The 57,671-nt window shown below is 55.9% G+C and carries 56 protein-coding genes (2 of these 56 cut by a window edge); 12 read left to right on the top strand and 44 right to left on the bottom strand.

Features of this window, described 5'->3' with window-relative positions; genetic code table 11:
- A protein-coding gene (locus tag EH198_RS14355) for a rhodanese-like domain-containing protein (protein WP_124696210.1) crosses the window boundary here: on the top strand, positions 1-128 show its final stretch. It extends 340 nt beyond the left edge of the window; the window shows 128 of its 468 coding nt (coding positions 341-468); its start codon lies off the left edge, out of view; the stop codon is at positions 126-128.
- 87 nt (positions 129-215) lie between these two features.
- Here the strand turns inward: EH198_RS14355 and EH198_RS14350 are convergent, their stop codons facing one another.
- From EH198_RS14350 to EH198_RS14235, 24 genes are all read right to left on the bottom strand, one after another.
- Entirely contained in the window at positions 216-1,004 is a 789-nt protein-coding gene (locus EH198_RS14350) for a formate/nitrite transporter family protein (protein ID WP_124696209.1), read from the bottom strand.
- A 359-nt stretch (positions 1,005-1,363) separates the two neighbouring features.
- Positions 1,364-2,464 carry a toxic anion resistance protein gene (locus EH198_RS14345; protein ID WP_124696208.1) on the bottom strand — a complete coding sequence of 367 codons (1,101 nt, stop codon included), beginning with the start codon at positions 2,462-2,464 and terminating at the stop codon, positions 1,364-1,366.
- Positions 2,465-2,475: 11 nt separating this feature from the next.
- Positions 2,476-3,225, bottom strand: coding sequence for a hypothetical protein (locus tag EH198_RS14340; protein ID WP_124696253.1), 750 nt, complete (start codon positions 3,223-3,225; stop codon positions 2,476-2,478).
- A gap of 82 nt (positions 3,226-3,307) precedes the next feature.
- Positions 3,308-4,363, bottom strand: a complete 1,056-nt coding sequence (locus EH198_RS14335; protein ID WP_124696207.1) for an ATP-grasp domain-containing protein — start codon at positions 4,361-4,363, stop codon at positions 3,308-3,310.
- A complete protein-coding gene (locus EH198_RS14330) occupies positions 4,360-5,190 on the bottom strand; it encodes an HAD family hydrolase (protein ID WP_124696206.1) in 831 nt (276 codons plus the stop codon). Before EH198_RS14330 ends, EH198_RS14335 begins: the two co-directional genes overlap by 4 nt.
- Positions 5,187-6,338, bottom strand: coding sequence for a cysteine protease StiP family protein (locus tag EH198_RS14325; RefSeq protein ID WP_124696205.1), 1,152 nt, complete (start codon positions 6,336-6,338; stop codon positions 5,187-5,189). The genes EH198_RS14330 and EH198_RS14325 overlap by 4 nt, the downstream gene beginning before the upstream one ends.
- Positions 6,335-7,777 carry a phosphoribosyltransferase family protein gene (locus tag EH198_RS24900; protein WP_379309727.1) on the bottom strand — a complete coding sequence of 481 codons (1,443 nt, stop codon included), beginning with the start codon at positions 7,775-7,777 and terminating at the stop codon, positions 6,335-6,337. The genes EH198_RS14325 and EH198_RS24900 overlap by 4 nt, the downstream gene beginning before the upstream one ends.
- A 76-nt stretch (positions 7,778-7,853) precedes the next feature.
- Positions 7,854-9,062: an HpcH/HpaI aldolase/citrate lyase family protein gene (locus tag EH198_RS14315; protein WP_246014307.1), complete on the bottom strand. Its 1,209-nt coding sequence runs from the start codon at positions 9,060-9,062 to the stop codon at positions 7,854-7,856.
- A gap of 83 nt (positions 9,063-9,145) precedes the next feature.
- Positions 9,146-9,892 carry a TerC family protein gene (locus EH198_RS14310; RefSeq protein WP_124696204.1) on the bottom strand — a complete coding sequence of 249 codons (747 nt, stop codon included), beginning with the start codon at positions 9,890-9,892 and terminating at the stop codon, positions 9,146-9,148.
- 425 nt (positions 9,893-10,317) lie between these two features.
- The gene (locus tag EH198_RS14305) at positions 10,318-10,899 is read right to left on the bottom strand and encodes a TerD family protein (protein ID WP_124696203.1); all 582 of its coding nucleotides are present in this window, start codon (positions 10,897-10,899) and stop codon (positions 10,318-10,320) included.
- Between the two features lie 64 nt (positions 10,900-10,963).
- Entirely contained in the window at positions 10,964-11,539 is a 576-nt protein-coding gene (locus tag EH198_RS14300; RefSeq protein ID WP_124696202.1) for a TerD family protein, read from the bottom strand.
- Positions 11,540-11,598: 59 nt separating this feature from the next.
- Positions 11,599-12,192 carry a TerD family protein gene (locus tag EH198_RS14295; protein WP_124696201.1) on the bottom strand — a complete coding sequence of 198 codons (594 nt, stop codon included), beginning with the start codon at positions 12,190-12,192 and terminating at the stop codon, positions 11,599-11,601.
- Positions 12,193-12,415: 223 nt separating this feature from the next.
- Entirely contained in the window at positions 12,416-13,138 is a 723-nt protein-coding gene (locus EH198_RS14290; protein WP_124696251.1) for an amino acid ABC transporter ATP-binding protein, read from the bottom strand.
- Between the two features lie 13 nt (positions 13,139-13,151).
- Positions 13,152-13,799 carry an amino acid ABC transporter permease gene (locus tag EH198_RS14285; protein ID WP_124696200.1) on the bottom strand — a complete coding sequence of 216 codons (648 nt, stop codon included), beginning with the start codon at positions 13,797-13,799 and terminating at the stop codon, positions 13,152-13,154.
- A 129-nt stretch (positions 13,800-13,928) separates the two neighbouring features.
- A complete protein-coding gene (locus EH198_RS14280) occupies positions 13,929-14,741 on the bottom strand; it encodes a basic amino acid ABC transporter substrate-binding protein (RefSeq protein WP_124696199.1) in 813 nt (270 codons plus the stop codon).
- A gap of 254 nt (positions 14,742-14,995) precedes the next feature.
- Positions 14,996-15,871, bottom strand: a complete 876-nt coding sequence (gene aguB, locus EH198_RS14275) for an N-carbamoylputrescine amidase (protein ID WP_124696198.1) — start codon at positions 15,869-15,871, stop codon at positions 14,996-14,998.
- 21 nt (positions 15,872-15,892) lie between these two features.
- Positions 15,893-16,921, bottom strand: a complete 1,029-nt coding sequence (locus EH198_RS14270) for an agmatine deiminase family protein (protein WP_124696197.1) — start codon at positions 16,919-16,921, stop codon at positions 15,893-15,895.
- A 211-nt stretch (positions 16,922-17,132) separates the two neighbouring features.
- The gene (yfcE, locus tag EH198_RS14265; protein WP_124696196.1) at positions 17,133-17,678 is read right to left on the bottom strand and encodes a phosphodiesterase; all 546 of its coding nucleotides are present in this window, start codon (positions 17,676-17,678) and stop codon (positions 17,133-17,135) included.
- Positions 17,679-17,913: 235 nt separating this feature from the next.
- Positions 17,914-19,398 (bottom strand): glutamate synthase subunit beta, encoded by a 1,485-nt coding sequence (locus tag EH198_RS14260; RefSeq protein WP_124696195.1) that lies wholly within the window; start codon positions 19,396-19,398, stop codon positions 17,914-17,916.
- A 494-nt stretch (positions 19,399-19,892) separates the two neighbouring features.
- Complete coding sequence (pulA, locus tag EH198_RS14255; protein ID WP_124696194.1) at positions 19,893-21,848, bottom strand: type I pullulanase; 1,956 nt, start codon at positions 21,846-21,848, stop codon at positions 19,893-19,895.
- A 239-nt stretch (positions 21,849-22,087) separates the two neighbouring features.
- Positions 22,088-22,693 (bottom strand): C39 family peptidase, encoded by a 606-nt coding sequence (locus EH198_RS14250; RefSeq protein WP_185702894.1) that lies wholly within the window; start codon positions 22,691-22,693, stop codon positions 22,088-22,090.
- Positions 22,690-24,873, bottom strand: a complete 2,184-nt coding sequence (locus tag EH198_RS14245) for a PAS domain-containing hybrid sensor histidine kinase/response regulator (protein WP_124696192.1) — start codon at positions 24,871-24,873, stop codon at positions 22,690-22,692. The genes EH198_RS14250 and EH198_RS14245 overlap by 4 nt, the downstream gene beginning before the upstream one ends.
- Positions 24,874-25,012: 139 nt before the next feature.
- Positions 25,013-25,948: a glycosyltransferase family 2 protein gene (locus EH198_RS14240; protein ID WP_185702893.1), complete on the bottom strand. Its 936-nt coding sequence runs from the start codon at positions 25,946-25,948 to the stop codon at positions 25,013-25,015.
- A gap of 185 nt (positions 25,949-26,133) precedes the next feature.
- Positions 26,134-26,901 carry a YheC/YheD family protein gene (locus EH198_RS14235; RefSeq protein WP_124696190.1) on the bottom strand — a complete coding sequence of 256 codons (768 nt, stop codon included), beginning with the start codon at positions 26,899-26,901 and terminating at the stop codon, positions 26,134-26,136.
- Positions 26,902-27,067: 166 nt separating this feature from the next.
- Here EH198_RS14235 and EH198_RS14230 point away from each other — a divergent pair, with 166 nt between their 5' ends.
- Both EH198_RS14230 and EH198_RS14225 read left to right on the top strand, forming a co-directional pair.
- Positions 27,068-28,252: a glycosyltransferase family 4 protein gene (locus tag EH198_RS14230; protein WP_246014305.1), complete on the top strand. Its 1,185-nt coding sequence runs from the start codon at positions 27,068-27,070 to the stop codon at positions 28,250-28,252.
- A 150-nt stretch (positions 28,253-28,402) separates the two neighbouring features.
- On the top strand, positions 28,403-28,729 hold the full coding sequence (locus EH198_RS14225) for a P-II family nitrogen regulator (protein ID WP_124696188.1): 327 nt from the start codon (positions 28,403-28,405) through the stop codon (positions 28,727-28,729).
- Positions 28,730-28,955: 226 nt separating this feature from the next.
- Here the strand turns inward: EH198_RS14225 and EH198_RS14220 are convergent, their stop codons facing one another.
- From EH198_RS14220 to EH198_RS24685, 6 genes are all read right to left on the bottom strand, one after another.
- Complete coding sequence (locus EH198_RS14220) at positions 28,956-30,206, bottom strand: DUF445 domain-containing protein (RefSeq protein WP_124696187.1); 1,251 nt, start codon at positions 30,204-30,206, stop codon at positions 28,956-28,958.
- A gap of 385 nt (positions 30,207-30,591) precedes the next feature.
- On the bottom strand, positions 30,592-31,140 hold the full coding sequence (gene hxlB / locus EH198_RS14215; protein WP_124696186.1) for a 6-phospho-3-hexuloisomerase: 549 nt from the start codon (positions 31,138-31,140) through the stop codon (positions 30,592-30,594).
- Between the two features lie 90 nt (positions 31,141-31,230).
- Complete coding sequence (locus EH198_RS14210; RefSeq protein WP_124696185.1) at positions 31,231-31,977, bottom strand: orotidine 5'-phosphate decarboxylase / HUMPS family protein; 747 nt, start codon at positions 31,975-31,977, stop codon at positions 31,231-31,233.
- Positions 31,974-33,275 (bottom strand): MFS transporter, encoded by a 1,302-nt coding sequence (locus EH198_RS14205; RefSeq protein ID WP_124696184.1) that lies wholly within the window; start codon positions 33,273-33,275, stop codon positions 31,974-31,976. The genes EH198_RS14210 and EH198_RS14205 overlap by 4 nt, the downstream gene beginning before the upstream one ends.
- Before the next feature lie 2 nt (positions 33,276-33,277).
- Positions 33,278-34,237, bottom strand: coding sequence for a sugar kinase (locus EH198_RS24690; protein ID WP_185702892.1), 960 nt, complete (start codon positions 34,235-34,237; stop codon positions 33,278-33,280).
- Positions 34,237-35,088 carry a sugar phosphate isomerase/epimerase family protein gene (locus EH198_RS24685; RefSeq protein ID WP_185702891.1) on the bottom strand — a complete coding sequence of 284 codons (852 nt, stop codon included), beginning with the start codon at positions 35,086-35,088 and terminating at the stop codon, positions 34,237-34,239. Before EH198_RS24685 ends, EH198_RS24690 begins: the two co-directional genes overlap by 1 nt.
- Before the next feature lie 309 nt (positions 35,089-35,397).
- Here EH198_RS24685 and EH198_RS14195 point away from each other — a divergent pair, with 309 nt between their 5' ends.
- Together EH198_RS14195 and EH198_RS14190 are read left to right on the top strand one after the other, a co-directional pair.
- Positions 35,398-35,595, top strand: a complete 198-nt coding sequence (locus EH198_RS14195; protein ID WP_124696183.1) for a helix-turn-helix transcriptional regulator — start codon at positions 35,398-35,400, stop codon at positions 35,593-35,595.
- Positions 35,596-35,598: 3 nt separating this feature from the next.
- A complete protein-coding gene (locus EH198_RS14190; RefSeq protein ID WP_124696182.1) occupies positions 35,599-36,018 on the top strand; it encodes a hypothetical protein in 420 nt (139 codons plus the stop codon).
- A gap of 48 nt (positions 36,019-36,066) precedes the next feature.
- On the opposite strand, the gene EH198_RS14185 is transcribed toward EH198_RS14190, so the two are convergent.
- Positions 36,067-37,077 (bottom strand): LacI family DNA-binding transcriptional regulator, encoded by a 1,011-nt coding sequence (locus EH198_RS14185; protein WP_124696181.1) that lies wholly within the window; start codon positions 37,075-37,077, stop codon positions 36,067-36,069.
- A gap of 125 nt (positions 37,078-37,202) precedes the next feature.
- Positions 37,203-38,003, bottom strand: coding sequence for a DUF6492 family protein (locus tag EH198_RS14180; RefSeq protein ID WP_124696180.1), 801 nt, complete (start codon positions 38,001-38,003; stop codon positions 37,203-37,205).
- A gap of 251 nt (positions 38,004-38,254) precedes the next feature.
- On the opposite strand from EH198_RS14180, the gene EH198_RS14175 reads away from it, so the two are divergent.
- Positions 38,255-39,064, top strand: coding sequence for an alpha/beta fold hydrolase (locus EH198_RS14175; RefSeq protein ID WP_124696179.1), 810 nt, complete (start codon positions 38,255-38,257; stop codon positions 39,062-39,064).
- 177 nt (positions 39,065-39,241) lie between these two features.
- Positions 39,242-41,677, top strand: a complete 2,436-nt coding sequence (locus EH198_RS14170; RefSeq protein WP_124696178.1) for a UvrD-helicase domain-containing protein — start codon at positions 39,242-39,244, stop codon at positions 41,675-41,677.
- A 382-nt stretch (positions 41,678-42,059) separates the two neighbouring features.
- On the opposite strand, the gene EH198_RS14165 is transcribed toward EH198_RS14170, so the two are convergent.
- The 4 genes from EH198_RS14165 to EH198_RS14150 all read right to left on the bottom strand — a co-directional run bounded on the left by EH198_RS14165 (position 42,060) and on the right by EH198_RS14150 (position 44,774).
- Positions 42,060-42,296, bottom strand: a complete 237-nt coding sequence (locus EH198_RS14165; protein ID WP_124696177.1) for a DUF6953 family protein — start codon at positions 42,294-42,296, stop codon at positions 42,060-42,062.
- A gap of 35 nt (positions 42,297-42,331) precedes the next feature.
- Positions 42,332-42,547 (bottom strand): hypothetical protein, encoded by a 216-nt coding sequence (locus EH198_RS14160; protein ID WP_124696176.1) that lies wholly within the window; start codon positions 42,545-42,547, stop codon positions 42,332-42,334.
- A 196-nt stretch (positions 42,548-42,743) separates the two neighbouring features.
- Positions 42,744-44,192, bottom strand: coding sequence for an aryl-sulfate sulfotransferase (locus EH198_RS14155; RefSeq protein WP_124696175.1), 1,449 nt, complete (start codon positions 44,190-44,192; stop codon positions 42,744-42,746).
- Between the two features lie 36 nt (positions 44,193-44,228).
- Complete coding sequence (locus tag EH198_RS14150) at positions 44,229-44,774, bottom strand: MarR family winged helix-turn-helix transcriptional regulator (protein ID WP_124696174.1); 546 nt, start codon at positions 44,772-44,774, stop codon at positions 44,229-44,231.
- Between the two features lie 521 nt (positions 44,775-45,295).
- Between EH198_RS14150 and EH198_RS14145 the strand changes: the two genes are divergently transcribed.
- On the top strand, positions 45,296-45,694 hold the full coding sequence (locus EH198_RS14145) for a hypothetical protein (RefSeq protein ID WP_124696173.1): 399 nt from the start codon (positions 45,296-45,298) through the stop codon (positions 45,692-45,694).
- 142 nt (positions 45,695-45,836) lie between these two features.
- On the opposite strand, the gene EH198_RS14140 is transcribed toward EH198_RS14145, so the two are convergent.
- Complete coding sequence (locus EH198_RS14140) at positions 45,837-46,880, bottom strand: AI-2E family transporter (protein ID WP_124696172.1); 1,044 nt, start codon at positions 46,878-46,880, stop codon at positions 45,837-45,839.
- Between the two features lie 326 nt (positions 46,881-47,206).
- Between EH198_RS14140 and EH198_RS14135 the strand changes: the two genes are divergently transcribed.
- Positions 47,207-48,421, top strand: coding sequence for an MFS transporter (locus tag EH198_RS14135; RefSeq protein WP_124696250.1), 1,215 nt, complete (start codon positions 47,207-47,209; stop codon positions 48,419-48,421).
- A gap of 178 nt (positions 48,422-48,599) precedes the next feature.
- Complete coding sequence (locus tag EH198_RS14130; RefSeq protein ID WP_124696171.1) at positions 48,600-49,094, top strand: hypothetical protein; 495 nt, start codon at positions 48,600-48,602, stop codon at positions 49,092-49,094.
- Between the two features lie 79 nt (positions 49,095-49,173).
- Here the strand turns inward: EH198_RS14130 and EH198_RS14125 are convergent, their stop codons facing one another.
- The 5 genes from EH198_RS14125 to EH198_RS14110 form a co-directional block, all read right to left on the bottom strand.
- Positions 49,174-50,421 carry a stalk domain-containing protein gene (locus EH198_RS14125; RefSeq protein WP_124696170.1) on the bottom strand — a complete coding sequence of 416 codons (1,248 nt, stop codon included), beginning with the start codon at positions 50,419-50,421 and terminating at the stop codon, positions 49,174-49,176.
- 249 nt (positions 50,422-50,670) lie between these two features.
- Positions 50,671-50,805, bottom strand: a complete 135-nt coding sequence (locus EH198_RS25360) for a hypothetical protein (protein WP_281278012.1) — start codon at positions 50,803-50,805, stop codon at positions 50,671-50,673.
- A complete protein-coding gene (clpB, locus tag EH198_RS14120) occupies positions 50,792-53,428 on the bottom strand; it encodes an ATP-dependent chaperone ClpB (RefSeq protein ID WP_124696169.1) in 2,637 nt (878 codons plus the stop codon). Before clpB ends, EH198_RS25360 begins: the two co-directional genes overlap by 14 nt.
- A gap of 94 nt (positions 53,429-53,522) precedes the next feature.
- A complete protein-coding gene (locus EH198_RS14115; RefSeq protein WP_124696168.1) occupies positions 53,523-54,515 on the bottom strand; it encodes a DnaJ domain-containing protein in 993 nt (330 codons plus the stop codon).
- A 185-nt stretch (positions 54,516-54,700) separates the two neighbouring features.
- Complete coding sequence (locus EH198_RS14110) at positions 54,701-55,150, bottom strand: Hsp20/alpha crystallin family protein (protein ID WP_124696167.1); 450 nt, start codon at positions 55,148-55,150, stop codon at positions 54,701-54,703.
- Positions 55,151-55,976: 826 nt separating this feature from the next.
- Between EH198_RS14110 and EH198_RS14105 the strand changes: the two genes are divergently transcribed.
- Positions 55,977-56,177, top strand: a complete 201-nt coding sequence (locus EH198_RS14105) for a cold-shock protein (RefSeq protein WP_025332779.1) — start codon at positions 55,977-55,979, stop codon at positions 56,175-56,177.
- 83 nt (positions 56,178-56,260) lie between these two features.
- Entirely contained in the window at positions 56,261-56,473 is a 213-nt protein-coding gene (locus EH198_RS14100) for a cold-shock protein (RefSeq protein ID WP_124696166.1), read from the top strand.
- A gap of 111 nt (positions 56,474-56,584) precedes the next feature.
- Here the strand turns inward: EH198_RS14100 and EH198_RS14095 are convergent, their stop codons facing one another.
- Both EH198_RS14095 and EH198_RS14090 read right to left on the bottom strand, forming a co-directional pair.
- Positions 56,585-57,484, bottom strand: coding sequence for a DNA-3-methyladenine glycosylase family protein (locus EH198_RS14095; protein WP_124696165.1), 900 nt, complete (start codon positions 57,482-57,484; stop codon positions 56,585-56,587).
- On the bottom strand, positions 57,465-57,671 hold the end of the coding sequence (locus EH198_RS14090) for a methylated-DNA--[protein]-cysteine S-methyltransferase (protein ID WP_124696164.1). The gene runs 348 nt beyond the window's last position; the window shows 207 of its 555 coding nt (coding positions 349-555); its start codon lies off the right edge, out of view — the gene reads right to left on this strand; the stop codon is at positions 57,465-57,467. The genes EH198_RS14095 and EH198_RS14090 overlap by 20 nt, the downstream gene beginning before the upstream one ends.

Genomic DNA, 57,671 nt, shown 5'->3' with positions numbered 1-57,671 from the left:
AGGTCAAAGAAATGCTCGGCGGCATCGAATATTGGCGGCGGGAAGGCGGACCGCTGGAAGGGACTCTTCGCGAGGAAGCGCCGCTTTACTGGCAAATGCCGCCGATGCCGCCGCAAGACGGAGAGTGAAGAAAGACCTCCGATCCTGCCTAGTGCAGAATGGAGGTCTTTCTTTGCCTTTGAATGGACTGCGTCGCAAATCCGGTCCACCGCCGTTTAATGGCTGTCCTGATCCAGGAAAGGCTTGTTCACATAGTAGTACATGACGCCCATCAGCACCCCGCCGCCGATCAAATTGCCAAAGGTAACCGGAACCAGGTTATGCACAACACCGCCCCACGAGATGGTTCCGGGGTGGTTCAGCACAAGCGCGATCGCGAAGGTGCACATATTGGCAATGCTATGTTCATAGCCCGAAATGAAGAAACAGAATACGAACAGCACCATACAGAACAGTTTGGCGCCGTCGGCTTTGAGCGACATCGGCACAAAGAAAGCCAGACAGACGAGCCAGTTACAAAGAATCGCCCGCCAGAACAGCTGCGCAGCCGGGGCTGCCATTTTATGCTCAACGACATTCAGCAAAAAGCCGTTTACATTCGCATCATAGAATAAACCCGTCAAATAAATGAGCAGGGCGAATGCCGTTGCGCCCAAAATGTTTCCGATATAGCTCCACACCCACATCCGCGCGACATCCGTCCACCGCATTTTCTTGCGCAGCGCCGCATAGGTGTAATAGAACGTATCACCCGTAAACAGGTCGCCGCCGCCGTAGGAAATGAGGATGATGGCTGCTCCGAAAGTAATAGCGGCCATCGGATAGGTCATCGGAGAATGCTCCATGTAAAAAAAGTTGCCGGTTTTGAAGGCCACGATAACGCCGAATCCGATAAACATACTGGCCAGCATGGCGCGGGCAATGTAGCGGAATATACTGTTTCGGTAAACTTTTTGCTTCTTCAGCGCCAATTGCTCGACTTTCAACAGTGCTTCGTTTTCCATAGATCCTCCGTGGGTTGTCGTATTTTCAGCAGCCTCGGGATAATACGAGCTGTGGCTTATTATACCCAATAAACCGCAAGAAAACGCTTGAAACAACAAACCCCGGAGATTGCCGGATCATCCCTTGGGTCAGGAATCGTCGTCGTTCAATTCGGCGATCCCTTCCGCCTTCTCGCTGCTGGCCACCACAAGAAGCACGAGAATCAGGCAGCCCAGGATCACGTTAACTCCCCCTTCCCACATTGCCGCGCCTTGTCGCAATGTATGTGCGGGGGAGGGGGATTATGAGTACAGCACAGCAAAAAGACCTGCCGGATAAACGGACAGGTCACGCGTCTGCATATATAGAACAATTAGTCCTAATTCAAAAAGCTGCTCAGCTCATTATCCGCCGCGCCCTGTTTCAGCGCCTGGGGACGGCCCGCCTCATTCTGGCCCAAGCGGTTGCCAAGCTGCGTATTGATCGCTGTCATTTTGTTCGTATAATCCTGGCAGCTCTCGATGATCCGGCGGTTGGACTGCTCCGACGTATCGAGGGCGGACATCAGATCGCCGATTGCCTGATTGACGGCCTCCATGGACATGGACGGCTTGGCCAGCAGCTCGCTCGTCTTCTCCGTCGTTGTGCGCAGCAGCCGCGCATTTTCCTTGAACTGGTCTTCAATCGTCTTGTTCGTCGCCTCCACGGCGGAGATGACATTTTCCTGATCAGCCAGAGACATCGCAATCATCGCGGACACGGTAATCAGGTTGGACGTTTTGTCGATCGCGTTGTTCACGGAGTCGATCAGCTTGTCGTTGTTGTCGTTGATGATATCCGTCGCGGCAATCGCTTGATTGTACAGCATAATCATCTCGGTCATCGACTGGATGCGGGTAACCACCTTGCGAAGGCCGCGTTCCAGATAGGTCTTGCGGTACTCGTTCTCCGGCTTGGCGATTTCCGATTCGAACAGCTCTTTCAGCCTGTTCCCGAAGGCGATTTTGGTCTGCAGGTTATAGATCTCCTCCATGGAGGTGCGCTTGAGCTGGCGCATGTTGACAATGCTCTCTTCCAGCGTGTCTCTGCCGTCCCGAAGGCCCGTAATGATTCCATCGATATTCGTGCGGACGGACTGGTATTTGTAGACATAGTTTTTGAGCGGGCTCTTGCGCAGCATTTTGCCGAAAAAGCTTACATTTTTACTCTGCTGAAGCTCTTCGCATTCGCCCCGCAGCTTCAAAATCATGTTCGACACTTCGCTGCGCTTGCCGCTCATCAGTTCGTTCACCGGGCGGTCCAGCAGCTTCAGCGTCTGGCCCGCCTTCTCCTGCGTCTTCACCCCAAGCTTGCCGATATCGTCCATTAGGGTGTCCAGCGCTACGGTATCGGTCTTGGCAACCTTCTCGATCAGCTGTGAGGCTTCCTGAACAACCTTGTCTTCATCTTCTTTTTTCAGTGGAATAATCGGCGTAGACATGGTCTTCCCTCCTATAATTCGGCGCTGTTGTAGCGTTGATGAATCAGCTCCGCTTTACTTTGCAATTCCAGCAGGTCCTTGTGCTCAATCGTAGAGGCAATCTCGGTAATTTTGGAATCGATATCCTTCAGACCGTTCAGCAGCGTCCGCCGGTTTCGGGTCTTCGCCTCGCCGCTGAGCCGCAGGAACGGGTTGATTACGCCGTTCAGGTCCTTCAAAATAAGGCGCCGGACGGTATGGTTGATCTCGCCGTTGCCCAGCTCCTGCAGCAGCGGAATGACGCGCTGAAGCCGGGCGAACAGCGCCAGCGACTTCTCCACGATTTCGTTATCGAGCGTATTCTTCTGCCCTTCGGAGATAATCATATCCTCCAGGATGCTCAGGTACTCGACCACTGGAGCGAACTCCGGCTGAATCGAAGCTGCCGGTTCTCCCCTGCCGCCGTCCGTTTCGCCGGCCGGGGCCCCGGACCGGTAAGCCGGTGCGCCGGACATGCCGGCCTGAGCCGCCTGCGCGTCGGCCGGAGTGCCGGCTGCGGAAGCCGCCGTCCGGAGCGGATGCGCTGACGGGGACGGTTCGGCTCCCCCTGGGAGCGCCTCGCCGGGCAGGTTGCTTCTCCGGCTGCTTCCGCCGAACAGCCCGAACGCTGCCCCGGCGAACGGGAGCAGCAGGGACAGCATTTCCGGCAGCACGGTGCTGGTCACCACCGCCGCGGCGTAACCGATGCCCGCGTATACCAATACTTTCGCTTTATGTTGGATAGCACTCACCTCTTGCACAGCATATTCCTATAAATGACAGCCTGTCTCTTGGAAGAAAAGTAACACTTTCCATCCGCTTTTGTCAATTAACGACATCCGGTGCGGCGGAATTCTCTTTTTCCGTCACGATGACCGGCTGTTCGATATGCGCGGCCAGAATGTCGCGCTGAAGCTCCATCCGCGGCACCTCGCCGCCGAGCGCGCTTTTGACAGCCAGATAAGGAAAGTTGATGCCGGACAGACAGGTGATATGCAGCCCTCCCGACATCCGGGGATTAATCTCCAGAAGCTTCGGCGTCTCCCCGTTGTATTTCATCTGGATATTAAAATTGTAAGGGAGTCTGTACGTTTCCGCCACCTTGGCCGCGAGCTCCATAAATCCGGCATGGCGCTCAAGCAGCCGCAGGCGTCCGCCCGCCTTGCGGCGCGGGACGGCGGCGAGCAGCCTTCCTTCCCCGCCGGCCAGGCAGTCGATGCTGTACTCATAGCCTTCCAGCAGCTCCATGACCATCAGATCCGGGAAGGACCGGGCCTCCGCCAGAATGCGCCGCGCTTCCTCAAATGAAATGAGCGGCGTTACGTAGCCCAGCAGCTCCTGCAGTGGACTGCGGTTGTTGTCAATGATGCGGAAGCCGAGCCCGCCTTCGGAATCGGTCGGCTTGAAGCAGACGCGATGCCCTTTTGCCGCAAGGTCCCGGTAAGCCGCCTCGAAGCCTTCCGCGCTGCGGACGACATGATAGTCGGGAATGGCCATAATGCCTTTGGCTTTGACATTTTCATAAAATTTGTCCTTAATCATTACGCTTTCCAGCAGCTCCGCATCCCGGCACACCAGCACTTTCGTCCCGATTTCGTCGAACAGATGAGCATGACGTGAAATATCGAGCATGTGAAGCCGGGGAATAAAGATATCGATGGCATGGCGGCGGCAGAAATCAACGCAAAACTCTACATACGGCAAGCCCGTAAGCGCAGGCTCCTTCTCCGCCACGTCAGCCCCTTGCAGTGACATATGGTTGATGTCGGGATGAGTCGCGAAAATCCGGAAAGGCATACCGTCCTCGTTGCCGCGGATCAGGTTCATATAGTGGTAGGCAACCGAAAACCAGCGGTTGAAATAAACATTTACACTCTTCACTGCGCCTCCACTCCCGTTGCCGATAATCGGTTATATATTTCCCTTACATACCGCAAAATCTCATCGGCGGCGAACACGCCGGATGAATTCGTGAACCGGTACGGCATCTCGGGTCCGTTCTCCCGCTGCGCGTAGATTTCTCCGTGCGGCGGAACGATGGCATAGTCGGCGCTGTCCAGCAGGCACCGGTCCAGCAGCGAATCGCCCGACGCCGCCATCGGCTCACTTCGGACGGTTCGGCGGACATGGGCGATAGCGTCGCTCTTGTTGACGGCGGCCGGAACGGCATACAGCTTGCGGCCCTGCAGGGAAACCCTCCAGCCGAGTCCGTACAGCTTCTCCGACAGACCCAACGCCACCTCAATCGGTATCAAATCGCGATGTACGACATAAGTGTAGAACAGCCCGTCGCACCAGCGCTCGCTGATGATCCACTCTTCCCGAAGCGCTGCCAGCACAAGCGATTTTACATCGCCTTCGGGAGCGGATTCCGCCATGACCTTTTCACCAATTCTCTTTCTCCATTCCTCATCGACGGCTCCGTTCACCAGTATATTGCCGCCGTTGCTGGTGACGGCGTAGTCCGGAATCACGGTCTCCCGGAACAAATTAATTCTCCGGTACTGAGCCACGGTCCGTGTCGTTACGGGCATAAAGACGATGTCCGGCGACAGCGCCGCAAGCTCCTGAAGAGCCGTCCTTGAAATGTAGGACACGACCCGGCCGTCCCGGATTTCCGCCGGAACCAGCCCGGGCGTATCTTCCGGAACGCCAAGCGCCGCAGGCGAGTAGATTAGCGTGCGGTCCAGATCGCTTGCGTATATCATTCGCTTTCCCCCTTCAGCAGCTTGATGATGCCGCAGCAGGAATAGGACAGATCCGGGAAGATCTCCACCGGAATGCCGCGGTCCTCCGCGAGCAGCATTATGTGACTCAGGTTAGGATTATCGACCCTGTCCACGAGAATTTTCCACGGCATTCGGCGCAGCAGCACCCGGGTCGTCTCGCCTACTCCCGGCTTGACCAGATTAATGTCGGCTATGCCGTATGTTTCCTGGATGCTGCGGATATCCCGCAGCCCCTGCCAGGTCACAGGCGGCGGTGAGACCAGCATCTCCGCAGCCGTCCTGCTGCCTGCTTCCGCGGCAGACGCGAAGCAGGAGCTGACCGTATCGACGAATAGATTGGATACATCTTCGTCCAGCCATTCCCTGTAAAATTTGGCGCCGTGAAAGTCTTCCGGGCCGATCAGATCATCCCGAAGCACGGTCCGGCTCATCAGCCCGGAGACGGTGGAATTCAGGCAGGCGCTCGGGATCAGATAATCCTCCCTTGTGCCGAATGTCGCCGTGCAGCGGCCGGGATCGGCCAGTACAGCTAGATCATCGTCCAGCCGGACGCCATACTTCACGCCGAAGCTCTCACAGGCTTCGATCAGCACCTGCCGGATCGCGCCTTTCCCCGTCCAGCCGTCAATGAACTGGAGCTTTGCGTCCGCTCCGTGGCGCTGGAGTATATACAGCACCGCATTTTCATCAATCCCTTTGCCCCGGATGATGGATATGCTGTAATGCGGAAGATCCGCTCTATACATCTCTTTGATGTATCGCTTGATCAGCACGCCGACCGGCGTACCCGCGCGGGCGAGCGAGATTAGCACCGCCTCGCGGCCTTTGCGCGACCAGATCAGCTCGGACACGGCGGCGACAGCTTGTGCGACTTTGCCCGCCGACCGGCGGAGCGTATCGTGGAACAGATCGATATACCGGTCTGTCGGACGGTACTCGACCGGAAGCATCTCCGAATAGTGGACGCCGGATTGAATAGCGGTTTCCCGCTCCTTCGTCCCCCGTTCAAGCGCAGCGCCACCGAGGTCCTTCAGCAGGAAAGTGACGTCCTCCGGCGCATAACTGCCCAGGGGGACGGGCGGAGCTATTTTTTTGTCCATCCATCGCTGCATCCCGAGCTCCTTCATTCCTCCGCCTCCCTCTCTCTTTCGCCGGACAGCACAATCAAATGAACCCTGCGCCCGGCGAGCCTGTTCAGTACGTCCAGCATCGGCTGTATGCGCGAGGCGGGCACCTCCCGTTCCAGCAGCACGAAAATGTCGTCGTACTGCCCGGGAGCGACATTGTAAATATAATTCGTAATGCCTGGATCGCCCGCGGAAGGATAGGCCTCTGCGCTGAGCACGCCGTAATCCGGGGCGGAACCCGGATGAATCGGGCTGCGGGTCGTCGACTGGTAGAAGACATCTTCGCCCATTTCGGCGGCCACCCGCATCGGCAGATACATAAATTCTCCCACGCCCAGAACCAGTGACGCGCCTCCTCCCCGCATCGTCCGCAGCTTCCGCGCAATATTCGCGGCGGCTCGGTCAAGCTCCGTATTGTCTTGCGGCCGGATGCCGAACCGGCCGGAGCCGCGGATGTACGGCGCGGCATTGATTTCACGCAGCGAATCAATCGAACAGACAGGGAGCCGCTTCATCCCGTCTACTATATAAGACGCAACAACCGGTGCCCGCGTTGTGCTGGCGGAGGAAGTCGGGGCATCCGCTGCTTCAAACAGCGGCGCGCCGCTTACTTCGATGCTTCCCTGAAGCAGACACAAGGATGTGATTCTGATGTCCAGTTCCTTCTCCAGCTCCCCGTAAGTCTGAAGATTCCGACCGGTTCTCCAGTCAAGTATTGAAGCAACCACGTATTCCTTCCTTGGAAACTTGGACTGGATATCGCGGATAATATTGATGACGGTATTGCCGGTCGTAATTTCATCATCGACGAGAATGACCGGCTCGCCGCCGGACAATAAAGACGGTTCCAGCGCGTAACAGAGATGGTCGACGGCATGTGAATGCTCCTCCTCGAAGCTGATGACCGACTGCAAATCCGGGATATCCTCGCGCGTCGTATGAATATAAGCGGCCCCGCCGTCAAACAGCCGGTACATGCTGTGGCCAAGCGCCGTAGCCGTCTCGGCAAAGCCGATAAACAGCGCGGGCCTCGGCAGCACCAGCTTGGCGGCGACAAGATCGCGGTAAGCCTCTTCCGCATAGGCCGGATGCATCAGTCCACGCACCGCCCGGTCAAGCAGCAGCTCGGCCTGCTCCGCCGCCGTGCTGCCCGCTTCTTCACTGCGGGCCGCAGCCTCATCGGACTCCGCGCCTGCCGCTCGGCCCTTGGCGCAAGTCTCTTGCGGCCTTGCACCGGCCACCGCCTCCTCCGTTATCGCCTCAGCCGTTCCGGCCGTGCAGCAATCGCCTTCCGGCGAAGCCCGCAGCTGCTCGCGGTACAACAGCAGTCCAAGCGCTGCGCCGGTCAGCAGCGGCGTATAAGGGTTCACGGGAATGTGCTTGCCCAGCACCTTGCTGACAAACAGAAACGAACGCTTTTTGTTGATTCGGGCGGCCATGGAGAAGAGCGTAGAAACAGGGAGGCGGAACGGGTTGGCGGTTTCGGTTACCTTGACAGACAATTGATCGACGATATTAAACGTGTGCATATTCGTGTTCGGGCAGTAGTCCGACAAAATGCTGTTCTTCATGCAACACCCCGTATATTTGAGATCGTATCAGTACCCGCTTCGCCCAGTTCAGATGCGGCTTGATTTCATTCATTTTGTTGGTGTACTCGCTCTTGAATACGCCCCGAAGCCCGTCACTGCTCTCCACGATGCCCATTGCATCCACATATTCTTCATGCATCACCGTGTACAGTGCCTGCACGGGCCTCAGGTGGGAGGGATGGATCACCGTTTTGCCGACGATGCCGTTTTCCTTGTCGAGGAGCACCTCCCGGATCAGTCCGTCCAGCGCCTTGGAGATATAGCGGTTGCGCATTTTGCGGCCGTTCCGGCCGAATGCCTCCTCGAAGGGAGATTGTCTCAGCTGAGGGCGCAGCACCCGGTGTCCCTTGTTCGCAAAATATTCCCAGACAGGCCCGGAAATCACGTAGCCGTCCTCCATCCGTCCAAACACATTGATAATATCGGCGATGCAATCGCGGATCGGCGCAAGCTCGTAAATGCTGATGTCGGAGCTGCGGCGAAGACCGAATGCGCTGGAAAAATCGGTTGCGCCGATTCTGACATTCAGCACGTAATCCCGGTAGCCGGAGAGCAGTTGCCGGATCGACAGAAGGTTGTCCAGCCGGCTTTCCCGGTAAATGATCGAAGCGCTCTCCAAAATAGGCATACCGTACAGCGGAGGAGCGCCGACTCTGCGCGACCGGTTGTAATCGGCAAGCGCCTCGAAGTAGTCGCCGCCGTTCTCCGCCGTAAACTTTGGAAAAACAAAGCCGGTCACCAACAGGATCAGGGAGTCCAGCCGGAAAATCAGCCGGCGCAGCTGGAGAGGACTCCGCACCCGGATGAACAGCAGCGGAATGCCGCACCGCTCTTCTTCCGGCTTCTCCGCGAGCTCGGCCAACACGGAAAGATGCCGGACGACCATCTCTTCGGCCTGCTCCACCTCTCCGTCCCCGATCGCATCCTCCAAATCCATAATGACGGTGACCAGACCGCCCTTTCTCAATTTCCATATATCCTCGGCCGCATTCGGGCGGGTAGCCGGCATGTACAGAGCGGCGCCAACGGCATAGGCCAGCAGGGCTTTATCGGTAGTGTGATCAAAACAAACGGGCGGTGAGTAGAAAAGCATTTTTTCCTGATCCGGTGTCAAATGTTCAAAATATCTCAAAGCCCAGCCCTCCCGATCCTAAAATGGTTGCCCCTTAAACCGGCTTTGCCGTCCTGTCGGGGACGGCTGCCGTGTTGCTCCGTTTAATGATGCAATTCGTTCTTCGCTTCTCTTCTTCTGCGGCCAATGCTGTACAGAATCGTACCGGTAAAGACCGAGATGATAACAGCAAAGAAGACGATATGGGACATTTCGTATCCGAAAGCGCCGGCCATCATTTTACCGGCAATAATGGCAATCAGCAGAAAAGCCGTCTGTTCCAGTTCAGGGAACTTCTCGATCAGCTTCAGGAAAATCTGCGCGACGCCGCGCATCATCAGCACGCCGAGAATACCGCCCATGAACAGCACCCATACTTCGCTGCTCACGCCAAAGGCGGCGATAACGCTGTCGATACTAAAGGCGATATCCATCAGTTCCACAAGCAGCACCGTTTTCCAGAAGGAAGCCCCCTTGTTCTCGACGGTATCGTCACCGCCGCGCTTGAAGATTCCTTTATAGGCAATGTAGAAGAGATACAGCGCGCCGAGTACCTTGACCAGAGTGAACCCGATCAGATACGTTCCGAGGCCGATAGCCACAAAACGGAACACATACGCGCCTAAAATTCCGTAAAAGAGCGCCTTTTTCTGCTGTTCCTTCGGTAAATGCTTAACCATTACCGCAAGCACAAGCGCGTTGTCCGCCGAGAGCAGACCTTCAAGGAGTACCAGACTTGCGATAATCCCCCAGCTTACGGGGTCGGAAAGCGTTGCGATTACATCATGCCACGAGAAAAAATGGCTGTAATTATCACTTATGCTCCTAAAAAAATTTGACAGCCAATCCATTGTCACTTGCCTCCGGTATATTCATATTATTTTCTGCCTGCGACCCGGGCGCAGTCCCCAGCGGTAAGCTTCGTCCATTTCAAGATGTCCGCCGAAATATTGCACCTTCCGCGATGGCGCTAAACTTCCATTCCGCGCCCAATCTATTATAATTCTCCTGCCACTATGGCCGTTTTCCACAGAGAAATAATATTCAAGATCACTGCGATGAATTTCGGCGCCCGCCCGCCGGTTGCCCACCGATTTCCACAGGAAGCGCTCTGAGCTTCCGGATTCCCTCCAGTCAGATTTGTCTTCTGTCCTTAGAGCACCGATACACCCATTGTCTGCACCGCCTGTGTTTCACGGGGTTATTTATCAGCATTTCTCCAAATGTTCCCAATACTTTCGAAAAAGGCGGGATCATCACCGACCCCGCCCGAATGCTAGCTCGCGTCCAGTCCGTAGTTTTTGCACAGGGCGCTTAGTCCGCCGCTGAAGCCGCTGCCGACCGCCTGGAACTTCCAGTCTGCGCCATGGCGGTAGAACTCACAGAATACGACGGCCGTTTCCATCGAGAAATCTTCACCAAGATCATAGCGCAGCACTTCTCTGTTGTTTGATGCATCGACGACGCGCACGAACGCATTGGAGACTTGTCCGAAATTCTGCCCGCGGACTTCGCAATCGTAAATCGTGACGCTAATGCCGATTCGGTGAATCTGCGAGGGAACCTTGCCGAAATCGATCAGAATCTGCTCGTCATCCCCGTCGCCTTCTCCCGTGCGGTTGTCGCCTGAATGGGTTACCGAGCCTGCGCCGCCGGTCTGATTGTTATAAAATACGAAGTCGTCTGCGCCCTTGGCCTTGCCATCCTCATAGAGCAGGAACGCTGAGGCGTCCAGGTCGAAATCATTCCCGCCGCTGTATTTATTCGTGTCCCAGCCGAGGCCCACCACTACTTGGGTCAGGCCCGGATTGGTCTTGGTAAGATCGATCCGTTGACCTTTGGAAAGGCTTATCGTCACAATCAAAACCTTCTTTCACCTATAGTTTCATAGATTCGGCAGTTCTCGCCGGCAGTTCCATCTATTATTGCAGCCCGTAATCCCGGGTCAGACCGGCCAATCCGTCTTTGTACCCGCTGCCGATGGCATTGAACTTCCACTCGCCCGCGTGGCGGTAAAGCTCGCCTACCACAACACCCGTCTCAATCGAGAAGTCTTCACCAAGATCAAACCGGATCAGTTCCTCTTTGTTCACTTCGTTCAGAATCCGTACATACGAACGGGAGACCTGTCCAAAGTTCTGGTTTCTCTGCTCTGCCTCATAGATGGTAATCGAAAAGGCGATCTTCTCCACATCGGCAGGAACGCCCGCAAGGTCGATTTGGATCTGCTCGTCGTCGCCGTCTCCTTCGCCGGTACGGTTGTCGCCGGTATGCACGACGGAGCCATTCTCATTCTGTCTGTTATTGAAAAAGATAAAATTGCTCTCTTTGGTTACTCTTCCGTTCGCGTCCGCCAGAAAAACGGAGCAGTCCAGGTCAAAATCCTTGCCGCCGTCGTATTTATTCGTGTCCCAGCCCAAACCTACCGTAATTTTGGAGAGACCCGGGTTCGACTTCGTCAAATCGATCTTCTGACCTTTGGATAAATTGATTGCCATTTTTGCATAACCTCTCTTCATTAATGGTATGGGTAAGTCAAAATGCACGAAAACTGCCGTTATACATACCGTTCGGCCAACTGATTGATATGCGCCGCATGGCTGCCTTCGCCGATCGCCGCGAACTTCCAATCCGATCCGTGGCGGTACAGTTCGCCGCAGATCAGGGCAGTGAAGCCGGAGTAGTTGTCCGACAGGTTATATCTGACCAGCTCGGTGCCGCCCGAGGCATTCATCACGCGGATATACGCCGATCTGATCATGCCGAAATCCTGCTTGCGGTTCACGGCGTCGTAAATGTTGACGACAACCAGAACCCGGTGCACATCGGAAGGGACTGCGCTAAGGTTCACTCTGATTTGCTCGTCGTCTCCGTCTCCCTCGCCTGTCAGATTGTCTCCGGAATGAACGACCGAATTGCAGGCGCTCTGCTTGTTATGGAAGCAGACCAGATTGGTCTTCTTCGTGAGCTTTCCGTCCGCGTTCAGCAGCAGGGCCGAGGCGTCGCAGTCGACATTGGCCTGCTTCTTGAACCCGAACAGCCCTTTGGATTCGGCGGGGTCCCAGCCCAGACCGACGATCACATTCGTCAGGCCGGCATTGCCTTTAGTCAAATCGATTTTTTGGCCTTTTACCAAATTAATTCCTGCCAAGCGTTAACCCTCCATTTCGAAAAATCGCTAGGTTGCGCCGGGCATTCCCGGCAAAATAAATATACAAGGTCATACGCGGAGAAACCGAATATGTTTCAATTCCTGACCGCGTACTTCCAATTTTACTTGATTAATAGACAAGATTCTACTTCGCTCCCGGCGGCATCCATGAATCTGATAAACTCTTATATTTCAAAAAAAAAACGGCGGGAATCCCCGCCGCTTACAACACCTTCGATAAAAATTCCCGGGTCCGCATGTGCTGCGGACTTCCAAACAGCTCCTCCGGCGGCCCTTCTTCCACAATGGCGCCCTGTTCCATAAACAGCACCCGGTCGCCCACCTCGCGAGCGAAGCCCATTTCATGCGTGACGACGACCATCGTCATCCCTTCCCGGGCCAGATCCTTCATAACGGCAAGCACCTCGCCGACCATCTCCGGATCAAGCGCCGACGTAGGCTCGTCGAACAGCATGATTTTCGGCTCCATGGCGAGCGCTCTGGCGATCGCCACCCGCTGGGCTTGTCCGCCGGACAGGGAGGCGGGATACGCCTCTGCCTTTTCGGCAAGTCCGACCTTGTTCAGCAGCTCCAGCGCCTTCTGCCGAGCCCGCTCCACCGGCCACTTGCGTACCTGAACCGGCGCCAGCATAATATTCTCAATGACTTTCTTGTGCGGGAACAGGTTGAACTGCTGGAACACCATACCAACCTCGGTCCGCACCTCGTTAATCCGCGTTTTTGTGTCCATCAGATTGACGCCTTCAATGACGATGTCGCCCCCCTGAGGCTGCTCCAGCAGGTTCAGGCAGCGCAGAAAGGTTGATTTGCCGGAACCCGAAGGCCCGATTACAACGACAACCTCACGGCTGTTGATATCAACGCTGATATCGCTGAGCACGGTGTTGCTCCCAAATGCCTTGCTCAGATGTCTGACGGAAATGATCGGTTCCATTTGGTTATATCCTCCGTTCGATATAGGACAGCAGCTTGCTGAGCGAATAGGTGAGAACAAAGTAAATGACCGCCGCCGTCAAATAAGGTTCCCATATCCGCATGTACTGGCCTTTCATTGTGTTACTCCAATACATGATTTCGGGGGCGGCGACGAGCGCCAGAAGCGAGGAGTCCTTCACCAGCACAATGAACTCGTTGCCAAATGCTGGTACCATCCGCTTAACAGCCTGCGGCAGCACCACGAACCGCATCGACTGCCTTCCGGTCATGCCGAGCGACAGCGCCGCCTCACGCTGCCCGGGATCAACCGATTGAATGCCCGCCCGGAAAATTTCCGCCGTATAAGCCGCCGAGTTGAGCGACAGCGCAACGACACCGGAGATCAGCGCATTGGTGCTTCCAAAAAAGGCGGGAACCAGCCCGAAATGCACAATCAGGATCTGGACATACAGCGGCGTGCCCCGGAAGAAATTGATATAGGCCAGGAAAGGCCAGCGCCAGAGCGGACTTTTCAGCATTCTGCCGAAGCCGATGCCCAGTCCAAAAATGGAACCAAGGATGATCGAGGCGATCGAAAAGCCGACCGTATATAAGGTTCCCCTCAAGAATAAGGGCAAATATCCTCCAATGATGTCGAAATTGAAATCCATCTTTCTCTTCCCTTCTCTTCTTTTCGCGGGTAGGCGGGATGCCGCCGTTCCCCATAAATTATCTCTCTATGAAAAAAACAAAGCACGCGCAATAGTATACATTACGCATGCTTGCTTTGCTTGCCTTGCTTACTGTGCGTTCTTCAGGTTCGTCAGGTCGGGAGCTTCACCGAACCATTTTTTGTAGATTTCCTCGTACTTGCCGTTGTCAACTACCTTTTGGATCGCAGGGTCCAGCTTCGCTTTCAGCTCACTGCCCTTCGGATACAGAATGCCGTAATACTCGGAGCCGAAATTCGGCGTATCCGTGATGCCGACCAGCTTCATATTCGGATTGTTCTTAATATACTCCCGAACGATCGCGATATCGGCCACCACTGCGTCCGCCCCGCCGTTGTCCAGCTCCATCATCGCTACCGCATTGCTGTCAAAGCGCTTCAGCTTCGTGTTGCCCACGCCCATAATCTTGCTCATCAGCTCATCGGCGGTAGTGGCAGTTTGCACAGCCACAGTCTTCTCCTTAAGATCCAGCGCGCTCTTGATGTCGCTGCCTTCTTTAACCATAATCATGTTGGTCGATTCAAAATAAGGAACGGAGAAATCATACGTCTGCTTGCGGTCGTCGGTAATGGATACCGCGGACAAGCCAGCCTGGTACTCCGTGCCCTGCTTGACGCTCTCAAGCATCGTATCCCAGCCGGTGTTGACCACTTCGTATTTCATTCCCGCTTCTTTCATGACCGCATCGATAAAATCAATATCGAAGCCTTTGATCGTATCCTTATCCATATATTCCATCGGCGCATATGTAGCGTCACTCGCGAACTTGACTACTGTTTCGCCATTGCTGCCGGAACTTGCGTTGTCCGATCCGCATCCGGCGATAATCACTACCAGCATCGCGACCAAAGCTGACATGACCCATTTATTTCTGCTTTTCATCTCTCAATCCCCCTGCGAAATTATCAATAACATAAAGAGATTTTAACAGATTAAAGCATAGATGACAATTATCTTTTCTTTCTTATGTTATGTTATATCACATAATTATCGGAAGTTTGTAACATCTACATTTTCAAGACCTATGGCTCTTGTATGGGAATTTTTTTCCAAATCCCGGCTATTGAAAAAAAGAGCACTGCCAAGATTCTATTCCTTGGGCCAGTGCTCGTGTTATGCAATATCTCAGGCGGCTGTTAAAAGGTCAGATCCCCGTCATAGGAAGCGATCAGTCGATACAGCTCCGGACGGCGGTCGCGGAAAATGCCCCATTCGATCCGCCCCGTCTCCAGTTCGTCCAGATCGAACTCGCCGACCAGCACGGTCTCTTCGCCCCGTCCAGCCTCGGCAACTTTGTTGCCCTGGGGACCGGCGATGAACGAGGAGCCGTAAAAGTTGATGCTCGACTCTTCGTCCTCTTCACGCCCGATCCGGTTGGACGCCACCACGGGAATCAGGTTTGCCGCGGCGTGGCCGAGCATGCACATCTGCCAGTGATCCTTCGAGTCGATGGCGCTGTCTTGGGGTTCGGAGCCGATTGCCGTCGGATAGAACAGTATCTCCGCACCCATGAGCGTCATGACGCGCGCCGCTTCCGGGTACCATTGATCCCAGCATACGCCCACCCCGATTTTGGCATAACGGGTGTTCCATACTTTGAATCCGGTGTCTCCAGGGTTGAAATAAAACTTCTCCTCATAGCCGGGGCCGTCCGGAATGTGGCTCTTGCGGTATTTGCCAAGGACGCTTCCGTCGGCGTCGATCACGGCCAGGGAATTGTAACGCGCATAGTTCTTCTTCTCGTAGAAACTGATCGGAAGCACAACTTTAAGCTCTTTTGCCACCTCTTTGAAATGGTTAACGGCTTTGTTCTGCTCCAGTTCGGTCGCATATTCATAGTAATCCGATTTTTCCTTCTGGCAGAAATACGGCGTCTCGAACAGCTCCTGCAGCAAAATAATCTGCGCTCCCTGCGCGGCCGCCTCCCGAACCAGCTTATCGGCTTTTGCGATATTTTCATCAATGCTGCCGGAGCAGCTCATCTGCGTCGCGGCTACTTTTACTTTTCTCAAGCTTATGTCCTCCTTGTTGCCTTATTGACTTGCCTTGGCCGGCATTTGCTGCGTCGTGCAGTGGACGTTCCCGCCTTCGCGGATGACCGCCATCCCGTCAACAGTGCGGATTCTCCGGTCCGGAAAAAGACGCGTCAGGGCCAGCTCGGCCAACGCATCCGTTTCAGGCGCGCCGAATACGGGCAGGATAATCCCGCCGTTGACAAAATAGAAATTGAGGTAGCTGAGCGTCAGCCGGCTGCCCTCATGATCGGCGCGCGGCGGCTGCTGGATTGTGACGATCTCCAGTTTCCGGCCCTTGGCGTCTGTTGCGCTCTCCAAAATACGCAGATTCTCTGCGGTAATCTCATAATTCTCGTCCTGCGGGTCCTCGCACACCTGAATGATAACCTTGCCGGGAGACGCGAAACAGGCAATATTGTCGACATGCCCGTCGGTCTCGTCGCCGCTGAGTCCGCGCTTCAGCCAAATGATCTTCTCTGCCCCGGTATACTGGCGAAGATACTCTTCAATATCTCCCCGGCCCAGGCCCGGATTGCGGTTCGGATTCAGTAGACATTCCTCGGTCGTAATCAGTGTGCCCTCTCCATCGGTATGAAAGGAGCCTCCTTCCATCACGATCGGCGCATCGAACCGTGTAACCTTCACTTTCTCGATGATTTGCGGAGCGACCTTATCGTCGAGATCCCAGGGTGAATATTTACCGCCCCAGGCGTTAAATTTCCAGTTAACCCCGGCAAGCTGCCCGTCGCCGTTCATGACAAAGGTCGGTCCGTTGTCCCGCAGCCAGGCGTCGCTGTGTTCGATCGGCAGAAACGTGATGCCCGGACCGAATACGAGGCGCATGACGGCCTCCTGCTCGTCCGGATCCACAACAACCGTCACCGGCTCGAATTCGGCGATTGCCCGGATAATATCCGCATATCCCCGGCATACGGATTCATGATCATCCGGAAAACACATGGACGCTTGAACCGGCCAGGAAATAAACGTGCGCTCATGCTTCGCCCATTCAGGCGGCATGCTATAGTTGAAATCTTTAGGATTCATCATTTTAGCCCGCTTTACATTAGTTTAAGGAACGCGCTTCTTCTGCATTCCTTACCCATAATACAATAATATCAACCCGGGCTCAATTCTTTCGGAGAGATGAAAATCCGGCATTTTCCGGCAACAGTCAAACGTTCAGGCCAGACAAGCCGGACGCATGCGCCCGGCTTGTCGTGCATACCCGCTGCGGCGGGCGTATTCTTATGAAGAATCAGGAAATCCGGATTGACTTCACACTCTCTCCCGTAAAGCTTTTGACGGTAAACTCTCCGCCCTCCAGCACGGCGTAGGAATTGGGGTTGTTTTCTTTCGGGAGCGAGATGGAGCCGGGATTCAGCACGTAAATGCCTTCTTTGATGTCAGCCACGGGGACATGAGTATGCCCCTGAATAAAAATATCCCCTTCGTTCAGCTCCGGCAGATTTTCGATGCTGAAGCCGTGTCCGTGCGTGACGTAGATGCGTCTGCCTTCATACCAAATTTGCGTATAATCGCCCATCATCGGAAAATCGAGCAGCATCTGGTCCACCTCGGCGTCGCAGTTGCCCCGCACGGCCGTGATATGCCGTTTGTACGCATTCAGCTCTTTCGCCACACCCTGCGGGTCATAGCCCTCCGGCAGCGGATTGCGCGGACCGTGATACATAAAGTCTCCGAGAATAACAAGGCCGTCCGGCTTCTCCTCGGCGTATTTCTCCAGCGCTCTCTTTAACCAATGCAGCGAACCGTGAATATCGGAAATAAACATCAGCTTCATCTTTTTCCCATCCCTTCCCGTTCTCGATATATATGATTGCCGCCAATACCGGCAGCGAAAAAAGCCTCACAAAGTGAGGCCTTCCTTCAAAGCTTGCGTCGTGAGGCCTTCCTTCAAAGCTTGCGTCAGGTACTTTGCGGGACCCGGGCAGATAATGGTCCAAAGAGGCGCCGGGAAGGGCGCCCCGCTCTACACTTATGTTCGCGTCATGCTCCGGCTTGCCGCTTCGCCGAACTTAAGGCAAATTCGAGGAGCCCATCAAATACCGGTCCACTTCGCGGGCGGCCTGGCGGCCTTCGCTAATGGCCCATACGACAAGGCTCTGTCCGCGGCGAATATCGCCGGCCGCAAAGACGCCTTCCACATTCGTCGAGTGAACTCCGTATTCCGCCTTGATGTTGGAACGCTCGTCGAGCTCCAGACCTAACTGGCTGGCCACCGTCTCCTCCGGTCCGGTAAAGCCCAGCGCGAGCAGCACGAGCTGCGCAGGGATAACCTCTTCGCTGCCCGGCACTTCTCTCGGCACCATGCGGCCTTCTTCATTCCGTACCCATTCGAGCCGTACCGTATGCAGTTCCTTCACATGTCCGTTCTCATCCCCGGCAAAACGCTTTGTCGAAACAAGGTAGCGCCGCGGATCTTCCTGATACACTGCCTTGGCTTCCACCTGGCCGTAATCCACTTTAAGCACCTTCGGAAATTCCGGCCACGGGTTGTTCGGCTGGCGGGTAAGCGGCGCTTGCGGCATGATCTCCAATTGTACCACGCTCTTGCAGCCATGGCGAAGGGAGGTTGCCACGCAGTCGGTTCCGGTATCGCCGCCGCCGATGACGACAACGTCTTTGCCGGCGGCAGACAGGTATTCTCCATCCGCAAGCTCCGAGTCCAGCAGGCTCTTCGTATTCAGCGTCAGGAATTCCATCGCCTGGTAAATTCCGGACAGCTCCCGTCCTTCAGCCTGAAGATCCCGGGCTTTGGTCGAACCGGCGCACAACACAACCGCATCGTGCTTCACTTTCAGTTCCTCGGCCGAAATATCCTTGCCGATTTCCGTGCCGGTCACGAAGGTGATTCCTTCGGCCTCAAGCAGATCAACCCGGCGCTGCACTTTCTTCTTGTCGAGCTTCATATTCGGGATGCCGTAGGTCAGCAGTCCGCCGATCCGGTCGGCCCGTTCATATACGGTAACCGTGTGGCCCGCTTTGTTAAGCTGCGCCGCGCATGCCAGTCCCGAAGGCCCGGAGCCGACGACGGCCACGCTCTTGCCGGTGCGGGTAAGCGGGGGCTCCGGCTTGATCCAGCCTTCTTCGAAGCCTTTATCCACGATCGCTTTCTCAATCGAACGGATCGTTACGGGCTGGCTGTTCATTCCCACCGTACAAGCGCCTTCACAAGGCGAAGGACATACCCGGCTTGTGAATTCGGGGAAGTTATTATTCTTCTGCAGCCGTTTCAGTGCTACTTCCCAGTTCCCTTTATATACCATATCGTTCCATTCCGGAATCAGATTATGCAGCGGACAGCCGGAAGCCATCCCCGACAGCAGCCGGCCCACATGGCAAAACGGCGTTCCGCAGTCCATGCAGCGCGCAGCCTGCTCGCGCAGCTTCTCCTCTTCCATAGGAACCGAAAATTCGTTCCAGTTCTTGATCCGCTCAAGCGCTTCGCATTCCGAAGGCGTTACACGCTGGTATTCCAAAAATCCCGTAGATTTGCCCATCCCTGTCATCCTCCGTGTCTTTGATTTCCGCCGGACTCGCCGGCGATTTATTCTAGATGCCGCTTACACAAGGACTTCAGTCCCTTCCGAGCGCCCATTCGTATGACGCTGTAAAGCAGCGAAGCGGCAGGCCGCGCCCGGACGCTTGCCCCGGCTGTATGGTTGTCCGCCACATTTAAAATTAGAAGTAATAAGTGACTACATAGTACCATCCGCTTTCCGTATCCGAACGTGAGCAATGTCACCTTTTGGGGAAATCGAGAAGATCATTTTGCCATTATCACAGAAATTTCAAATTTAAATCAATTTGACTCTATGTCAAGGCGGCAAATCAAGTTGGAGAGACAGGCAACGATTACCTGCGCCGCTCATTTTTCTTCAATCTCAAAAAAGCGTACAACCGGCTCGTTCACCGGCTGTACGCCAACTTTTGCGGGAATATATAATGTGAAGGCTCTTTCGAAACCCGCTTTCCGGGGCGCCTTGGTAAAACCTTACTTCACCGCCAGCACCGTCATTCCGATACCACGGACAATAAGCTGTTCTTTGTTCAGCAGAACGATCCCTTGCCCGCCCAGCAGCGGCTGCCATTCCCCCAGCTTCGGAAGCGTCAGCGGGATTTCTCCAATATTCGCTTTATAGAGCACGTAAATGTGGCTCGCCGAATCGCCTCCGGCATGATTCCGCAGCGTAAACGCCACCGTGCCGCCCGGAGCCCGCTCGAAGACGAGGCTGGCCCGGATCGCCTCCGCGCTCCGCAGCCGAAACGCCGGATGTTCTTTGCGCAGGGCAATCAATCTCTTCATATAGGCAACGTCATCCTGGCGCTCGGCGCATCGTTCCCAGTCAAGCCGGTTGATTTCCACCGGGCTGTTATAGCTGTTCTCCACACCGTTCTTCGTCCGCATAAACTCCTGGCCGGCATGCAGTAAAGGGATACCCTGGCTCGTCAGTACCATGGCGGAAGCGAGCCGGTGCATGCTGCGGCGTTCCTCATCCCCAGCCCCTTCCGTTGACAGCAGCAATTTGTCCCACAGCGTATGATTATCGTGGCATTCGACAAAATTGACGCACTGCTGCGGCTCCTGGGCGAACTGCCCGATGCCCGGCCCGTAGGAGATGCCGCCGGCGACTCCCGCCATGACTTCGTTCTCGTTAGTGCCCCCGCCGCTGATGAAGCCTTTGCGGTGATGCAGAAAGATGCTTCCCTTGACCGCATCACGAAAACCGTCGTTGAATTGCCCGATCCTCGGCAGCAGAGAACTGTTATGCTGGTTTGCCCGGCGTTCCGGGGCAAGCTCCGTATCCATAACCCAGCCTTCCCCGATCGTCAGGATCGAAGGATCAAGTTCATCAAGCCGCCGCCGAATCTCCGTCATCGTGCCGGTATCGATCAGGCCCATCAGATCGAAGCGGAAGCCGTCAATATGATACTCCTTGGCCCAGTACAGCACGGAGTCGGCAATAAAGCGGGACATCATTTGGCGCTCGGTGGCGCAGTCGTTGCCGCAGCCCGAGCCGTTCGACAGTGTCCCGTCCGCCTTGTAGCGCAGATAGTAGCCCGGAACAAGCTTCGTGAAGTGCGCGCGGTAACCGTCGTAGACGTGATTGTAGACAACGTCCATAATAACCCGCAGGCCGCGGTCATGCAGCGTCTGAACCAGACGCTTGAACTCCTTTATCCGGACTCCCGGAATGAAGGGATCGGTCGCGTAGGAACCTTCGGGAACATTATAGTTCTTCGGGTCGTAGCCCCAATTATAATGCGGCTCGCCCAGCTTCGTTTCGTCTACGCTTTCGGTGGCATAGTCGCTAACCGGCAGCAGCTGCACATGCGTGACGCCAAGGCTCACGATATGGTCCAGCCCGGTAAGAATCCCCGCCGGTCCCCGTGTACCGCTCTCGGCAAGGCCGGCAAAGCCGCCTTTCTGCCGGATGCCGCCTGCCGGATGAACCGACAAATCCCGCAGATGCAGCTCATAGATAACGGCGTCCACGGGATCGTCAAACGGCGGTTTGTCCTCGGTCCAGCGCAGCGGGTCCGTCTTGCGGAGATCGATGATGGCGCCGCGGTCGCCGTTGACGCCCACCGCCCTCGCATAAGGATCGATGGCTTCGTTCCACCGGTCTTCGATCCATACGCGGTACGTATAGAATTTGCCCTCCAGATCGCCTTTTACCGTCAGTATCCAAGTTCCCCCGATATCGCGGGTCATCGGCATTACGCCAGAGGCTTCCCCTTGCCAGGAATCATACAGCACCAATTGCGCCTCCTGGGAGGTAGGCGCCCATAGCCGGAAAGCGGAGCGTTCCGGCGTGTAGCTCATCCCCAAATCGTCTCCCTCGTAACTGAATAAATCGTCAAAGCCGTCGACAAAGACGGAGACACCGCCGGTGACCGCAGGATCGCCGTAATAAATCGGCTCATCCCTTTCCCCTTGTACCGACAAATCGATCAGGACTCCTTTATTACATTCTCACTGCCCGGGAATCTGCCATGGCCCCGCGCAGCGCAAACGATTGTTTTTTGAAGTTTTTCTAGTATTCCCCGGGATTATACAATGCGTCCAATCTGCTGTCAAACCGATTTTCACCCGTTTTCTGTAAGCCAATCATTTTATTTGCAAATAAAACGAGGGCTATGCTTAGTGCTTCTTCATTTGCCGCATGAGCCCTCCAAAAACTTGAATCAGGTCCCCTTCGGGACCAGTTCCACCGCCAACATCGTAATCACTGACCGATTCCCGGCATAATCGATCCGGCGCTCCCGGCTTGCGGCATATCCTCCATCCGCGCGCCTGGCACCGTTATCCTGTAAAATCAGCCGGGGACCGAACTCCGTCAATTCATAGCCGATCCCCACTGTCCAGTGATAATCGAATGCATAGCGCCCCATCCAGCGCAGGGAAAACCATTTGTCGAACTTTATCGCCACCGGCCGGTCTGCGTCAATTTCCGCCTTGTACAAAGCGAAATCATTGAACCTTCGCAGCAGGACCGCCGGAGCGTCCCCGAGCGCCGATTGGAGATACGCTTCGAGTCCTTTCGCGAAACCGCGGACGCTCATACCCCAAGGTCTTCCGCCGTAATTTCCGTATAAATAATTGATATGCTCCGCTTTCGAGCCGAAACGTTCCCTGCCGATAATGGCGGACTGCCCAAGATGCCGGCCCCAGTATTCCGCCATCGCAGCCATTGTTGCAGGCCCGCAGGCGGATGCTGAAGACCGGACCCCCGGTGCCCATTGGGTATACGGTTCCAGGTCCAGCTTTTTTCCAGTTCCTCCAAAGGTCATAACGAAACCGCATCCCGTCGCGTGAGCAGAATCCTGTCGATCTCTGAAGAAAGAAACGGCTTGCTGACGAAATCCTTTATTGAGGCGGCTAAGCATATCTCGCGGTCTTCTCTCCTAGCGTATGCTGTCACCGCCACAATATACGGCAGCTGTTCCTCCGGAAGCAAATCCCGAATATGTACCGCCGCCGTCAGGCCGCTCATTACCGGCATGTGGATGTCCATGAACACAATATCGTACCGGCCATTTATCACAGCCTTGACCGCTTCTTCCCCATTTTCCGCCACATCGGCCTCATAGCCTCTCTTGCGAAGGATCGTACGCAGCAGCTTTTGGTTTACAGGATGATCTTCGGCAATGAGAATATGCATCGGTCCATATTTCGGCAGCAATGCCGGTTCATCCCTGCCGAAGTTGTCCCGGTTTGCCGGAAGCGCCTCTTCCGCCCCGGTCTCTCCGGTTTCGCCGTCCTCATTCGAAGCTTCCTCTGGCAAAGTAAAGTAAAAAACGGAGCCTTGTCCCGGGGCGCTCTCCACGCCGATCGCTCCGCCCATAAGCTCGATCAGCTTTTTGCAGATGGCAAGCCCCAGTCCCGTTCCTCCATATTTGCGGTTAATGGCGGGATGGAGTTGGGAAAACGACTGAAACAGCAGCGGCTGCTTTTCGGCGGGAATGCCGATTCCCGTGTCCTTGACGCGGAAGCTCAGCGCCGGTATTCCCGGGGAAGGGCGGGATTCCGCTTTTACTTCTATCGAAACCTTTCCGCCCTCGGTGAATTTGACCGCGTTGCTGACAAGGTTCACGAGCACCTGCCGCAATCTCGCGGCGTCGCCTATAATGATATCCGGCACTTCCGAGCCGATTTCCCAGATAAGGCCGAGGTTCTTCTCCTTCGCTTTGGCTGAGAATAGCTCCGTCACGCTTTCCAGCACCTCACGCAAGGCAAAGGGATCATGCGCCAGCGTCATTTTACCGGCTTCAATTTTGCTGAAATCGAGAATTTCATTAAGGATGGACAGTAAAGCCCCGCTGCTCTGACTAATGATCTCCGTGTAGCTCCTCTGCTCCTCATTCAGCTCCGTCTGTGCCAGCAGGTCGGTCATCCCCATAATGCCGTTCATCGGGGTGCGCAGCTCGTGGCTCATGACCGCCAGAAACTCCGATTTGGCCTGATCGGCTTTTTCTGCGGATTCTTTGGCACGGATAATCTCCCGCTCGTCCGTAATGTCGCGGAACACCACCAGCGCACCTACATACTCTCCTTTATCAAAGAGCGGCGTCACTTGATAGGAGGCAAGGAAGCTTGTCCCATCCCTCCGCCACAGTACCGCCTCCTTGCCCTGATGAGAAACGCCGCTGTGAATGGCCTTCATCAGCGGAGCCTCCTCCGGCAGGTAATCGATGCCGTCAAGCGAAGTCTGGTGAATCAGCTCCCGGCAGGAGAGGCCCAATATATCGTCGTACTCGAAATCGAGCATATATGCCCCCGCCGGATTGATAAACGTGACCTTGCCATAGCGGTCTAAACCGAATAGCCCTTCGGTAACCGCATTCAAAATCAGCGTGTATTCATTGCCGAGCTTCTCAATCTGCTCGACATAACGCGTCCGTTCCGTAATATCCCGGGAGATGCCGTAGACGCCGACGACTTCGTCATCCATAATGATCGGGATGTTGGTCGTATTGATCTCGATCGCCTGCCCGTTATACCGCTGCTCGCTTTCCCGCAGCTGCCGCTCCATTTCCGCCCGGTCCGTCATAACCTGCATCGTGCCAAGCCGTTGGGAAGGAAGGTGGGCATCGCCGCCCGGCGGGAATGGATCGTCGATGATCCCACCGCCAATAACCCGGGCGTACAGGATAATACAGGAAGCTGCCTGACCGGGCTCGGCCCATATGTATTGTAGTGACAGCCGGATATGGCCTCCCCCCTTGCACACCGCGAGCCGCTCCGTTTCATAGACGCTGTCCGGTGCGGGAAGATGCGCGATGACCTTTTCATAAGACGGGAAGCCTTTATTGTATTGTTCCAGTTCTTCCTCCGAACAGCCAAGCATCCCGCAAAACGCCGTGTTAACCTTCAGCCACCATCCTCCCCCGGGCTTCAGCAGCGCCATCCCGATAGGAGACCTCATGAATGCGTGGTCAAAAACACGGCTTTCATCCGCCAAGTAGTCCATGAAAATAGACTCCTTTCTGTCGTAAAACCGGTAAACGGAAACACCCGTAATCAAGGCTCCTGCCTATGATTCGGGTGCTTTGTGCGTTCTCTAAACGGCGGGCAGCGGTCGCAGCCCGCTCCGGCGAACGGGCCGCGCATCAGACGCCCGGCGATTCGCTCCGGGCCTGCGCGCCTCTTAGCGCCCGTATGCCTCGAAGATAGCCGCTGCTGGCTTCCTTCCGCCGCTTCAGTGCGGTTTCCGCATATAAAAAGCCGGCCGTCCACAGCAGCATGGCATAGCGGAAGGGCGTTATCCCGGTTCTGAGCTTCAACAGTTCGTAGTGGTTCATCACCTTGGTATAGGCGACCTGCTCTTCCTTGTCTCTGGAGGCCGGCGATCCGTAGTGCACCAGCTTGAGTCCCGGATTGACCACCATCGGCCCATGCAGACTGGCGATATAGGACAGATACAAGTCTTCGCCGAGGCTGTAGCCGTTCAGCCACTCTACCGGCTCTACATCGCGCAGCGCCGACTTGCGGAAGCACATGTTGCATCCGTGCAGAAATTCAGTCCGGAAGATCTCCTTCTGCCGGTTCCACAAATTCATTGCCGAGGCAAATCCGCTGTAGGACAGCTTTCCGGGGGCGAGACGGCTTCGGCCGCTTACGAGCATGAGGAGCCTGCCTTTCAGGGAACAGGAGAAGCTCTGGTCTACTCCCCCGACGCCGACGGCATCAGGAAAACGGTCAAATGTCTGCAGAAGGACGGCCAGATAGTCCGGTTCCAGCTCCACATCATCATCGAGAAAAAGAAGGATCTCATACTTGGAGGCGTGAGTCGCATAAATCCGCGATTTAAGCAGACCCGCCTCCTCCCGTTTTTTACGGTGGTAACCCAGTTCCATGCTTGAAGGCATTTCCCTTCGGACCTCTTCAAGCCATGCTTCTTCCGTATCGCCGTCGTCAATAATTAGTATTTCGATCGCCGAACCGGAAATACCCTGCTGCCCGAATATCGATTTCAGGCATTTTCGCATATCCTCATGTCTGTTCCGGGTGCAAATGGCCACCGACAACTTCAGAGAGTTGCTCAAACTCCCACCCCTTTTCGAAAAAATGAATACCAGAATGCTGTTCTCCAGACTGCGTCTACGCTGCGCTGCAGACATTTCATGTCTGCACAATTTTTTTGTAATTACCCTTTATTGTGCAGGTCTAAACGCAAAATGCAACATTTTCATGAATTTTAGTCATTTTTTCATAGAAAAGGTGGGCTGGTTTAGTGCTTGGACCCGGTTTTCTGTGCCCTGCGGTAGGCCATAACCTTGCGGTACATCGATTTGTCGGAAAGCTGATTAAAAATGAACGGATCGGGATTGGTGTTGACCTCAATGATCCAAGGCGTCAGGGAACGGTCGAGGCCGACATCGACGCCAAGCTGCTTGAACCCCGGGTAATTTTTCTTATACAACTGCCCGATATCTTTGCCGAGTTTCTTCAGACGTTTGATTGTCGCAGCCTGATGCGCACCGTCCATATGCGGAGCGAGAAGCTTCTCCACCGCCGTCGGCTTGCCGCCGGCATGGTAGTTGGTAACAATCTTTCCCTCCCCAGCCACTCTGCCGATCAGCCCCGTCGTCTCCCAGATTCCGCGCGGACTGAGCTGGACCATGACGCGGATGTCAAAGCGCCGCCCCTTGGCTTTCAGCAGGTCGATTCCTTTTTGAATCAGGTAGCTGCGTCCCCGGGTCATCGATTTAAGCGAGGTATAAAATGCTTCAAAGGTACTAAACGTTCTTTTCTTTGTCCCGCTTTGGTACCAATAAACAGTTCCCCGCTCCTCCCATCGCCGCTCTGCCCGTATTACGCCGTTTCCGTATGTCCCCACCTCCGGCTTGATATACACCATTGCGTATTTGTCCAACATTCTTTTGGCGTTTTCCCGGGTCAGTCTTGCCGTCTCCGGAATCAGCGCCGAAATCTCCGGACTGCGGAGCAGCACCTTCGTCTTAATCCATTTGCTGGTCAACGTGGATTTTGCCTTCATCCTTACTGCCACACTCCCGTTCGCTAATCTTCTGTAGAAGCTTTAGAAGCTTGTTGTCGATACAAGGTAAGCTATGCATGGGTAAAAGCTTTCGCATTGGATAGACGCCGCTTTCCGGCAAAGAAATGTGTCTCCCGGCAAGGCATGAGCATATAGTACAAGGAAGATGAAGAAACGGCTGAGTGAGAAGCGTCCTTGCAGGACAGAAGCCGCCGGGACGAAGGAGAGAAGCCTAACGATGAACATCTGCATGATCGCGCCGGGCCGGTTTCCGCTTCCGGGCAGCGGCTCCGTGGAAATCTGCATCTGGGCGACAGCCAGGCAGCTTGCCCGCCGGCATAACGTCACTGTAATCAGCCGGGAAGCGCCCGGACTGCCGGGGCGGGAGGCGCTTGAAGGAGTCAGGCTGATCCGCCTGCCCGCGGATACTCCCCGCCTGTATCTTGACGAAACATTAAAGACCGTCAAGGAGGAACCGTACGAGCTGATTCAGGTTGACAACCGTCCGCATCTGATGGCCGCCGTGAAGCGCGCCGTCCCCCACATTCCGGTCGTGTTGTTCCTGCACTCCCTGACCTTTGTTCCCGGCAATCCAAAGGTTGCCGGAAGCCTCGGCCTGGCCGATCTCATCGCGGTCAACAGCCTGTCGCTGGGCGACAGACTGGCGGGCCGCTTTCCCGGCGTTCGCCTGCCGCTTGCAGTGGTGCCGCTGGGCGCCGATTTGTCCCGGTTCACGCCGCTTCCGGAGGCCGAGCGGCGGCAGCTCCGCCTGGAATACGGTCTGCCCCGGCGCTTTACAGTCCTGTTCGTCGGGCGGATCATTCCCCGCAAAGGCTTACCCGTCCTGCTGCGGGCGGCGGCCATCCTGGGAAGACGCCTGCCTGTCCATCTCGTCATCGCCGGAACGGGAAAACCCGGTTATGTGCGCAGCCTTAAGAAGCTCGCGCGGCGCTTGCGCCTGTCCGTTTCTTTTATAGGCGGCATTCCCCACGAGGATATTCACCGGATCTATCAAATCGCCGACTGCCTGGTATGCCCCTCGCAGCGGCATGAATCATTCGGGCTGGTCAATGTGGAAGCTATGGCCTCCGGCCTGCCGGTCATCGCCTCGAATAACGGCGGCATCCGCGAAATTATATTATCGGGACGCAACGGCTACCTTGTGGACCGGTACCGGGAAAGCGCCTCTTTCGCCCGGAGGATGCTGGCGCTTGCCCGGAGTCCGGAGCGGGCCTTCTCCATTGGGATGCAGGGGCGGCGGGACGCAATCCAAGCGTTTGACTGGGGGCGGACGGCCGATCGGCTGGAATTGCTGTATTCCTGGCTCTGTACGCATCAGGAAAAAAATTAAATGTTATGCAATGACATTATTCACTTTGATGTATCTTTATCCGTTGTATAATGTATTTGTAAGCGTTGCCATTCCGAAATAATCATCACAGCGCCTAAGTCGGCAACACCCTGCATATTCTTTTCAATGATATAGAGAGGGTGGATTATTATGTTGATGCTCAAAATTATCGTAAGACCGCAAAAAGTAGATCAAGTGATGGAGGAACTGCTGCTCGCCGGCTTCCCGTCCATCAGTAAAATGGATATATTGGGACGCGGCAAACAAAAAGGGATTCAAGTGGGCGATATTCACTACGACCAGATTTCGAAAAAAATGCTGATGATGGTCATCAATGAGGACGACAAGGAAGAAGTCGTCGACATTGTGAAGCGGACGGCCAGAACCGGCGAAAAAGGCTCTTTCGGGGACGGCAAAATTTTCGTCCTTCCTGTGCTGGAAGCGTATACAATTAGTACCGGCAAAAAAGAACTGTAGTCCGGAGCAAGCGGCGTCGGCTGTGCATTCTTCATTTTCTATAAAGAGACAGGCTCAAGAAGAAACGCCTGACGGCGTCTTTTAAAGACGCAGGTGCGTTTCTCGTAGAAATATAAGAAGTTATAAGCGCTTAGCTTATAACTTCTTATATTTTAAAAAGAAAGGGCGAGGCCCCGGATGCTTGCAAAAGCTCCGGCAGCCTCGCCCTTTGCGCGCCCGCGTTTCATTATCCCAAAGAGAGCCATTGGATCGCGGTGAGCACCAGGCCGACGGCGAAGCCGCACACCGCCCCGTTGACGCGAATCCACTGCAAATCCTTCCCGACCTTCTCCTCCAGCATGGCGACCAGGGTGGCATCCTCCATTTTGTCGAGGTTCTCCTTCACCAGTACACCGATCCGGTAATGGTTGGCTTCCGCGAACGCGAGAAGCGAGAGCCGGATCTTGTCCTCCCATTCCGAGATCCATTCCTTCTCCCCGGCGATCCGGCGGGCAAGCAGCGCGTAGGCGGCGAACAGCTTCCGCCCGCCGCGGATGCGGTCCTGTTCCAGCAGCCCGAGCGCCTTGCCGCGCATGTCCTCCAGACGGGCCAGCAGAAAGGCTCCCGCCGCCTCCCCTTCCAGTTCGGCCACGGCCCAGTCCGCCAGGGATTTCATCCGCTCTTCGTCATTGACGAGCTGGAAGAGGGCAACCCGGATCTCCCGGATGATCTCCTCGCGGTAGACGCTGTCCTCATCCTGAATATCACGGATGGCCGACAGAAGCATGTTCTGCAGCAGCTCGCCCAGCATCTCATCGTCCACAAAGCCGGCAAAGGCCTGAAAGGCCATTCCCTTAAATCCGCCCAGTTTAACCTCGGCAAGCTTGGAGGATGCGAGCTGCCCGAGCATGGTCTTCGTCTCGGCCCGGCCGATCCAGACGGCGGCCTGTCCCAGCCCGTAATCGAGAGCGTCCTTGTCCTTCCCGTCATGCAGCAGTCTCGTGACGACCGTATCGGCAGCCTCTTTCAAATCGGCGTTCCGGACATAACCGGCGAGCGCCGATTGAAGATGCGGCAGCACCTTCTCCGCCGGAATCCGGCTTACCAGGATACCCAGGCGCTCCAGAATTTCCGTTCTGTTCTTCTTGCGGCTGAAGATCCTGGTAAGCATCGAGGAGCCCAGCGAGATGAGCCGGATTCCGCGCAGCTTGTTCTCGATGCTCTGCTTGTTCAGCAGCTCGTTCTCCATTGCCGAAATCAGGGACCCCACGATCTTGTCCCGATTCTTCAGCAGCAGAGACGTATGCGGGATAGGAATTCCCAGCGGATGGCGGAACAGCGCCGTAACCGCGAACCAGTCGGCGATTCCGCCGACGAGCCCCGCCTCGAATCCGCCCCTGAGCAGTTCCACTGCCAAATTGTCCGGCAGAAACAGCGTCAGCAGGAATCCGCACGCCATAACCGCAAGTGAGATTGTAGCCAAATATCTGGATTTCATCTTATTATGCCCCCCACATTCTGTCGAAAAGCCTGCACACAAGAAGAAACGCCTAACGGCGTCCTTGAAGGACGCAAGTACGTTTCTCGTAGTAATATAAGGCCATTTATTAGCGTGAAACTTATAAATCCTTATATTTTCAAGAAGAAACGGCTGCGCCGTCCTCTCCGGAGGAGAGCATCCGTTTCCCGTCGAAATATAAAGGCCCTGAATAAGCGCACAGCTTATACTTCTTGTATTTTTAAAAATATTGTACCATGAATAATCCCCGTTTCGGAAATGAACAGAAACTCCGATTCGTCCAGTCCGAATCAAAAAAGCAGTCCCCCGGCGCAAGTGGCGCCGGGGACTGCTTGAAATCTGTATCTGCGGGCGGAGCTTCCTTCTATTCTACATTGCTGTGCAGCTTGTATGCGGCGGCATTATCGACGCCCTTCAGCTCCGCATAGCTCAGGCAGACGCTGTCCAGCACGAGATGAACGCACTGGTCGAACAGGGAGCCGAGCGGCTGGACGCTTCGGCGTTCTCCCTCGCGGCGGTGCTTGGTCGCCGCGGGAATGGTCAGGAGCCGGGATGCGGATGTGCCCAGCGGCGAGCCGTCATCCGTCGTCAGGGCGATCACGAAGGCGCCCAGTTGCCGCGCCTTCTGCGCCGTCCACACGACGCCGTGCGTCGTTCCCGATCCGGATACGGCCACCAGGATATCGTCCCGCGAAATGGACGGAGTAATCGTCTCGCCGATGACGTACACGGTTGCGCCCAAATGCATCATCCGCATGGCGAAAGATTTGGCCACAAGGCCCGACCGCCCCTCGCCGACAACAAATATTCTCTTCCCTCCGGCCAGCAGGCCGGCCGTTTCCGTTACAGCCGCTTCATCCACACGTTCCAGCACTTCCCTGGCTTCCGAAAGGATTTCCTTCAGCTTGCTCATCTTGGCGGTCACTCCTTATCTGCTTATGAATAGGCTGAATCTGCTTCTTGTCCCGGATACGTTCCCTAGTTTCATTTTATATTAAATTTTTCAGCTTGAACTGCCGCTCTGCCGACCTTCTCCGATATACTCGCGAATACGCTCCTTAAAGCGGCGGGCCGCCTGCGCCGGATCGGGCGCTTTCGTAATCGCCGAGCCGACGATAATGACCTCCGGCTTCAGCGCCAGCAGATCCGGCAGCGACTCCAGCGTAATACCGCCCGCGGCGGCAAACCTTAGGCCTGCCGTACCTTTGGCCCCGGGACTGCCGTCCGCTTCTGCGCGGCTCCCGCTTGGGCCTCCCGCAGCGCCATGCGTCCCGGGATTGCTTCCATGCCTGGCATCCGCGGCGCCAGCACCTTCCAGCCGGAGTCCGCCGCCTTCCTGCTGGTCCTTGCTGACATGCAGGCAGTGGATCGCTCCTTGATACAGCGCCAGCTCCCGCTGCTGCTCCGGCGAAGTATGAAGCAGGTCGATCATGACCTGCTTCTCCATCCGCCGAGCCGTCTCCATGCACAACCCTACGGTAACCGGCGGGGCCGCGCCCATTACGGTCGCCACATCCGCCCCCGCCTTGAAGCACAGCTCGAATTCGTATTTGGCGTTATCGAAGGTTTTCATGTCCGCAACTATAATTTTATGCGGAAATTCACGCTTCAGCGCTTCCACGGATACCATGCCGAATTCTTTGATCAGCGAGGTGCCCACTTCGATCCAGTCGATATAGGACTCCGTAAGCCGGACCATATTTGCCGCTTCCTCTATGCTCATTCGGTCTAGCGCCAGCTGGATCTTCACCGCGCGGACACCCCCAGCTTCGGTTCAGGCTGCTGCTCGGACGCATTGCGGGATTTGCCAACCGTCATCGTCAGAATCGCCGACAGCAGCAGCGAACCGGCCATGAAGATGTAGGAAGCGCCGAAGCCGCCGGTGGATCCGTTCAGGTAGCCGACGATATACGATCCGGCAAAAGAACCGAGCGCGCCCATACTGTTGACCAGCGCTATCGCGCCGCCTGCCACATTGCGGGGCAGAATTTCCGGCATGATGGCGAAGAACGGTCCATAAGGAGTGTACATCGCTCCGCCGGCGATCACGAGCAGGATAAAGGAAATCCAGAAGTGATCCGCGCCCAGTAAATACGAGGCGTAGAAGGCAATGGCACCGACCAGCAGGAACGGCCACACGAAGGCTTTACGCTTCAGCGTCTTGTCGGAGAAATAGGAAGCCGTCAGCATGCCGATGACTGCCAGCACGTAAGGAACGGAGGTCAGCCAGCCGGTCGTTACCATATTCATGTCGGGAGCCGCCTTGATAATGGAGGGCAGCCACATCACGAAACCGTACACGCCGATACTCCAGAAGAAATACTGCAGGCAGAGCTTGATAACAAGCGGCGATTTGAACGCTTCGCCGTAGTTTTTCACAGGCTTGAGTCCTTTTTGTTCTTCATGCATGGCATTTTCCAGCGCAATCTTCTCATCATCGTTCAGCCATTTCGCTTCGGAAGGCTTGTCGCTCACCAGCTTCCACCAGAAGAATGCCCAGATAACCGGCGGCAGCCCTTCGATAATGAACATCCATCTCCAGCCGACGGCGGATACGAGATAACCGGATATGATCGACATCCACAGCACGGTTACGGGATTGCCGAGGATCAGGAACGTGTTGGCGCGCGAGCGCTCTTTTTTCGTAAACCAGTGGCTTAGGAAGACCAGCATCGCCGGCATAACCGCACTCTCGACAACGCCGAGACAGAACCGGATGACGATCAGGAAATGGACGTTATGGACAACGCCGGTGGCCGCAGCCAGCAAGCCCCACAGAATAAGGGACCAGAAGACGAGCTTCTTGGCGCTCTTGTTCTCGGCGTAATGCGCGCCCGGTACCTGAAAGAAGAAATAGCCGAGGAAAAAGAGCGCGCCCAGCAGCGAAGACATCGAGGCCGTAATCTGCAAATCCTTGGCCATTCCGGCCGCCGCGCCAAAGCTGTAGTTCGCCCGGTCGAGGTATGCCAGACTGTACGTAATAAATACGATGGGCATGAGCCGCAGCCAGCGCGCGGGGACAAAGCCGCCGCTTTTCTTGTTATTCATCATTATTTCACTCCCGTAAGTTGATATTGGAGATAAGTTTCAAGTTCGGACTTTGCCGGATAGCCGTCATGATCGCCCTCCGACTGTACCGCCAGCGCGCCAATCGCATTCCCCCGCTGGACCGCCTGTGAAACCGTAAGCCCTTCCAGCATACCGCTGACGAGTCCGACGGCAAAGCCGTCTCCGGCGCCTACCGTGTCCACGACCTTTTCCACCTTGAAGCCCTGTACCGTTCCTTCGTCTGTCTGCGTACGGAAGTACGCGCCCTCCGGCCCCAGCTTGACGACAACGAGCGACACACCCTTGTTCAGATAAAATTCGGCGATTGCGCGCGGGTCCCTGGAACCGGTCAAAATTTCGCCCTCCTCCACTCCCGGCAGCACCCAGTCGGCTCGGCAGGCCAGGTCGTTGATGACCGATACCATCTCTTCACGGGAGGACCACAGCGAAGGCCGCAAATTAGGATCGAAGGAAATGCTGCGTCCCGCGGCCTTCATGGCGCCCAGTGCCGCATAAGCGAACTCGCGGGTCTCCTTCGTCAGCGCCGGAGGGATGCCGGTCATGTGCAGATGGCGAAAGCCGGTGAAGTAACCGGCGTCCACGTCCTCGCCCGAAAGTGTCCTTGCCGCCGAATTTTTACGGAAATACTGCACCTGCGGATCGCCTTCCAGCACCTTCGACTTCAGTTGAAAGCCGGTTGGATACCGGGAGTCGTTCGTTACGCCGGAAATATCGATATTTTCCCCGGCCAAGTATTCGCGGATATATTCCCCAAAAACATCGTCGCCCAATCTGCTGACCCAACCCGCCGAAAGTCCCAGCCGGGCGAAACCGACCGCCGTATTCACTTCCGCTCCGGCCAGACGGCGGCTGAACTTGTCGATGTCCTTCAAAGCACCGGGTTTATCGGCAACGAACATCACCATGGCTTCTCCGAAAGTGACTACATCCTTTAAGCTCATTACGCTATCCCCTCTCCTGTTACTGACCAATTGTTCCCGGAACCGCTGTTCCGAAGCATTCCGATATATCCTTCAAGGTATTCGGCTCCCGGAAGCGTAAACTCGATCGCCCGCGGCACATCTCCCGGCAGCAGCCCCAGCAGCTTTCGCCAAAGGGCATCCTCTTCTCCCGGAAGAGGCAAAGTGATCCACATGCCACCCGAACGGACGACATGCTTGAAGTGAATATAGGCGACATAAGGAGCAAAAGCAGCCGCAGCCGCCAGGGGGTCCTCCTCGCAGTAGATCCAGTTGCCCGTATCGAACGTCATCTTCACACCGTCAAGCCCACACCGCTTCACCGCCTGGAAAAACGCTTTCAAATTATCCGCTCTGCCTCCGTAAAACGTTTGATCGTTCTCGATCAGCAGCGTCAGCGGCCCCGACATTTCCCGGTATTTCCGAAGCAGCCGGTCAAGCTGGCTGAGCCGGTCCCGTTCGGCAAGTATCAGCTCTTCCTCCGAGGCTAACCCCGGAATCCCCGCATAGCGGCCCAGCGACACTTTCAGCATTTCGGGCTTCAGGACCGCCGCCTCTGCAAGAATGTGGGACAGCAGTTCTTCGTTCAGGATCCCCTCCTGATTCCACAGCTCCATCGGAACGGAGTACACGCAGCGCAGTCCTCTGCGCAGGTTCGCCTCACGGCACTCGGTAAGCGGAAGGTCCCCGGGTGGAAACAGCTCGCGTCTGATTTCGATGCCGTCCGCACCTCCGGCGCGTATCGGCTCTGCCAAGTGCTGCTGCGCGACGCAAGCGTTTCCAAAAACAGAAGTTGGAACAAAAACCGCATTCATCATAACGTCCTCCTTCATGTAATTTGCTGACCGATATCGAATGGTGCTGCGGCTAATCGTCGGATAACGCTGTTCGTAAATCGGTTCCGTAAATCGGTTCCGTAAATCGGTTTACCATGCTATGACCAAAGTATAATCCAGCCTTCCGTTCTTTGCAAGCCCTTTCTTTTAAGCGTTGTCATTTTTTTATTTCCTTGGGCGACCAGCGGAACACTGGCGGAATTCCAGACAAGGAAGGCTTTTGATGGAAAGTTAGCTTTACATCTGGTGCCTCGGATGTTATATTGGATATGTAAAGCTTACTTTCCACTGAATAGAGGTGTGAGGTTGAAGAACCGTCTGGAGGAAATCCGAAAGCAGCATGGAATCAAGCAGGAGGAATTGGCCGAGGCTTTGGCGGTTTCCAGACAGACGATAGGCTCGCTGGAGAATGGCCGCTACAATCCCTCCATTATTTTGGCGTTTAAGATCGCCCGCTATTTCAAACTGTCCATTGAAGAGATTTTTATCTTTGAGGAGGAATGACTTGTGAACAAAGGCTCTGCCAAGCGAAATGTCGGGGTACTCGCAACGGGGATTCTGCTGTTGGCTATGGCTTTATTGGCAGGAGGAGAGATGACCAGGAACGTCTCCGGCGTCTGCCTGGGACTGGGCGCAGGCCTAAGCGGCATGGGCATCGCCAACTTGATCATGATCCGCTATTATGCCAAGCGCCCGTCGCTCAAGAAACAACAGGACATTGAAGCGGGGGATGAACGAAGCGCCTCCATCAATAACTTGTCGAAAGCCAAGGCTTTTGATATTACGCTCCGTGCCATGATGATCCTTCCCTTTGTGTTGGTCCTTGCGGATTCGCCCCTCTGGCTCACGCTTGCCGTTGTGGCCTTCTATGTATTTTCTTATAGCATCCGTTATTATTACATCGTTAAATACAGCAAGGTTATGTGAAAAACGCCTTCTCCGCAGCGAAAAAGGCGTTTCCTTATTCACAAAATGTCACTGCCGCTCCATCTCCGACGACTGCCGCACCGCCAGCTCGCACTTGAAGACGTACTCTTCCGGCGCCAGGTCTTCTTCCGAACGGATGCGGCTGATGATCCGCTCGGCCGCCTTGCGTCCCATTTCCAGCGAAGGCTGGTTGATGGTGGTAAGCGTCGGCGTAAGCAGGTGGGCAAAAGGAATGTTGTCGAAGGCGACCAGCGCCAGATCCTCCGGAACCCGGAGATTCCGCTCCTTCACAAAGGCAAGCGCCTCCAGCAGCACAAGGTCGTTGCCCGCGATCAGCGCCGTCGGCGGCTCCGGGCCGTCAAACAGCTCACGGAACTTTCTGTTCAGGCTGGATATTTCCGCATTGATCACATACCGGCTGCCGCACTCCAGTCCGTGGTCGCTCATCGCTTGCCGGAATCCTTCCGTCCGCTCCGTCCGGGTGCTGATCGTCAGCGGCGCCGTAGCGAGCGCGATTCTCCGGTGTCCCCGCTCCTTCAGATGCGACACCGCCTCATAGACCGACTCGCGGTTATTGACGACAATCGTGTCGGCCTTGACGCTTTCCACCTTCCGGTCCATGAACAGGATAGGGTATCCGTGCTTGGCAAGCTTTTTATAGAGGGAACCGTTCTTCCCGGTAGGAAGCAAAATGATGCCGTCCACCTGCTTGGCCTGAAGCATTTCGGCGTATTTCTTCTCCTTCTCCCCGTCTTCGTCGCTGTTGCACAGAATAACGTTGATATCCTGCTCCTGGCAGTAATCCTCGATGCCCCTGCATATTTCGGTGGACAGCCGATGCATAATATTGGCTACGATAACGCCGACCGTCGACGTCCGCTTCTGCTTCAGCCCCCGGGCGAGCACATTCGGCTGGTAATCAAGCGCCTCGATCGCCGCTTCGATCTTGGCGCGCGTCTCGGTCCCCATATGCTGATACCGTTTGTTCAAATATTGGGATACGGTGCTTTTGGACACGCCGGCCCTTGCCGCCACGTCCCCGATCGTTGCTTTGACCACTGTTCTCTACTCCCATCATTCGCCTATATCCATTACTATAAAACGCTTGGCTGCGCTTGTCTAATGGCGAGGGGAGGCTGCCGGCGGCGGTCCAGTGCGGGCGGAATCTTTTTACGGTTCTGTCGTCATTGCTTCGGCGACCGAATATACCCTTTCCGTTTATGAAAAGAGAGCGACCGGTAAGTGCGGGCGTACTTTTGGATAGCCGGTTCGGAAATCTGCGAGGCGCTCATGTTCAAGCTCTTGTTGCGAGCTTTCTTTAGAATCATTCCGCCGCGGTCCGCGGAGTACAAATAATTGGCGTAGGTTTCAAATTCGGAAAAAGCAAACTGCCGGGTGCGGTTCATGCTGCGCATAATAGCCTTATACCACGGAATACCATGCATGGCTTCGATTTCCCGCTTCATGCGGGAGAGCCGGCGGCGCTCAAACAGCATATAATGCGTCACGAACGAGGAAGGGCGGGCCGCCTTGCGACCCATCAGCTTCCGGTAAGTCGTGAAATATTCCGGCTGGCTCCAGTTCCGGCAGTAAAACACCGTCTTTCCGCTTGAGCGGAACCGGTGCGGCGCAATCAGGACCGTATCGGCATCGATGACCAAAAAATAATCCGCCGTGCACAGCTTGTCGCCCCCCAGCTTCAGCAGTTGCTGAAACAGCCAGCCCGAGCGCTCCCAGGTGCCCGACCGGTAGTGAATATCCTTTTTGGTGATGGGCAGCACCGTATTTTCATCGACGAAGGTACAAGCTTTCCTACGGCAAAAATCCATAATCCGATCCTTGCGGGGGGCGACGATCAAAATGCTGCGAATCGGATGCCTGACATGCTTCCTCACAGCGTCAACCACATGCGGCAAAGTAGCCAGATCCTTCTCAATAGCCGGAATCAGCACATCTATGGCGGGTCCTTCAAAGGCAGGGGACACAAGCGTTCATCTCCACTTATTCAATTTGCTGTTAGAGTATGAACGTTTGCCTCAAAGGGAATGGGCTGACATGAAATGATCGGAACTCCGCCGCTTACCAGAGCAGAAGCCCCGCCGACAGGGTGTCCCGCCGCACTGAATATAACTCCAATTAAAGTCAACCCTTCCGGCTCATTCCTTTTTGATCATAGCACCCTGAAGCCTCGCGTATACATCGAATAGTTAACGATACAGGAAGGCGGGATGACTCTGTGCAGTACTATATTGAAACGGAACCGGGCGTCAAGCTGTTCGTGGAGGATATCGGCAGCGGCACGCCGGTTGTCCTGGTGCACGGCTGGCCGCTGAACCACCAAATGTTCGAATACCAGGTGACGCATCTTCCCAAATACGGCTACCGCTGCATTTCAATCGATCTGCGTGGCTACGGCCAATCCGACAACCCCTGGGAGGGGTACACGTATGACCGGATGGCCGATGATATCCGGGTAGTGCTCGATACCCTGCGCCTTACGGGTGTGCGGCTGATCGGCTTCTCCATGGGCGGGGCCGTCGTCCTGCACTATGCGGCCCGGCACCGGGGCTGCCGTCTGTCGCAGCTGCTGCTTCTGTCGGCGGCGGCTCCCAAGTTTGCCCGGGGAGTGGACTATCCGTACGGGATGCCCGTATCGGCCATCGATCAGCTGCTCGCGGGCGTGTATACCGACCGTCCGCAGACGGTCGCCTCCTTTGGAGAAAATTTTTTTGCCAAGCCGGTTTCACCGGCCTTTCGCCAGTGGTTCCAGTCTCTCAATTTATCTCCTTCCAACCACGGAACCGCCGGCGGCGTACTGATGCTGCGGAACGAAGATCTGCGCCCCGATCTCCCCTTGATTCAGGTGCCCACCGTAATTTTTCACGGCGTTCTCGATCAGATTTGTCCCTACGATTTGGCCCGGCTGATGCATCAGGGCATCCGGGGCTCGCAGCTGCTGACCTTTGAACATAGCGGGCATGCCATTTTCTATGATGAACTGGAGCTGTTCAATCAACGTCTGCTTCAGGTGCTGGGAGGGAGATAAGCTTTAATCCGGTTCGCGGCCTTCGAACTGTTCTTGCAGACTGACACAATCGCGGAAAGAACGCTTGTCTACCGTTTCTCTCCCTGCTTAATGCAGACTTTCACCGGAGATGGTATAGTGTAGGTTGGCAAAATTACAAATTTGAAGATCTGGTTATAGGTAAAGGTGACTATTATCATGAACAAGCTGCTGTTTCATCCGGTTCCGCCGGGAGCCTCCGCAACCCGTGTCCCGCGGGCGGCGGCGGCTTCGGCGAAGACGAGCCGGGAGCTGGTGCGCGGTGATGAGCCGGATGCCGGCTATTTCCGGACGCTGGAGCGGGACGGCATTCTGCTGAACGCTTCGCAGATCGCGGCGGTGCGGCACGGCGACGGCCCGCTGCTGACGCTTGCGGGCGCCGGTTCCGGCAAGACGAGCGTACTGGTCTGCCGGACAGGCTATCTATTGTCCGTGCGCCGCGTTTCGCCCGGACGTCTGCTGCTGCTGACGTTCTCCAGCAGGGCGGCGGCGGAAATGAGGGAGCGTATCGGCAGGCTGCCCGGGATCGGCGGAATGGAACTTTCGGGGCTGCAGGCCCGCACGTTCCATTCTTTTTTTCTGTACTTTCTGCGGAGACAGGGAGTCCGGCAGGAGATTTTCCATGAAACGCGCCGCCAGCATATTCTGCTTAAAGCGATCATGCGGGAGCTGGGCCTGCCCAAGGACGCATACCCGCCGGAAAGTCTGCTCTCTCTTCTGTCCTCCTGCAAAATGAACATGGGCGATGCGGACAGCCTTCCCGAGCTCACGAATGCGGACAAGGAAATCAAGGAAATCCTAAAGCGCTACGAGCAGTGGAAACAGGACAACGGCAAAATCGACTTCGACGATGTGCTGCTGCACGCCTACCGGATGCTGCAGGAACGGCCGGGGCTGCTTGCGGAGCTGCAAAGAACTTATCTATATATAATGGTCGATGAATTTCAGGATACGAACGCGCTGCAGTACGAGCTGATCCGCATGATCGCCCGTCCCCGGGGCAATCTGATGGTGGTCGGCGACGACGATCAGACGATCTATTCGTTCAATGGAGCTCGGAGCGAGTTCATTCTTGAATTCGAGCAGTTGTACCCGGAGGCCAAGGTGATTACGCTCGACATCAACTACCGCTCAGGCCCTGCCATCATCGGCCTCGGCAACGGGATTATCCGGGGCAACACGCGGCGGCGCCCCAAGACGCTGCGTGCGGCGGCGCCGGAAGGCGTCCAGCCCCGCTACCTCCGCCCCTACACGGCCGATGAGGAAGCGGAGGCCATCGTGGAGTACATGGTTTCCGCAGTGGAGCAGGGTGAACGGAGCTACGGCGATTTCGCCGTGCTGTACCGGGCATCCAGCAGCAGCCGCGCCGTGCTGGAGCGGCTGCTGCTGCGCGATATCCCCTACATCGACTACGGCGAAGGCCGTCTGTTGTATGAGCATTGGCTCATTTCGCCGGTCGTCGGCCATTTGCGGCTGACGGTGAACCGGCGGGATTTTGCCGCCATGGAGGATATGCTGCCTACGCTCTATATAAGCAGAGAGCAGGGTATGGCGCATATCCACCGGATGGAGGCGGCTCAGCCGAAGCAGGGGCCGCTGATCCATCTCCTGAGCCTGCCCGGGCTGGCGGACTTTCGCCAGACGGCCATAAGGGAGCGGCTGGACATGCTCCGCCATCTGCGGGAGCTCACGCCTCTCCAGGCTATCCGGCAGATCCGCAGCCGGTTCTATGATTCCTTCGTCCTGGCGGACGAGCGTCATCAGGCGACGCTGCACCGGGAGACGCTGAAGGAAATGCTGGACGAGCTGGAGCTGTCGGCGGGACGCTTCGGCAGCATTCCCCTTTTTCTCGATTTCATTGACGAGGTGACGTCAAGAAACGAGCATCACCGGCTTCCCGGCGGGACCGAGCAGGGCGACCGCGTGGCGCTGATGACGATTCACAAGTCCAAAGGGCTGGAGTTTCCCGTCGTCGTGCTGCTCGGCGCGTCCGAAGGCATTCTGCCGCACAGCTCGGCGCTGGATGCGGGCCGGCTGAAGGACCGCCAGACGGCGGAAGGCGGCGGTGAAGCGCTGGCGCTGCTGGAGGAAGAACGCCGCCTGGCATACGTGGCGGTCACCCGCGCCAAGGAAGAGCTGCTGGTCAGCTCGCCCGCGCTGCACCGGGGCAGGAAAGCCCCGGTCTCCCGCTTTATGCTGGCGGCGTTCGGCGCAGCCGGGGCGGCGGGCGCGGCTGACGGCGGCGCAGGCGCCGGACGGCAAGGCGCCCGGTCCGGCGGCGGGAACGCAGGCAGCGGCGCCGGCCTGGACGGACGCGCGGCAGCGGCCGGCGCTGACGCGGACAGCTCCGCCGGCCGCGGCGGATATGGCGGCGGCGCAGCCCGCCATGGGCGCTTCGGCGGCGCCGATGGCAAGGGCGGCGGCGCAGCCGCGTCCAGCCGGACGCGCACGATCGCGGCCTGGAGCTGCCCGGCCGCGGCCTGCCCGGGCTGGATGCGCGTCAAGTCCGGCGGCGCCGAGGACCATCTGGCGCACAAGCCCTGCCCGCTGTGCGGCACGCCGATGGAGAGAGGCAGCCGGGACGTTCCGGTCTAGAACATCGCCAGGGCGGAATTCTTCCCTTTTATTTCTTGCCAAATGAAGCTTTACCGGATATGAAAGGGAATTTCTCCACTTTAATTGTCCGCCTCCCTCTATTTTTCGCAAAATCATAAGAATAAGAGGGAGAATTTCCAGCTTAATTAAAAAATAAGCCTCTGTCCGATGAATAACAGGGAGAAATTCCGGCTTATTCATCCGATATCGCAAGCAGCACCCCCAACACGCAAAAATCTCCAGCCTCCCTCTTCAGAGAGTACAGCTGGAGATTTTTCATATCACCTTTGGCCCTTGCTTGCCAGGTTCTCTTGACAGGGCTTATGTATGGCGCGGCCCCTTCTTCCGCTGCATGACGTCCGGCTTCAAGCCCGCCGGATTTTTAGGTCCAGGCCCACAGAAAGCCGTCCCGGTCCCAGGCGATTCGTCCGCCGTGCAGCTTGCGGAACGCCTTTTTGACTTCCTTCGACAGCGAAGCGTTGCCGTTCTCGTTCACAAAGACGAACTGCTCGCCGAAATTTCTTTTTACATAATCAATTGCGTCGGCCTGGTACAAGGTTCCCGTAAAACGGATTTCCTTGACCATCCACTCCGCCACATCTTGTGCTGTCGGTTCCACTTGGGTCCTCTTTTCTTATGGCTTCTTTCGTATGTCTATCTTATCAGATTCATCAGCCAAAGAAACAACATAATGACCGAAACGGTCGTGCCAAGCGCGACAAAGGCGTTAAAAAAGTTCCATGACGAGCCTTGGCGGGACTCCTCGGCGATCCTTGCGCTTCTTCCTCGGTACTCCTGCAGAGCATCTTCAGTGCGGGGAGTTTCCTCCCATTCGGAATCTTCTTTGGCATTCAGGTTATCGGGGAACACAAGCATACCTTCCCTTCGTTTCCTTTTTCCAAATCATTATACCAGGTTTTCCTAAATTTGTAATGCGCACTTGTCCCTAATTATCCTTGCCGCTCCGGTCGCTCCGATGCTGTGTCTGCCTGATTTCCCATATACCTTCGGCCTTATCCGTCCTAAACGATTGTCTATTCCCGTCGAACCGCCTCCGGACTGTCGATCAGGCTCTCCGGCGGGTTTCGTCCGAGGTCGCGACGCAGGCCGCTCCCTCCACGAACGGCAGCGCTGTGGCGACACTGACAACGGAATCGCTGCCCTTCGGCGCGGCTCCAGGTACTCTGAACTGTGCAGCATGGATCGGCTCGATGGCAATCTCCTCCGGCTTCGCAAGCTGCGGCACCCATTCATAGGGCAGCCGGTAAGAGCGGTAAACCATATTCGTGTTTCTTCGGTCGGTATAGGGAGAAACGTACTCCCAGACGATCTCGTGGTCAACCGTAACTTCGAACAGCCGGCCGTTGGAGCCTTCCGTAATCAAGGTGTTGCCGTTCGGCAGCCGCTGCGCCGAGCTGATATACGGACTGTAAAATTTATAGGAGTCGGTCGGGACCGAGAAGCCCGCTTCCGCTCCGGTATACTGCCATTCAATCTCCAGTGTCACGGGGTTAATCTCCAGAACCCGCGAATGATCACGGATGGCATTCTTCTGGCCGAACGGGGATGCGGGATTCGGCAGTCCGTAGCCGCCCCAGCCGCCGTTGTCGAATACGAGCAGATTGCCTTCGCCCGGCAGCCCCTTCGGTATGATATGGGCGTGATGCTGGCCGATGATCCAGCCGATATGCTTCACTTCCGGCAGGGAGTAATCCGGGCCGAGGCGCCAGACGATGCTGCCGGTTCTTCGGTCCGTAATCGCGATGATGTTGGCTTCCCGTGCATCCCAGATAATATTGTCCGGATGAAACCGCTCGTCGCCCTCGTCGTAGAACCGGTTCGGCCCCACATAGGATGCCGAGTTAATATGCAGCCAATCGCCTACGCCGCCGCCGAGATGGCCGAAGGAACGGGTGTTGGGGTCGCGGAACAGCACGTTGCGGGCCGACTCGTCAAAGCCAAGCTCATCAAAATGGTCGCTCGCCTTCCATTCCCACTTCACATTGCCCTCCCAGTCGACCTCGATAATGACATCGTCCAGCAGCTGCTTGTCGGAAATGGCCGGGTTATTCACATTTTTATGAGCGAGGATCAGCGTCTTGCCTCTGGAAACCTCCGGTTCAAGGCCCGGAGCATAATAGCCGACCGGATTGCCCTCGCGCTGGTAATCGTGATGCTGCCGTGCATACCACAGCGGCTCATAGCCGGGATCTTCGATATGCTCGTAGCCGTTATATCTCCAGACGATATTGCCGTCCCAGTCCACCTGCACCAGATCGACATTGTCCTGAATGCCGAATTTCGGATCTCTGCGGCCCGTGCTACCCAGCACATAGCCGCCTGGAAGCGCCTTGGCCGGAAAGCCGATCAGCCCTTTCCACAGATGAACCTCTCTGCCGTTCATATCGATCAGAACGACGCCCTCTTCGCCTGCCTGATACACGGTATAGCCACTCCATGCCTTGCTCGGGTTATAGACGGTAGCCCCCGTCGGATATACGGTTGGAAATCCCATTGTTTCATATCTCCCTTGTTATAAATTGAACGTATTCTAATAGGTCAAATAACGGCTTTGCGTCGATAACCGGCTCTGCTTCCGTTCTGGGCCGGCCGGTAAGGGAGGCTCGGCATTCTGCTTGGTAAGCTTCAGGATAGCCTCCGAAAACCCCTCAAGATTGCCGATGACTCTCTCGAACGCCCGGTTCTGGGCGGTCAGCTCCTCCCGTTCGAAGCCCTCGAACAGAAGCGAGATACACCGCGAGCCGACACTGCGGTTGCGCTCGAACATCTCTCGACCTTTATCCGTGATGCCCAGCAGCACCGTCCGGCGGTCGCCATTCTTGCGCCGCCGGACGGTATACCCGGCCGCATCCAGCTTGTCGCACAGCGCAGTGATCGCTCCCGATGTAAGATCGAGCTGCTCCGCCAAATCGATGAGCCGCTGATCGCCCTCGCGGATAATCTTATGCAGGACCATCATGCCCGGCAGCGCGATACCCTCCACGCTGATGCGGTCCCGCTCCTTCACAAACCTTCTGACCATCTTGCGGAACAGCCAGTCGGCCTCCTCCAGCACATCCCAATCCGTATTATCCATAGGTTTTTGCTCCTCGAATTTGCCGCATAGCATCAAAAAAGGCCCCCGGAGCTCACCCATGGGGGAGCGCTTCGGGAGCCTTTGACGGTCCAATCGGCTCGAAATGATATTTCATGAATCATTTATTTAGTGTTGAAAGGTTATGAAGAAATCATAAACCTATTAATCTTACCTGTCAAGTATGAATTATGAAAAGACGGCCGTTGCCGTGCCTCCTCCTTCAGCACAAACATACAATGATTATAATCGCTAACCCGCCCAGCATATGCGACTTAAAGCGCTATTCCCCGCTCGAATCTTCTTTAATTTAGATCTCAAATTTAGATATAGCAAATGCAGCATTCTCCCGCCCCTCAAGCTGATGATCCAGCCTATTAGGCATTGGACCCCGCGCTTCCGGGGCTTTGCTGTTTTTCCGACGTCATCTTAAGGTTATTTTAAAGCGCACTTAAGGTGCCGGTCAGTTTCGGAGGGTAAAATATAAACAGGTCGAAAACGAAATTAGAAATGAGGGACTACATATGAATATCACACGGAATATCAAAAGAGTAGTAATCGTCGGCACCATGATCGTAGCCATCTCGTTCGGAGGAAATGCCTGGGCGTTCCAAAGCGTCAGCGCAAGCCCGGTAGCCAAGCTGTCTTTAGCCGCTGTCCCAGTGGAGCGTGACGACTTGCTCGAAGCGCTGAACCGGCCTTCCGGCGAGGAGCTGTATTATGCACTCTTTGAGGGCAAGTCGCTTGCCAACGTCGCAGCAGCGAATGGCGCGGACATTCAGCAGGTTATCGACCTGCAGACAGAGCAGCTCACCCGGCAGTTGGACATGCGTCTTGCTTCCGGAAGCATTACGAAAGAGCAGTATGAGGCTTACAGGGCGGAAGTGCCGGAGATTATAAGCAGGAGCGTTAACCCGGCTTAAGCCGGCGGCCCGCTCGTGATGCCCTTCCCTTGGATTTCAGCGTCTTAAAGCTTGAAAAAGCCCCCTTAAGAACCGCCTCCCGCCATGCCTTAATGCTCTTGGGGGATTGCCGTCTTAAAGGGGCCGCAGCGGCCGGAATGGATTACAGTTTCTTAAGGCGCTCAGCCGGAAGGTCCGCTTCGGCGCTTGCGCGTTTGATCTCCAGAATATCAAGAATGAACACAAAAATCGGAATGCCCAGGATCAATCCCCAAACGCCGAGATAATGCTCCGAGAACAGCAGCACGATAAAGGTGTAGAACATCGGCAAATTCATCTTCGAGGACATCAGCTTCGGATTCAGGAAGTAGCCTTCAATGAAATGCAGCACGGCGATCATCGCCAGCACGTACACCAACATCATCAGTCCGCCTATGTTGTAGCCGATGATGCAGAGCGGAATGAGCGAGATGAGAAACCCGGCTACCGGAATGAGGCTCAGCAGGAAAATCATCACCCCGAGCGCGAACAGATACGGAAATCCGAGAAACGTCAGCCCGATGACCGTAAAAACCGTGTTGAACAGCGCAATCAGAATTTGCGCTTCGATCACCTTGCCGAAGGACAGAATGAACTTTTTGCCGAAATACTCCAGCTCATTATAAAACCACGAAAGCTTGCTCTGCTTTATCCGCGCGGTAAACGCTACGATCCGGTTCTTCTCCAGAATAAAGACGAAGCTGAGAATAATGGCCAGGACAAAAGTGGTGCCCCAGTTGCCGATCGTCGTTATATAATCGAGACCGCTCGTCATATACTTCTCGTAGTTCAAGCCCTTGACGGTGTTGAATAAATACTGGACGATCTCGTTCTGCGGAATATTCTCCGGGGTTAACGCTATGAGGAAATTGGTGAGCTGTCTGACCTGGACAAATATTTTGGGCAAATAATGCACCATTGCAATCACCAGCGTGGAAATCATAGCCAGATAGAGGATGATGATTATGACCTTGCTGTTCACCCGTATGTATCTGCCGATCCGCCTGGACAGCAGCACCTGAAAGCTGTTCATGATATAAGCGATCAGAAAAGTCAGCAGCACCAGATTGAGCATATCCCTGATTCCGTACAGCAGCAAGCATACCAGCAGCAAAATTCCAAACCTGCGGATCGTCAAATCCGCAAAAAACCGCTTAAACCATTCCATTGTCTCTCTCCATTCGCCTGCATTTGACACTGATTATAGTCTACGTAACAACAACGCCGAAAGCAACCGGCGAATAACGATCACATCGGCCAGTGCGCTCTTTTGATAACTTATACGGGCTGATCCGTTACATGTTTCAATTATAATTCCGATTATTGCGTTCCCGCAGGCGCTTCCTCCGGACGGTCGGGGCCGTGTATAATACAATACATTGGCTGCCCCGCTTTGCGGACGGCCGGATTACTTCTCTATGGAGGAATATATTGGATACTCTGCCAAAAGAAATTAATCAAACGAAATCGTTTCCGGGCTCATCGTCCAAACGTATGTATATTTTGCAGCTGCTCACCGTCTTTATCGGATTTCTGATCTTCGGCTTCTCCGAGAACATTAAGGGGCCCGCCATTCCCCGCATCCAGTTGGAACTGGGCCTCGATGAAATGCGCATCGGCACGCTGCTGTCGCTGAATTCGCTCGGCTATTTGCTGGCCTGCTCCTTCACCGCCTACCTGATCCGCAAAATCGGCATCAAGGCGGTCTGCCTGCTGTCTTTCAGTTCCATGGTAGTGTCCGGCGTACTGATTTTCTTGTCCCACAGCTATCCGGCGCTCTCCGGCTCTTTCTTCCTGCTGTACATCGGCAACGGAATGCTGGAAATCGGGCTTGCCGTGCTGGCCGCGCGAATCTTTATCCGCAACACCGGCACGATGATGAATCTGGCCCACTTCTTCTACGGGCTCAGTTCGACCGTGGCGCCGATGATCGCATCGGGACTGATGACGCTGTCGATCGGCGGCCGGGCCATCGATTGGCGGGACGTGTACCTGCTGATTCTGCTGCTGGCCGTCCTGCCGATGATTCCCGCATTTGCCGGCAAGTTCCCGAGCGGCGGCACCTCGGAGGATGACCGGATTCCGCTTAAAGCTATCGCCGCCGATCCCGTCATCTGGATGCTGGTCGCCATTCTGTCCTTCGGCGTCATTTCCGAAATGGCGGTCGGCGGTTGGCTGGTCAACTTTCTGGAAAAAGCCTACGGCTGGGACGGAACCGCTGCGGCGGGCATGCTCTCCGTATTCTTTCTCTGCTTCACCTTCGCCCGGCTGTTCCTCGGTCCCGTCACCGACAAAATCGGCTTTACGCTGTCGCTCATCATCTTCTCCGCCTTGTCCGGTCTGCTGACCTTCGCCGCCATTGCGGCGGGCGAGCCGGGGGCGTTTCTGTTCGCCGCGGCGGGCATCGGCATCGCGCCTATCTACCCCACCGTCATGGCGCTGATCGCGAAGCGCTACCGCCAGGGCAGCGACACCGCCATTACGTTCATCGTCACCCTGATGGGCGTGTCCAGTGTCATCGGCAATTATCTGATCGGCGCTATCATTACCGGCATCAAGAACGTTGTCGCTTCAAGCGGGAACGCCGGGGCGGGCCTGCTGGCCGGGCTTCAGGCGGGCTATGCCTTCATCGGCCTGTGCGCCCTGCTCTGCGCCTTGTCGGCCGTGCCGCTGTACCGGTATTTGAAGAGGCGGGGGGAGCTGCTGTAGCGGCAAGGCCTGTTTATAGCATAATTATGAAGAATAGAATCCCCCCGCCAAAATTGGCAGGGGGATATTTGGGGTCTCTCTAGATATTTCTGTCTGATTTTCCATATTCAAAGCACAAAAATGCAACATTTTCCATATTGCTTCGTCTAAATAGAAAATCCACAAGGGAGTATAAACAATGAAAAAGATGATCGTTTACGGCTTTGCCCTGTTGTCGGCTGCCGTTCTTATGACCTCATGCGCCAAGAACTCTGATACCGGCATTCAGGGGGAGAGCAGCGCTCCAAGCGCAAGTCCCTCCTCTGTCCAAGATGAATCGCCAAGCTCTCTTAAAGCTGGGGTTTTCGTAAATGTCGAGAACAGCAGCGAACCCTTGTTGAACGAAGAGATAAAAAGACTGCTGCAAACGGCGCTAACCTCCATGGCCAATAAGGACACGGAGGCCTTTCGCAGCGTGTTTGCCGATGATCGATCCAGCGACGCCCAACTTCATTTATTAAACAGCGATTACGCCTTCAATCAGTTGGGCACCGTTCAACAGGATCACGCTAACCGGATAGTGGTTGAGATCATTGGCAAAGCCAAGCAGGATATCGGAATAACAGACACATATCTATACTTCTATTTTGTAAAAAACGCTCAAGGGCAGTGGTTTCTTGGAGCGATTGATTAATCGTGTCTGCCACCGGATCAAATGCTACCGGTTGTCAGCCAGCCTTGTAAGAACTGTCTATCCGTTGACAAAACTGCCCCTATTCCGCCACTTCCGCCGACAGGTTCGCCCAGGTAACGGAAGCCGGGCCATGCCCCGGAAATGTCGTATAGGTCAAGCCTTTCACATAAATCCGGTATGAGCCGGGTTGGTCCAAAGTTACGGTGCTGCTGAACGTCCCGTTTTTTACCGAAATTTCCTTTGTGGAAACCGTTGTAAAATCCCTAATAACATCCGCCGCATCCGGTACATAACGCTGAATTGTGACCGTCAATTTATCGATAGCCAGATTGGGCGGATTGATCACTTTGCCCGAAATCGTGAAAGAGTCTCCGGATTTGAGTTTCATGTAGCCGCTTGCCGGCGATTCCAGAGTCAAAAACCCTTTCCCATCTTCTGTAATATTCACTGGAATCGCGGAAGGGTCGCTTACATTTCGTCTGATTCGGATTCCTGCGGTAGCCATTCCCATGGAACTGATCTCGATCGTGTTGATGCCCGGCGCAAGCGGCACGGACAGTTGGATACGGTTATAGAGCGAGCCGTCCAGACGGATATCCTTCTCTACAATCTTCCTGCCTACCGAGCTGACCCAGGTTCCCGAACCGATGGGAGACGCGGCGCCCGGCGCATACAGCTCCTTGGCGTAGAGTACGGTAAACACTGCCTGATCTTCTCCCGTCTCCCAGTACGGCTTCAGCACCTGCTCCTTCTTCTCGCTCCATCTCCAGAAAAGCTGCCCGTCCGCCGTGCCCGCCGCCAGACCGAAGAAGGTCAGCGCGCGCACCGGAACATATGCTGTGCCGTTGATTAACAGCGGCGCCGGGATCGTAAAGTTCTCCGCCGGCAGAGCCTTGCCCTGCCCGTCGTATACCCGGGTCGAGCCGATGCGGAAATTAAACTCTCCCCACCGCGTAACGACCCGAACCTGCCGTTTCGTGGAATTCCAGGCAACGGAGGATACCGCTCCCGATTCGCCCAGCGCGCGCAGCGGCACATACAGGCGGCCATTTCGCTTTACGGGCGTAGCCGCCTTGACCGCCTTCCCATCCAACGACGCGTTTCCACCGGACAGATTAATCTTCATCTCATGCTTGATCAAGTCGAACCGGACCACGTCCGTGGAATTCGCGGCGCCGGATGCCGTTTGTGCCGGAGCGGCCGGTACGGCGGCTTCCGAGCCGGCGGCAGAAATTTTGACATCCCGGACCGGAACGACAACCGCTGCCGCCAGGAACGCGAACACTGCCAGCCATACGGCCGATTTCGGCATTTTTTTGACCGTCATATGCTTACCTCCCCATACATTTTCAAAAATATCCCATCTGATTAGACGATGAACGGCGTTAAAGGTTTCTTTCCCGCAACAAAACAGGGCCCTCCCACTGCCTTACCGGCTTAGGGAAAACCCTGTATTTTTACGCTAGTTTATAATGTGGAGAGGTTTAGCGGGAAATATTAGAAGGGGCTGTCCCCAGTTGTCAAAAACTACTTATGGAACAACCCCTTCATCACTTATCCCATTTATGCACAGGCTTCACACTTGATGGCAGGCTGCTTGCGTCCCGGGAGAAATCTCCCGGAGCGCCGGAACCTCCTGGCGGCAAATATCCGACGCTACCGGAGCCTGTTCGTCTGAGGATATTTTCGAGTCGGTATTACGCTTTGCCAAGAGGAACGGCCGCCGGCTTCTCAATCGCGACCGTCAGCCCGCCGTCCGACTCGCCGACCTTCAGTACGGAGCCTTCGCCCGCTTCTCCGGAGATCAGCGCCCGGGCGACCCGGGTTTCCAGGCTGCGCTGGATGAACCGCTTCAGCGGCCGCGCGCCGTATACGGGATCGAAGCCCTCCTTCGCGATAAAGCGCACCGCTTCGTCCGTGAGGACAAGGCCGACCTGGCGTTCGGCCAGGCGCGCCCGCAGGCCGTCCACCAGCTTGCCGACGATTTGGCGGATTTCGCCAAGCGACAGCGGCTTGAACATCACGATATCGTCCACCCGGTTCAGGAACTCGGGGCGGAAATGGCCCCGCAGCTCGCGCATGACGCGCTCCTTGACCGCAGGCGTCAGGTCGCCGTTGTCGTCGGTGCCCTGAATGAGATGAGGCGAGCCGATGTTCGATGTCATGATGATAATCGTATTCTTGAAATCAACGATCCGCCCTTGCGAATCGGTCAGGCGTCCGTCATCCAGCAGCTGCAGCAGGATGTTGAAGACGTCCGGATGGGCCTTCTCCACTTCGTCCAGCAGGACAACCGTATAAGGTTGGCGCCGCACCGCTTCCGTAAGCTGGCCGCCCTCCTCATAGCCGACATAGCCCGGAGGCGCGCCGACCAGCCGGGAGACGCTGTGCTTCTCCATATACTCCGACATGTCGATGCGGATCATGCCGTCCTCGCGGTCGAATAGGGCCGCCGCCAGCGCCTTGGCCAGCTCGGTCTTGCCGACGCCGGTCGGGCCAAGGAACAGGAACGAACCGATCGGCCGGTTCGGGTCCTTGATGCCCGCTCTCGCCCGCAGCACGGCGTCAGACACCAGCGACACCGCTTCGTCCTGGCCGACGACGCGCTGATGCAGCGTCTCTTCCAGGCGCAGCAGCTTGTCGCGTTCGCCCTCAACGAGCCGGCTGACCGGAACGCCGGTCCAGCGGGAGACGATGTCGGCGATTTCGTCTTCGGTCACCGCTTCGCGCAGCAGCCGGGAGTCGCCGTCCTGCTGCGCCGCTTCTTCCGCCGCCTTCACCTGCCGCTCAAGGTCGGGGATAATGCCGTAGCTCAGCTCGGCCGATTTGTTCAGGTCGTACTCTTCCTGGGCGCGCTCCAGGTCCATGCGCGCCTGCTCCAATCTTTTCTTCAGCTCGCGGACGCCGGAAATGGCCGACTTCTCCTTCTCCCAGCGCGCCGTCATCTCAAGGTGCTTCTCCTTGAGATCCGCCAGCTCCCGCTGGAGCGATTCCAGACGGCGACGACTGGCATCATCGGTTTCTTTCTTGAGCGCCGCTTCTTCTATTTCCATCTGCATCAGCCGCCGGGTCACTTCGTCCATTTCCCCCGGCATGGAGTCAATCTCCGTGCGGATCATCGCGCAGGCCTCGTCGACGAGGTCGATCGCCTTATCCGGCAGGAAGCGATCGGTAATGTAGCGATTGGACAATACGCCTGCGGCCACCAGCGCGCTGTCGTGGATTTTGACACCGTGATGCACCTCGAACCGCTCTTTCAAGCCGCGCAGAATCGAAATCGTGTCCTCGACGTCCGGCTCGCTGACCAGCACCTGCTGGAACCGGCGTTCCAGCGCCGGGTCCTTCTCGATGTACTTGCGGTACTCATCGAGCGTCGTGGCGCCGATACAGTGCAGCTCGCCTCTGGCCAGCATCGGCTTCAGCATGTTGCCCGCATCCATCGCCCCTTCGGTCTTGCCTGCGCCGACAATCGTGTGCAACTCGTCGATGAACAGGATAATTCGGCCGTCGCTCTCCTTGATCTCCTTCAGGACAGCCTGAAGCCGTTCCTCGAACTCGCCGCGGTACTTCGCTCCGGCGACAAGCGCGCTCATGTCGAGGGAGAAAATCGTCTTGTCCTTCAGGCCCTCCGGCACGTCGCGGCGGACAATCCGGTGGGCCAGGCCTTCCACGATCGCCGTCTTGCCGACTCCCGGCTCGCCGATCAGCACCGGATTGTTCTTCGTCTTCCGGGAGAGAATCCGAATGACCCTGCGGATCTCGCCGTCGCGGCCAATAACAGGATCAACCTTGCCCGCCCGCACCTCGGCGACCAGGTCGCGCCCATACTTCTCCAGCACCTCGTAGGTCGCTTCCGGCTCCCGGCTCGTCACCCGCTGGTGTCCGCGGATTTCCGCCAAAACCTGAAGCAGCTTCTCGCGCGTCACGCCCCCGGCTTCGAATATCCGGCGGATATCCGCACTCCCGCCGCTGCCGGATACCATCGCCAGCACGGCATGCTCCACCGCCACGAATTCATCCTGCATGGCCGCCGCTTCTTTCTCGGCCTGTTCCAGTGTGGCGATCAGCGCGGACGAAGCGTACCTCCGCACCGTTCCGGCGCCCGCGCCGCCGACGGAGGGCTTCCGCCGCAGCAGCTCATCCGTGCGGCTCAGCAGCTCGTTCACCGGCACGTTCATTTTTTGCAGCAGCCGGGGCAGCAGCCCCTCATGCTGCTCAAGCAGCGCTTTCAGCAGATGCGGGTTATCGATTTCCTGATGACCTGCGCCCGATGCCAATGACTGTGCGGAAGCGACCGCCTCCTGCAGCTTTTGCGTTAATTTATTGAAGTCCATTCCCGCTTCATTCCCTTCCTTTTGGATCTCTTTCCATAATCATTCAATCATTCGCTCCGGTCCTTACTTGTTCTGCCGCTTGCCCGCCTACCGCTCAACCGGCCGTGGCCCCGCGGCGCTTGTCTTCCGCGCCCCGCTTTTTGGCGCCCGCCTGAAAGCTTGAGGAATGCTCAAGCTGCCGGTACAGCTGCTTCTCAGCCTCGTTTACGTGTTCCGGCACAACCAGCTCGATGTCGAACAGGACATCTCCGTATGATCCGTTCTCCCGCTTCAGCCCCTTGCCCGGTATCCGCAGCGTCCTGCCGCTCCGGATGCCTACCGGAATCTTCAGCTTGACCGCGCTTCCGTCCGGCAAGGATACTTTCGCGCCGCCGCCGAGCACGGCTTGCCAGGGAGCAATTTGGAGGATACCTCGAAGATCCCCACCGCTCACTTCGTAAGTCTCATGAGCGCGGATGTTCAGGATAATCAGCAGTTCATCTTCGCCCCGCCGTCCGCGCTCTCCGCTTCCGGGCACGGAGATTACCGTTCCGTCACCCGACCTTGGCGGGATATTCACGGTCACCGTCCTCTCTCCGGCCTGCACGGTAACGGCGCCGCCTTTATACGCCTGTTCCAGCGTAATGTCGAGCCGCGCTTCCATCATGCCGCCCATACCGCCCATGGCTCCGGCGAAACCGCCTGTTCCCGGACGTCTTCCGCCCGGGTTGAAATCGAATCCCGCCCGCTCGGCTGCTCCCCTGCTGCCGAAGAACATCTCAAACAGGTCGCCGTCCGGAATGTCCGCGCCGCCGAAAGAATAACTGCCGCTCCAGCCCTCGCCGAACGGCGATTCCCGTGAGGATCCTCCGCCCGTTGGTCCGCGCCCGAAGCTGTATCTCGCCGCTTCGTCGTAGGCTTTGCGTTTCTCCTCGTTCCCGAGCGTTTCATACGCCTCGGCTATTTTTTTGAACCGTTCCTCTGCCTCGGGCGCCTTGTTCACGTCGGGATGCCACTGCTTGGCGAGCTTCTGGTACGCCTTTTTAATGTCCTGCCTGGACGCGTCCTTGCTGACGCCAAGCACTTCATAGTATCCGGTTTCCGCCATCTGCGCGCCCTCCTTTCTTTCCTATATTATTTCTTTCCCCGTTATGCCGGCGCTGTAATCCAAATTGTGTCCTTAGACTCGAATAACTTCGAAAAAAAGCGCATTATAGCCGGAAAACGATCTACAATGCGCTCCTCATATATATTCATTGGCAAATTTCAGACTTTTCATTTGAGACTTTCACTTTATTGTTCGTCATCCCGGATTTCAATCCGTGTGCCCGCCGGTTTTTGCCGTTTCGGCGCCTCCAGCGACAATACGCCATTCTTCAGCGAAGCGCGGATGCCTTCTTCATTAATGTCCTGAACGTAAAATCTGCGGACATACTCTCCGTAACGGCGCTCCTTGCGAACGATCTGCCGGTCGCTGTTCTCCTCGGTGTTCTCTTCCTTGCGCACAGCCTTGATCGTCAAGTACGGCGCTGCGTAATCAATCACGATGTCCTCTTTGGCGAATCCCGGAAGCTCGGCCTCAATTAAATAATGATCCTCGGCCTCCCGGATATCGGTGCGGATAGACAGAGTAGAGCTCTTGAGCGGAGCGAAGAAGTCGTCCCCAAACATATCGCCAAAGGATTTGGCCAATTGGCCGAACGCCTCTTCACGCCGTTTTCCAAAAGGAACCAGATCAAACATCTTGCATTCTCCTCTCGTTTGATTGTTGACTTTGACTTTATTTGACCTTACATGTTTATTATAGCCCTCGCCCGCTTAAGTCTCAAAGCCGATTAAAGACGAAAAAACGCCGAATTTCGGCGTCTTCAGGCATTTTCAATGCAAAATTTTAGTGTTTTGATTAATTTGACCTTTTTTGACCTTTGCTGCAGAACTTCTTCCTGTACTCTTCTTCCAACAGGCTCATTGGTCGGTGGAATGGTATTGCCGACAGTTGACGTCCCTGTCTGCCGGCTCATGTGATGCTGAGCGTTAAGCGCCCCGCCGCTGAAGAGGAGCCGATAGCAAACGACCAACCGAAAAAGTGAAAGCTGCAAGGCTGCCCTTTATATTCGCCGGCCATCTGCCGAACCTCACAAGTTAAGAGCCGGCAACGGAACAAACAGGAATTCTTCAGACGGGAAAACCTCCCTCTAAATCGGATATTTTAGCCAGATACGAAGAAGAAGCGGCCAATTAGCTGGAGGTTTGCCCTTTAGTTGGGTGAAATATTCTTTTGACGGAACATTAAAGGGAGCTTTGCCCGTTAACCAAGTATTTGGATACATCAAGCACAATCCTTCATATAAAGCTTTAATCGACGTTACAGCATCCTTTTAAATTAATTTTTAAGTATGAGTTGCATCTGCCTCCGGAATCTGCTATGATTACTATATTGGAATTTTGACCTGAACTCACATATTGCAGAGGGTTATGATTTTAAGCGCATAACCTTGTGCAATATGTGATTTTTTATTTTTAAGGAAATAATAAGGTCATGTTCAACAAAACAAGGAGGTTTTCTACAATGGAAACAGGAACAGTTAAATGGTTTAACGCAGACAAAGGATTTGGCTTTATCGAGGTTGAAGGCGGCAGCGACGTATTCGTGCATTTCAGCGCAATCGTCAGCGAAGGCTTCAAGACTCTTGATGAAGGCCAACGCGTTGAGTTCAACATCGTTCAAGGCAACCGCGGTCCGCAAGCCGAGAACGTCGTTAAACTGTAAATCCGGAAAATACGCCCCGAACCTAGCGTTTGGGGCGTTTGTTTTTTATGACAATAACTCCGTGAGAGAAAGAAGGATGCTTCTTGTACTATTCACGAAAGAGACCTCTGGACAATATTCCGGAGGAACTCACGGCCATATGGTCCTGTACCAGTGAAAGCTGCAACGGTTGGATGAGAGACAACTTTGTTTTCTTGGTTCAGCCCACCTGTTCGATATGCCAGTCTCCGATGGAAAAAGGCGAGAAAATGCTCCCTGCGGTAGTTAATACAAGTCCCAATCAATCCAAACAATAAATTAGAGCACCACACAGGTGTACCTCAAGCTTCGGCCTTAGCCGAAGTTTATTTGTCTTTTTCGGCTCCGCTCTCTTCCCCGCAGCACAGATTGGGCGACTTTCCCCTCTATTAATACAGCACCCGCCACAAATAAAAGGTTGCGTACGCCTCCCAGCCCCGCCAATCCGCGAACAGCTCCCTAAGTTCCGGCAGCGCCGGCTTCCGGTCCAACCCAAGCACGGCTTTGACAGCATTGTGCAAACCGACATCCCCGATAGGAAAAGAGGAGGCGTCGCGCAGGCAGCGCATCCTTACATACTGGGCGGTCCAGGGGCCGATGCCCCGCACCGCCGTAAGCATCGCTTCGGCCTCCTCTGGCGAGCCAAGGGCCAGCAGTTCCTCCCGGCTCAGCGTGCCGCCGGCTAGAAGATCGGCGACGGCAAGAATCGTCCGCGCCTTGCTCCGGCTCAGTTGGAGGGCGCACAGATCCTCCTCCTTCGCGCCAAGAAGCGACTCCGGCGGCGGAAACAGATGGTACCGGTGTCCGGACCACAGCACGGACTCGCCGTATTGTTCCGCAATCCGCGCCTTCAGCTTGTACGCGAAGGCCAGGTTGACCTGCTGCCCGAGAATCGCCCAGCATAAGGCCTCGAACAAGTCGGGGATGCCGACAATGCGCAGGCCGCGAAAGCGTTCCGCCAGCGGACCAAGCAGGGGATCGCCCTCCGCCAGCTTATAGAACGGCCTAAGATCGCGGTCCAGGTCGAACCAGTCGCGGATATAACGCGCCAGGTCTTCCAATCCCGCTTCCCCGGGCCGCTCACCTCCGAGCAGCTCCACCCGCAGCCGCCCCGGCTCGGGCGCCGTCAACCGGACCAGCAGCGCCGCTCCGTCCGCCTGAAGCAGACGGGTCACTCCTTCGCCGTCCGTTCTGTACAGACATTCCAGCGGCGAACGCGCCATATAGTCGAGGCAGGCCTTCCAATCGAACAGTTCCGGCAGCGGCAGCTCAAAAAGCAAATCGTTCATGTCCGGCCGCCGCCACATGGGCGATTCCCTCCAGTTCCAGCAGCTCCTGCTTGAGCCGAAGCCCTCCGGCATAGCCGGTCAAGGTGCCGTTCGCCCCGATGACCCGGTGGCAGGGTAGAAACACCGGCAGCGGGTTGCGGCCGTTCGCCGCGCCCACGGCGCGCATCGCCTTGGGCCGGCCGATCCT

The organism is Paenibacillus rhizophilus (assembly GCF_003854965.1).
GTDB lineage: Bacteria > Bacillota > Bacilli > Paenibacillales > Paenibacillaceae > Paenibacillus_AQ > Paenibacillus_AQ rhizophilus.
The sequence above is the reverse complement of the archived record's forward strand: the minus strand, read 5'-3'. Positions and strand labels throughout refer to the sequence as shown.

Excerpts from the sequence above, each read along its gene's own strand:
- EH198_RS14345 (WP_124696208.1), bottom strand. The coding sequence starts at position 2,464 with ATGTCTACGCCGATTATTCCACTGAAAAAAGAAGATGAAGACAAGGTT.
- EH198_RS14245 (WP_124696192.1), bottom strand. The coding sequence starts at position 24,873 with ATGGACTACTTGGCGGATGAAAGCCGTGTTTTTGACCACGCATTCATG.
- EH198_RS14330 (WP_124696206.1), bottom strand. The coding sequence starts at position 5,190 with ATGATATACGCAAGCGATCTGGACCGCACGCTAATCTACTCGCCTGCG.
- EH198_RS14105 (WP_025332779.1), top strand. The coding sequence starts at position 55,977 with ATGGAAACAGGAACAGTTAAATGGTTTAACGCAGACAAAGGATTTGGC.
- EH198_RS14115 (WP_124696168.1), bottom strand. The coding sequence starts at position 54,515 with ATGGCGGAAACCGGATACTATGAAGTGCTTGGCGTCAGCAAGGACGCG.
- EH198_RS14250 (WP_185702894.1), bottom strand. The coding sequence starts at position 22,693 with ATGACCTTTGGAGGAACTGGAAAAAAGCTGGACCTGGAACCGTATACC.
- EH198_RS14095 (WP_124696165.1), bottom strand. The coding sequence starts at position 57,484 with ATGAACGATTTGCTTTTTGAGCTGCCGCTGCCGGAACTGTTCGATTGG.
- EH198_RS14285 (WP_124696200.1), bottom strand. The coding sequence starts at position 13,799 with ATGGATTTCAATTTCGACATCATTGGAGGATATTTGCCCTTATTCTTG.
- EH198_RS14225 (WP_124696188.1), top strand. The coding sequence starts at position 28,403 with ATGTTGATGCTCAAAATTATCGTAAGACCGCAAAAAGTAGATCAAGTG.
- EH198_RS14110 (WP_124696167.1), bottom strand. The coding sequence starts at position 55,150 with ATGTTTGATCTGGTTCCTTTTGGAAAACGGCGTGAAGAGGCGTTCGGC.
- EH198_RS14310 (WP_124696204.1), bottom strand. The coding sequence starts at position 9,892 with ATGGATTGGCTGTCAAATTTTTTTAGGAGCATAAGTGATAATTACAGC.
- EH198_RS24690 (WP_185702892.1), bottom strand. The coding sequence starts at position 34,237 with ATGAGCTTAAAGGATGTAGTCACTTTCGGAGAAGCCATGGTGATGTTC.
- EH198_RS14130 (WP_124696171.1), top strand. The coding sequence starts at position 48,600 with ATGAAAAAGATGATCGTTTACGGCTTTGCCCTGTTGTCGGCTGCCGTT.
- EH198_RS14260 (WP_124696195.1), bottom strand. The coding sequence starts at position 19,398 with ATGGGCAAATCTACGGGATTTTTGGAATACCAGCGTGTAACGCCTTCG.
- EH198_RS14300 (WP_124696202.1), bottom strand. The coding sequence starts at position 11,539 with ATGGCAATCAATTTATCCAAAGGTCAGAAGATCGATTTGACGAAGTCG.
- EH198_RS14125 (WP_124696170.1), bottom strand. The coding sequence starts at position 50,421 with ATGACGGTCAAAAAAATGCCGAAATCGGCCGTATGGCTGGCAGTGTTC.
- EH198_RS14280 (WP_124696199.1), bottom strand. The coding sequence starts at position 14,741 with ATGAAAAGCAGAAATAAATGGGTCATGTCAGCTTTGGTCGCGATGCTG.
- EH198_RS14350 (WP_124696209.1), bottom strand. The coding sequence starts at position 1,004 with ATGGAAAACGAAGCACTGTTGAAAGTCGAGCAATTGGCGCTGAAGAAG.
- EH198_RS14270 (WP_124696197.1), bottom strand. The coding sequence starts at position 16,921 with ATGAATCCTAAAGATTTCAACTATAGCATGCCGCCTGAATGGGCGAAG.
- EH198_RS14155 (WP_124696175.1), bottom strand. The coding sequence starts at position 44,192 with ATGGGATTTCCAACCGTATATCCGACGGGGGCTACCGTCTATAACCCG.
- hxlB (WP_124696186.1), bottom strand. The coding sequence starts at position 31,140 with ATGAGCAAGCTGAAGGAAATCCTTTCGGAAGCCAGGGAAGTGCTGGAA.
- EH198_RS14150 (WP_124696174.1), bottom strand. The coding sequence starts at position 44,774 with ATGGATAATACGGATTGGGATGTGCTGGAGGAGGCCGACTGGCTGTTC.
- EH198_RS24900 (WP_379309727.1), bottom strand. The coding sequence starts at position 7,777 with ATGGCCGCCCGAATCAACAAAAAGCGTTCGTTTCTGTTTGTCAGCAAG.
- EH198_RS14220 (WP_124696187.1), bottom strand. The coding sequence starts at position 30,206 with ATGAAATCCAGATATTTGGCTACAATCTCACTTGCGGTTATGGCGTGC.
- EH198_RS14170 (WP_124696178.1), top strand. The coding sequence starts at position 39,242 with ATGAACAAGCTGCTGTTTCATCCGGTTCCGCCGGGAGCCTCCGCAACC.
- EH198_RS14135 (WP_124696250.1), top strand. The coding sequence starts at position 47,207 with ATGTATATTTTGCAGCTGCTCACCGTCTTTATCGGATTTCTGATCTTC.
- EH198_RS14325 (WP_124696205.1), bottom strand. The coding sequence starts at position 6,338 with ATGAAGGAGCTCGGGATGCAGCGATGGATGGACAAAAAAATAGCTCCG.
- EH198_RS24685 (WP_185702891.1), bottom strand. The coding sequence starts at position 35,088 with ATGAAGGAGGACGTTATGATGAATGCGGTTTTTGTTCCAACTTCTGTT.
- EH198_RS14235 (WP_124696190.1), bottom strand. The coding sequence starts at position 26,901 with ATGAAGGCAAAATCCACGTTGACCAGCAAATGGATTAAGACGAAGGTG.
- EH198_RS14140 (WP_124696172.1), bottom strand. The coding sequence starts at position 46,880 with ATGGAATGGTTTAAGCGGTTTTTTGCGGATTTGACGATCCGCAGGTTT.
- yfcE (WP_124696196.1), bottom strand. The coding sequence starts at position 17,678 with ATGAAGCTGATGTTTATTTCCGATATTCACGGTTCGCTGCATTGGTTA.
- clpB (WP_124696169.1), bottom strand. The coding sequence starts at position 53,428 with ATGGACTTCAATAAATTAACGCAAAAGCTGCAGGAGGCGGTCGCTTCC.
- EH198_RS14205 (WP_124696184.1), bottom strand. The coding sequence starts at position 33,275 with ATGAATAACAAGAAAAGCGGCGGCTTTGTCCCCGCGCGCTGGCTGCGG.
- EH198_RS14145 (WP_124696173.1), top strand. The coding sequence starts at position 45,296 with ATGAATATCACACGGAATATCAAAAGAGTAGTAATCGTCGGCACCATG.
- EH198_RS14230 (WP_246014305.1), top strand. The coding sequence starts at position 27,068 with ATGAAGAAACGGCTGAGTGAGAAGCGTCCTTGCAGGACAGAAGCCGCC.